This is a genomic window from Nocardia sp. MH4 (assembly GCF_019266065.1).
GTDB lineage: Bacteria > Actinomycetota > Actinomycetes > Mycobacteriales > Mycobacteriaceae > Nocardia > Nocardia canadensis.
Genome location: NZ_LPNR01000124.1, coordinates 14580 through 72250 on the forward strand (window position 1 = coordinate 14580; position 57671 = coordinate 72250).

General features: G+C 68.8%; 44 protein-coding genes (1 of these 44 only partly in view). 20 read left to right on the forward strand and 24 right to left on the reverse strand.

What is annotated here, in order from left to right; genetic code table 11:
• Window positions 1-148 precede the first annotated feature (148 nt).
• From ATM97_RS28185 to ATM97_RS28230, 10 genes are all read left to right on the forward strand, one after another.
• Window positions 149-1219, forward strand: coding sequence for an alpha/beta hydrolase family protein (locus tag ATM97_RS28185; RefSeq protein WP_218721226.1), 1071 nt, complete (start codon window positions 149-151; stop codon window positions 1217-1219).
• A gap of 443 nt (window positions 1220-1662) precedes the next feature.
• Window positions 1663-2724 carry an alpha/beta hydrolase family protein gene (locus ATM97_RS28190; protein ID WP_255588562.1) on the forward strand — a complete coding sequence of 354 codons (1062 nt, stop codon included), beginning with the start codon at window positions 1663-1665 and terminating at the stop codon, window positions 2722-2724.
• A gap of 310 nt (window positions 2725-3034) precedes the next feature.
• Window positions 3035-4069, forward strand: coding sequence for an alpha/beta hydrolase family protein (locus tag ATM97_RS28195; protein WP_255588563.1), 1035 nt, complete (start codon window positions 3035-3037; stop codon window positions 4067-4069).
• A 186-nt stretch (window positions 4070-4255) separates the two neighbouring features.
• Window positions 4256-6055, forward strand: coding sequence for an alpha/beta hydrolase-fold protein (locus ATM97_RS28200; RefSeq protein WP_255588573.1), 1800 nt, complete (start codon window positions 4256-4258; stop codon window positions 6053-6055).
• Window positions 6056-6168: 113 nt separating this feature from the next.
• The gene (locus tag ATM97_RS28205; RefSeq protein WP_218721227.1) at window positions 6169-6684 is read left to right on the forward strand and encodes a DUF732 domain-containing protein; all 516 of its coding nucleotides are present in this window, start codon (window positions 6169-6171) and stop codon (window positions 6682-6684) included.
• Window positions 6678-7673, forward strand: a complete 996-nt coding sequence (locus ATM97_RS28210) for a cutinase family protein (protein ID WP_255588574.1) — start codon at window positions 6678-6680, stop codon at window positions 7671-7673. Before ATM97_RS28205 ends, ATM97_RS28210 begins: the two co-directional genes overlap by 7 nt.
• A 217-nt stretch (window positions 7674-7890) precedes the next feature.
• Window positions 7891-8910: an LLM class F420-dependent oxidoreductase gene (locus ATM97_RS28215; protein ID WP_218721229.1), complete on the forward strand. Its 1020-nt coding sequence runs from the start codon at window positions 7891-7893 to the stop codon at window positions 8908-8910.
• Window positions 8911-9121: 211 nt separating this feature from the next.
• The gene (gene fadD32, locus ATM97_RS28220; protein WP_218721230.1) at window positions 9122-11038 is read left to right on the forward strand and encodes a long-chain-fatty-acid--AMP ligase FadD32; all 1917 of its coding nucleotides are present in this window, start codon (window positions 9122-9124) and stop codon (window positions 11036-11038) included.
• Window positions 11039-11133: 95 nt separating this feature from the next.
• On the forward strand, window positions 11134-16368 hold the full coding sequence (gene pks13, locus ATM97_RS28225) for a polyketide synthase Pks13 (protein WP_218721231.1): 5235 nt from the start codon (window positions 11134-11136) through the stop codon (window positions 16366-16368).
• Window positions 16365-17909, forward strand: coding sequence for an acyl-CoA carboxylase subunit beta (locus ATM97_RS28230; protein WP_218721232.1), 1545 nt, complete (start codon window positions 16365-16367; stop codon window positions 17907-17909). Before pks13 ends, ATM97_RS28230 begins: the two co-directional genes overlap by 4 nt.
• Before the next feature lie 50 nt (window positions 17910-17959).
• Here the strand turns inward: ATM97_RS28230 and ATM97_RS28235 are convergent, their stop codons facing one another.
• From ATM97_RS28235 to ATM97_RS28245, 3 genes are all read right to left on the reverse strand, one after another.
• Window positions 17960-18526, reverse strand: a complete 567-nt coding sequence (locus tag ATM97_RS28235) for a Uma2 family endonuclease (protein ID WP_218721233.1) — start codon at window positions 18524-18526, stop codon at window positions 17960-17962.
• A gap of 175 nt (window positions 18527-18701) precedes the next feature.
• Entirely contained in the window at window positions 18702-19199 is a 498-nt protein-coding gene (locus ATM97_RS28240; RefSeq protein WP_218721234.1) for a peptidylprolyl isomerase, read from the reverse strand.
• A 237-nt stretch (window positions 19200-19436) separates the two neighbouring features.
• The gene (locus ATM97_RS28245; protein ID WP_218721235.1) at window positions 19437-20084 is read right to left on the reverse strand and encodes a hypothetical protein; all 648 of its coding nucleotides are present in this window, start codon (window positions 20082-20084) and stop codon (window positions 19437-19439) included.
• Window positions 20085-20548: 464 nt separating this feature from the next.
• On the opposite strand from ATM97_RS28245, the gene ATM97_RS28250 reads away from it, so the two are divergent.
• Window positions 20549-23881: an arabinosyltransferase domain-containing protein gene (locus ATM97_RS28250; protein ID WP_218721236.1), complete on the forward strand. Its 3333-nt coding sequence runs from the start codon at window positions 20549-20551 to the stop codon at window positions 23879-23881.
• A 75-nt stretch (window positions 23882-23956) separates the two neighbouring features.
• Here ATM97_RS28250 and ATM97_RS28255 read toward each other — a convergent pair whose 3' ends face one another.
• From ATM97_RS28255 to ATM97_RS28275, 5 genes are all read right to left on the reverse strand, one after another.
• Entirely contained in the window at window positions 23957-24118 is a 162-nt protein-coding gene (locus tag ATM97_RS28255; RefSeq protein WP_218721237.1) for a hypothetical protein, read from the reverse strand.
• 173 nt (window positions 24119-24291) lie between these two features.
• On the reverse strand, window positions 24292-27579 hold the full coding sequence (locus ATM97_RS28260) for an arabinosyltransferase domain-containing protein (RefSeq protein ID WP_218721339.1): 3288 nt from the start codon (window positions 27577-27579) through the stop codon (window positions 24292-24294).
• Between the two features lie 94 nt (window positions 27580-27673).
• The gene (locus ATM97_RS28265; protein WP_218721238.1) at window positions 27674-28186 is read right to left on the reverse strand and encodes a hypothetical protein; all 513 of its coding nucleotides are present in this window, start codon (window positions 28184-28186) and stop codon (window positions 27674-27676) included.
• Window positions 28187-28400: 214 nt separating this feature from the next.
• Window positions 28401-28943: a hypothetical protein gene (locus tag ATM97_RS28270; protein WP_218721239.1), complete on the reverse strand. Its 543-nt coding sequence runs from the start codon at window positions 28941-28943 to the stop codon at window positions 28401-28403.
• A 176-nt stretch (window positions 28944-29119) separates the two neighbouring features.
• On the reverse strand, window positions 29120-30073 hold the full coding sequence (locus ATM97_RS28275; RefSeq protein ID WP_218721240.1) for a YafY family protein: 954 nt from the start codon (window positions 30071-30073) through the stop codon (window positions 29120-29122).
• 93 nt (window positions 30074-30166) lie between these two features.
• Between ATM97_RS28275 and ATM97_RS28280 the strand changes: the two genes are divergently transcribed.
• Entirely contained in the window at window positions 30167-30796 is a 630-nt protein-coding gene (locus ATM97_RS28280) for a TIGR03086 family metal-binding protein (protein ID WP_218721241.1), read from the forward strand.
• A gap of 90 nt (window positions 30797-30886) precedes the next feature.
• Here ATM97_RS28280 and ATM97_RS28285 read toward each other — a convergent pair whose 3' ends face one another.
• The 3 genes from ATM97_RS28285 to ATM97_RS28295 all read right to left on the reverse strand — a co-directional run bounded on the left by ATM97_RS28285 (window position 30887) and on the right by ATM97_RS28295 (window position 35232).
• Window positions 30887-32857, reverse strand: a complete 1971-nt coding sequence (locus tag ATM97_RS28285) for an arabinofuranosyltransferase (RefSeq protein ID WP_218721242.1) — start codon at window positions 32855-32857, stop codon at window positions 30887-30889.
• Window positions 32858-33028: 171 nt separating this feature from the next.
• Window positions 33029-33808 carry a decaprenylphospho-beta-D-erythro-pentofuranosid-2-ulose 2-reductase gene (locus ATM97_RS28290; protein ID WP_218721243.1) on the reverse strand — a complete coding sequence of 260 codons (780 nt, stop codon included), beginning with the start codon at window positions 33806-33808 and terminating at the stop codon, window positions 33029-33031.
• The gene (locus ATM97_RS28295) at window positions 33805-35232 is read right to left on the reverse strand and encodes an FAD-binding oxidoreductase (RefSeq protein ID WP_218721244.1); all 1428 of its coding nucleotides are present in this window, start codon (window positions 35230-35232) and stop codon (window positions 33805-33807) included. Before ATM97_RS28295 ends, ATM97_RS28290 begins: the two co-directional genes overlap by 4 nt.
• Window positions 35233-35247: 15 nt before the next feature.
• Here ATM97_RS28295 and ATM97_RS28300 point away from each other — a divergent pair, with 15 nt between their 5' ends.
• Entirely contained in the window at window positions 35248-35745 is a 498-nt protein-coding gene (locus ATM97_RS28300; protein WP_255588564.1) for a GtrA family protein, read from the forward strand.
• Between the two features lies 1 nt (window position 35746).
• On the opposite strand, the gene ATM97_RS28305 is transcribed toward ATM97_RS28300, so the two are convergent.
• From ATM97_RS28305 to ATM97_RS28315, 3 genes are all read right to left on the reverse strand, one after another.
• On the reverse strand, window positions 35747-36370 hold the full coding sequence (locus tag ATM97_RS28305; RefSeq protein WP_218721245.1) for a pyridoxamine 5'-phosphate oxidase family protein: 624 nt from the start codon (window positions 36368-36370) through the stop codon (window positions 35747-35749).
• Between the two features lie 170 nt (window positions 36371-36540).
• Entirely contained in the window at window positions 36541-38712 is a 2172-nt protein-coding gene (locus tag ATM97_RS28310) for a molybdopterin-dependent oxidoreductase (protein ID WP_218721246.1), read from the reverse strand.
• Between the two features lie 107 nt (window positions 38713-38819).
• On the reverse strand, window positions 38820-39323 hold the full coding sequence (locus ATM97_RS28315; RefSeq protein ID WP_218721247.1) for a hypothetical protein: 504 nt from the start codon (window positions 39321-39323) through the stop codon (window positions 38820-38822).
• 181 nt (window positions 39324-39504) lie between these two features.
• Here ATM97_RS28315 and ATM97_RS28320 point away from each other — a divergent pair, with 181 nt between their 5' ends.
• A complete protein-coding gene (locus tag ATM97_RS28320) occupies window positions 39505-40110 on the forward strand; it encodes a DUF4282 domain-containing protein (protein WP_218721248.1) in 606 nt (201 codons plus the stop codon).
• Between the two features lie 155 nt (window positions 40111-40265).
• Window positions 40266-41111: a helix-turn-helix transcriptional regulator gene (locus ATM97_RS28325; RefSeq protein WP_218721249.1), complete on the forward strand. Its 846-nt coding sequence runs from the start codon at window positions 40266-40268 to the stop codon at window positions 41109-41111.
• Window positions 41112-41120: 9 nt separating this feature from the next.
• Here the strand turns inward: ATM97_RS28325 and ATM97_RS28330 are convergent, their stop codons facing one another.
• On the reverse strand, window positions 41121-41522 hold the full coding sequence (locus tag ATM97_RS28330) for a MarR family winged helix-turn-helix transcriptional regulator (protein ID WP_218721250.1): 402 nt from the start codon (window positions 41520-41522) through the stop codon (window positions 41121-41123).
• A gap of 85 nt (window positions 41523-41607) precedes the next feature.
• On the opposite strand from ATM97_RS28330, the gene ATM97_RS28335 reads away from it, so the two are divergent.
• The gene (locus ATM97_RS28335) at window positions 41608-43083 is read left to right on the forward strand and encodes an MFS transporter (protein ID WP_218721251.1); all 1476 of its coding nucleotides are present in this window, start codon (window positions 41608-41610) and stop codon (window positions 43081-43083) included.
• A gap of 91 nt (window positions 43084-43174) precedes the next feature.
• Here the strand turns inward: ATM97_RS28335 and ATM97_RS28340 are convergent, their stop codons facing one another.
• Complete coding sequence (locus ATM97_RS28340; protein ID WP_218721252.1) at window positions 43175-43723, reverse strand: dTDP-4-dehydrorhamnose 3,5-epimerase family protein; 549 nt, start codon at window positions 43721-43723, stop codon at window positions 43175-43177.
• Between the two features lie 8 nt (window positions 43724-43731).
• Window positions 43732-44604: a glucose-1-phosphate thymidylyltransferase RfbA gene (gene rfbA, locus ATM97_RS28345; RefSeq protein ID WP_218721253.1), complete on the reverse strand. Its 873-nt coding sequence runs from the start codon at window positions 44602-44604 to the stop codon at window positions 43732-43734.
• 236 nt (window positions 44605-44840) lie between these two features.
• On the opposite strand from rfbA, the gene ATM97_RS28350 reads away from it, so the two are divergent.
• Window positions 44841-45896, forward strand: a complete 1056-nt coding sequence (locus tag ATM97_RS28350) for an alpha/beta hydrolase (RefSeq protein WP_218721254.1) — start codon at window positions 44841-44843, stop codon at window positions 45894-45896.
• Window positions 45897-46011: 115 nt separating this feature from the next.
• On the opposite strand, the gene ATM97_RS28355 is transcribed toward ATM97_RS28350, so the two are convergent.
• The gene (locus tag ATM97_RS28355; RefSeq protein WP_218721255.1) at window positions 46012-46716 is read right to left on the reverse strand and encodes a hypothetical protein; all 705 of its coding nucleotides are present in this window, start codon (window positions 46714-46716) and stop codon (window positions 46012-46014) included.
• 325 nt (window positions 46717-47041) lie between these two features.
• On the opposite strand from ATM97_RS28355, the gene rfbB reads away from it, so the two are divergent.
• Window positions 47042-48043, forward strand: a complete 1002-nt coding sequence (rfbB, locus tag ATM97_RS28360; RefSeq protein ID WP_218721256.1) for a dTDP-glucose 4,6-dehydratase — start codon at window positions 47042-47044, stop codon at window positions 48041-48043.
• 23 nt (window positions 48044-48066) lie between these two features.
• Here rfbB and ATM97_RS28365 read toward each other — a convergent pair whose 3' ends face one another.
• Window positions 48067-49602: a DUF2142 domain-containing protein gene (locus tag ATM97_RS28365; RefSeq protein ID WP_218721257.1), complete on the reverse strand. Its 1536-nt coding sequence runs from the start codon at window positions 49600-49602 to the stop codon at window positions 48067-48069.
• Window positions 49599-50567: a glycosyltransferase gene (locus ATM97_RS28370; RefSeq protein ID WP_218721258.1), complete on the reverse strand. Its 969-nt coding sequence runs from the start codon at window positions 50565-50567 to the stop codon at window positions 49599-49601. The genes ATM97_RS28365 and ATM97_RS28370 overlap by 4 nt, the downstream gene beginning before the upstream one ends.
• A 126-nt stretch (window positions 50568-50693) precedes the next feature.
• Here ATM97_RS28370 and ATM97_RS28375 point away from each other — a divergent pair, with 126 nt between their 5' ends.
• A complete protein-coding gene (locus ATM97_RS28375; protein ID WP_218721259.1) occupies window positions 50694-51224 on the forward strand; it encodes a GtrA family protein in 531 nt (176 codons plus the stop codon).
• Between the two features lie 111 nt (window positions 51225-51335).
• Window positions 51336-53234, forward strand: coding sequence for a glycosyltransferase (locus tag ATM97_RS28380; RefSeq protein ID WP_218721260.1), 1899 nt, complete (start codon window positions 51336-51338; stop codon window positions 53232-53234).
• Between the two features lie 161 nt (window positions 53235-53395).
• Here the strand turns inward: ATM97_RS28380 and ATM97_RS28385 are convergent, their stop codons facing one another.
• The 4 genes from ATM97_RS28385 to ATM97_RS28400 form a co-directional block, all read right to left on the reverse strand.
• Complete coding sequence (locus tag ATM97_RS28385) at window positions 53396-53728, reverse strand: hypothetical protein (protein ID WP_218721341.1); 333 nt, start codon at window positions 53726-53728, stop codon at window positions 53396-53398.
• A gap of 1460 nt (window positions 53729-55188) precedes the next feature.
• The gene (gene rsgA / locus ATM97_RS28390) at window positions 55189-56220 is read right to left on the reverse strand and encodes a ribosome small subunit-dependent GTPase A (protein WP_218721261.1); all 1032 of its coding nucleotides are present in this window, start codon (window positions 56218-56220) and stop codon (window positions 55189-55191) included.
• A gap of 194 nt (window positions 56221-56414) precedes the next feature.
• Window positions 56415-57482: a glycosyltransferase gene (locus tag ATM97_RS28395; protein ID WP_255588580.1), complete on the reverse strand. Its 1068-nt coding sequence runs from the start codon at window positions 57480-57482 to the stop codon at window positions 56415-56417.
• A 53-nt stretch (window positions 57483-57535) separates the two neighbouring features.
• Window positions 57536-57671: the final stretch of an ABC transporter ATP-binding protein gene (locus ATM97_RS28400; RefSeq protein WP_218721262.1), read on the reverse strand. 707 nt of this gene lie beyond the right edge of the window; 136 of the gene's 843 nt are visible here — the last part of the coding sequence; its start codon lies beyond the right edge, outside the window; its stop codon occupies window positions 57536-57538.

The following is a 57671-nucleotide window of genomic DNA, read 5'->3' on the forward strand; positions in this document are numbered from 1 at the left end:
AATCACTTTTCGGTAACGCCAGGCTATCGATGTCACGATATGGTCTTCGAGGAACGGCCCGTCGGCGCACTGGTGTGCCGGTAGTAAGTCGGCGGTCATTTGCAACCGCGGTTCCGCGCGAACCGCACGAGGAAAGGCCCAAAACAGAATGCGTGGCGGACGTCTCAGAGCCCGGGGAGCCGGCTGGCTCAAGCGGTCGATGCTTCTCTCCCTGGCTGTTGTCCTACCGCTCGGTGCGGCGGTGGCCGGCCCGACCGGCACCGCTTCGGCGGCGTTCGATCCCAGTGGCTTCGACTTCTGGGTCGACTCCGAGATGGGCCCGATCAAGAACCGGATCTTCCGCGCGGCCGACGGCAACACCGGTCGCGTCGTGTACGCCCTCGACGGCATGCGGGCCCGCGACGACCTCAGCGGCTGGGAGATCGACACCAACGTCGCCCGGGCGCTGACCGCGGCCAACATCAACGTCGTCATGCCGGTGGGTGGCCAGTCCAGCTTCTACGCCGACTGGAACGCCCCGAGCAACTTCTTCGGCCTCGACACCGGTTCGGGCGGCAGCTCGACCGGTTCGGCGGCCACCGGTTCGGCGATGACGGGTTCGTCGATCGCGCCCGCCCAGGTCGCGGGCAAGAAGAACACCTACAAGTGGGAAAGCTACCTGACCGGCAACCTGCGCAACGCGCTGTCGGCTCGGCTGGGCTTCAACCCCAACAACAACGGTGTGTTCGGTCTGTCGATGGGTGGCTCGGCCGCGCTGACGCTGGCCGCCTACCACCCCGACCAGTTCAGCTTCGCCGGCTCGTTCTCCGGCTACCTGAACATCTCGGCGCCGGGTATGCGTGAGGCGATGCGAGTCGCGATGGTCTCGGCCGGTGGCTTCAACATCGACGCCATGGCCCCGCCGTGGGGTCCGCAGTGGCTGCGGATGGACCCGTTCGTCTTCGCGCCGCGGCTGGTGGCCAACGGCACCCGCGTGTGGGTGTCGGCGGCCAGCGGTATCCCGGGCGCGGGTGACGTCTCCAACCCGATGGAGATCGTCCAGGGCGTGCCGCTGGAGCTGCTCGCGATGGTGAACAGCCGTGCCTTCCAGGTGCGGATGGCCACCCTCGGCGGCGGCAACGCGAACTTCGACTTCCCGCTCACCGGCGTGCACAACTGGCGCAACTGGGAGACCGAGGTCAATCGCATGATCCCGGATCTGTCGGCCAATATCGGCTGATTCTTCGGCGGCTGGCGCCGCGGGTTGCTGATTCTTCGGCGGCTGGCGCCGCGGGTTTCGGCCTCGTGACCCCGGCCCCGCGGAGCGATACTGCGCCTTCGGCGTTCCGTCTCGCTCCGCGGGGCCGGGGCGGCCGAAACCGTGGTGGTCGTGAATGGCAATGGCCGTTCGGTGCTCAGGCACCGGGCGGCCATTTGTTCGTTTTCGTCACGATCCGAGTGATAGCCGGTGACGAATCACGTGCGGCAGGTCACCGCGAGTTGTGTTACGGGTCACTTTCCAGCAACATGTAGGCATTCGTCATTGATTCATACACAGTGAGCATGCGTCGAGGTTGATTCGTCCGTTTTGCCCTGGATTGATCGCTTTCGACGCCCGATGAGGGATCCGACCGTGTAGCTCGGGGTTTGTGCCGTCGGTTCAGCTGAGAAAGGTCTAGTCGAATGCGAACACTGCGCTGGAAGCGTCGGCCCGTGAAGACCGCAGCCCCCGGATCGTGGGCGCGGCGCTGGGCCGCCGGCGTATCCATGGCACTGCTGGTGCCGATCGGAACGGTCATCGCGGGTGGCGCCGCCCCCGCCTCCGCCGGATTCAACCCCGCCGCCTTCGACTTCTGGGTCGACTCCGGGATGGGCCCGATCAAGACGCGCATTCTCCCCGCGCGAAACGGCAATACCAATCGCGTCGCCTACGTGCTCGACGGCATGCGCGCGCCGGAGAACCTCAACGGCTGGGAGATCGAAACGGATATCCCGAATGCGCTCGCCGCGGCGGATATCAACGTGGTGATGCCCGTCGGCGGTATGTCGAGCTTCTACGCCGACTGGAACTCGCCCAGCGAATTCTTCGGTATTCCGGGTAACGGCGCGCCGAACTCCGGCTCCGGCGCGGCCAACGCGCTCTCCGGCGGGCCCGGCAAGAGCTACCGGTACCAGTGGGAATCCTTCCTCACCAACGACCTGCCCAACGCGCTCGCCGGCCGGCTGGGCTTCAGCCGCAACCGCAACGGGGTCTTCGGTCTGTCGATGGGTGGCTCGGCGGCGCTGACGCTGGCCGCCTACCACCCGGACCAGTTCTCCTTCGCCGGCGCGTTCTCCGGTTATTTGAACATCTCGGCGCCCGGCATGCGCGAGGCCATCCGCATCGCCATGCTGGACGCGGGCGGCTACAACGTCGACTCGATGGCCCCGCCGTGGGGTCCGCAGTGGCTGCGGATGGACCCGTTCGTCTTCGCCCCGAATCTGGTCGGCAACAACACCCGGCTGTGGATCGCCGCGGCGTCGGGTCTGCCGACGGGTACCGACGGACCGAACATGAACACCGTCAACGGCATGGCCCTGGAAGCGTTGGCGCTGGCCAACACCCGTGCCTTCGAGGTCAGGATGGCGACCCTCGGGGCGCGCAACGTCACCTACTCCTACCCGGCGTTCGGCATCCACGCCTGGAACAACTGGAACGACGAGGCGCTGCGGATGATCCCGGATATGTCGAACAACATCGGCTGACGCCAGTCGCTCGCGACAACCCGAACGCCCGGTGCATTCGTGCACCGGGCGTTTGTTTTCCGGCCGGAATCGTGCCCGAACCGGATGTTCACGGGTTCTGACCTGCTCGGCTCGACGGACCGGCTCTCCGGTTTAATACGGCCGAGTTCCGTTGCCCTTGCAAGTAATTCGTGGGTCGAATATCCTCCAGCGAGCGAAAGTGTGACCAGATCGTTGTTTCACCTGTCTGATCGGCCGGACTGTCGGGATCCGGGGCGATGTCGGAGACGGGTCTGGCATGCCACAACAGCAGAAAGAGAGCGGAATTCACATGCGTTTCGGCAAGGCCGCCGCGCCGAAGGGTGACCAGCCGGGCACGTCCCGGGGAGTTGCATCTCGCGGTTGGCGTAATCGAATTCTAGCTGTCGGCGCCGCAGCCCTCGTGCTGCCGATCGCCGCAGGGGCGGCCCCGATGGCGTTCGCCGCCCCCGCGTCCGTGCCGGCGCTGCGCGCGCCCGCCGGTGGCTACGAAGAGCTGATGGTGCCGTCGAAGATGGGCCCGGTGAAGGTCCAGGTGCAGTGGGCGCGCAACGGTGGCAACGCCGCGCTCTACCTGCTCGACGGCCTGCGCGCCCGCGACGACAAGAACGCTTGGTCGTTCGAGACCAACGCGATGCAGCAGTTCTCCAACGACAACGTCACCTTGGTGATGCCGGTCGGTGGCCAGTCCAGCTGGTACGCCGACTGGGTTTCGGCCAGCAACACCAACGGCCAGAAGACCACCTACAAGTGGGAGACCTTCCTGACCGAGGAGCTGCCCGCCTTCCTCGAGGGCTACGGCGTCTCCCGTACCAACAACGCGGTGCTCGGCCTGTCGATGAGCGGCCCGGCCGCCCTGCGGCTGGCCGCGCTGCACCGGGACCAGTTCAAGCACGCGTCCTCGCTCTCGGGCCCGCTGAACTGGGGTGCTCCCGGCATGCGTGAGGCCATCCGCGTGATGATGCTCGACGCGGGCCGCTTCAACGTCGACTCCATGGCCGCTCCGTGGAGCCCGGCGTGGCTGCGGATGGACCCGATGGTCTTCGCGCCCGAGCTGCGTGGCCTGCCGATGTTCATCTCCTCGGCCAACGGCCTGCCCGGCCAGCACGATCGTCCGGCCGGCCTGGGCGGGGTCTACAACACCGCCAACGCCATGGGCATCGAGGCCATCTCGTTCGTCAGCACGCTGGCGTTCCAGAGCCGCCTGAAGTCGCTCGGCATCGCCGCCACCTTCGACTTCCCGGCCAACGGCACCCACTCCTGGAAGTACTGGGAGGACCAGCTGTGGAAGGCGCGTCCGCAGATCCTCGGCGCGCTGGGCGCCTGACAGTTTCCGTTCAGCAACGCTGACAAGACCGGCTCACCCGCAGGGTGAGCCGGTCTTTTTGCTGTGTGGGGCGCTCGCGTGTCCTCCCGGGTTATCGGCCGGTACTGCGGTACAACCAACGATGAGGCAGTCCCAGGGTGGGGATGAGGAGGGTCGCGCGTGTTGAAACATCGTGTCCGAGCGCCGATGCGGCGGATCCTCGGCATCGCGGCGATGACCGCGGCGCTGCTCGCGCCGACGGTCGCCATACCCGGCCAGGCGCAGGCGCAGACCGGCGTCGCGGGCGTGCAACGGGTGGAATGGCTCTCCGATCGCCGGGTGGCGATGTGGGTGTACTCGCCCGCGATGAACACCCCGATCCAGGTGCAGATGCTGCTGGCGCGCGACTGGAACATCCGCCCCGACGCGAAGTTCCCGATGCTGCTGATGCTCGACGGTCTGCGCGCCCAGGACGACGAGAACGGCTGGACCAAGGACGCCGACGCCGAGGGCTTCTACGCCGACAAGAACGTCAACGTGGTGCTGCCGGTCGGCGGGCAGTCCAGCTGGTACTCCGATTGGCTCGCGCCCGACAACGGTCGCACCTACAAGTGGGAGACATTCCTGACCAAGGAACTCCCGCCGCTGCTCGAACGGGATTGGCGCACGACGGATGTGCGTGGCGTACAGGGCCTGTCGATGGGCGGCACGGCCGCGATGAACCTGGCGGGCCGAAATCCCGGCCTGATGAAGTACGTGGCCTCGTACTCGGGCCTGCTGACCACCACGACTCTCGGTATGCCGCAGGCGATCACCTTCGCCAACAAGGACGCCGGCGGCTTCGACGCGATGTCGATGTGGGGCCCGCCCGGTGGGCCGGAGTGGGCGGCGCACGATCCTTATCTGCTCGCCGACAAGCTCAAAGGCGTGAGCATGTACGTCTCCAGCGGCAGCGGCCTCGCGGGCAGTCACGACCAGCTGGGCGAGGTGCCGCTGCTGAGCGAGAACTGGGCAGGCACCGGGCTGGAGATCCTGTCGCGGCTGTCGACCCAGAACTTCGTCGCCAAGCTGGAGAAGCTCGCGATCCCGGTGCAGGCGAACTACCGCCCCGCCGGCACGCATACCTGGCCGTACTGGGATTTCGAGATGCGGCAGTCGTGGTCGCAGGCGGCCGCGGCGCTCGGCACCGATCCCGGCGGCACCGCGTGCGGTACCGGCGGCGCGATCGGCCCGGTCGCCCAGGCCGCGGCGTGGCTGGGGAACTGCCTGACGGCGGAGTACCCGGTGGCGGCGGGCATGGTGCAGGACTTCCAGAACGGTCGGGTGTTCCATTCCGCCGCGACCGGCGCGCACGCGGTGGCGGGCCGTATCGGTGGCACGTACGCCGGTGTCGGCGGGCCGTCGTCGCCGCTGGGCATGCCGACCGGTGACGAGGTGGGCCTGCCGGACGGGCGCGGCCGCATGCAGACCTTCGAGGGCGGCTCGATCTACTGGACGCCGCAGACCGGCGCGCAGGTGATGCGCGGCGCGTTCCTGGAGGAGTGGGGCAAACAGGGCTTCGAGCGCGGGCCCGCCGGGTATCCCGTTGCCGCCGAAGCGCGTACGCCCAGCCGCGACGGCTCGGTGCAGGCCTTCGAGCACGGCCCGATGTTCTACAGCCCGGCCACCGGCGCGCACCGGGTACAGGGTTTCATCCTGGACAAGTACGCCGCGCTCGGCTTCGAGAACAGCCCGCTGGGCTTCCCGCTCGCCGAGGAGGCGCCGCTGAAGGATCTCGGCCGGTACAGCCGGTTCGAGGGCGGCAACATCTACTGGAGCCCGCTGTCGGGCGCGTGGTCGGTGCGCAACGGCGCGGTCGCCGACGCCTGGGGCGCACAGGGGTTCGAGAACGGCAGGCTGGGGTATCCGGTCAGCGACGAGTTCACCGTCCCCGGTGGGATCCAGCAGAATTTTCAGACCGGGTTCATCGTGGTGCGGGACGGCAAACCCGAAGTTCATGGGGTGTGAGCCCGGGCTGAGAACTCTCTGAGCTTCGCCGCGCGGTACCCGGCGGCCGGTGATGTCCGGCTAGCCTGGTCTGCGACCGCTTCCCTGACGAACGATCGAGGAAAGACATCTTCATGCATCGGATTCCTGGCAAGGCCGCCGGTTCGGTCGCGGCCCTGGCTGCCGTCGCCCTGCTGTCCGCCTGTGGTGGCAACGACTCGACCGCGTCGCAGACGCCCACTCTCTCCTCGAGCGCGAGCGCCGCCGCGTCGGCGACCTCCCAGGCGCCCGCGCCGGGCGGTCACGGTGACCACCCGACGACCTCGAGCGCCGCGCCGGAGTCCTCGGCCGCGCCCGAGCAGCCGCAGGCAGCGCCGGAGACCACGCCCGCGTCCGCGCCCGCCTCCGACAAGGACAAGGCGTTCCTGGCCGAGCTGAGCAAGAACGGGATCAACCCGGCCAGCCCGGACATCGCGCTGACCGCGGCGGGCTACATCTGCTCCAGCCGCGCCACCGGTGCCTCCGATGCCGATATCGCCCCGTACGTGGCGGCGATCGCGGGCACCGACACCGCGTTCGACCAGTCCAAGATGGACGTCAACAAGGCAGCTCAGATCTACATCGCCGCCGCGACCGCCACCTACTGCTAGTGAACCCCCGACCGACGCGACGTACCCGCAGGCTCTGGCCCGCGGGGTGCCTGACCGTGCTGGCCCTGGTCGTCCTGGCGATCATCGTCATCGTGCTGCTCTGGTATCTGCTCGCCGGCCGGTTGCGGGAGCCCGGGCCGACGCCGCCCGGGCCGCCGCCACCGACGTCGCAGTCGGCGGACTGCCCCGATGTGATGCTGCTCTCGATCCCGGGCACCTGGGAGTCGGCCAGCAACGACGATCCGTACAACCCGCAGGCCAACCCGATCTCGCTGATGCTCAGTGTGTCGGGGCCGCTGCGCGCGCAGTTCCCGGACGACCGGCTCGAGGTGTACACGGTGCCCTACGTGGCCCAGTTCTCGAACCCGATCGCCTTCCCGCCGGACGGTCAGGCCTCCTACAACAACAGCCGCACCGAGGGCACCGCGCGGGCCACCGACATCCTGGCCCAGCGGCACCAGCAGTGCCCGCTGACCACCTACGTCATCGCCGGGTTCTCGCAGGGCGCCGTCATCGCCGGTGACGTCGCCGCGCAGATCGGCATGGGCAACGGGCCGGTCCCGGCCGACAAGGTGCTCGGCGTGACGGTGATCGCCGACGGCCGTCGCACCGCCGACACCGGCCCCGGCCAGCCCACCGAGATCGGCGATCCGCCGCCGGCGGGCCAGGGCGCCGAGGTGGCGCTCAAGGGGGTCAACGTGCCCGGCATCAGCATGACCGGCCCGCGCCCCGGTGGGTTCGGCTCGCTGGCGTCGAAGGTGTACTCGATCTGCGCGCCCGGCGATATGATCTGCGACGCGCCGCGCGAGGCCCTCAACCCGGCCAATGCCCTGGGCAGCCTGGGCGCGCTGATCCGCTCGGCGGGCAACCCGGTGCACGCGCTCTACGCCAGCAACACCGTGGACGGACAGGGCACCACCGCGACCCAGTGGACGGTGAACTGGGCGGCCGGACTCATCGAGAACGCGCCGCATCCGCCGCATTCCTGAGTCTTCCCGCCGAACCGGATTGGCGGAGTTGTCACAGTCACAGCGGGTGTGTGATTGCCATGGATCATGCCTCGCTGTGACATCCGCACTCCCATTCGCCCACACGCTGTAAAGTGCGCTGATGATCGCGCCGTCTTCTCTGCTACCGCGGAGTAGCCGGTGGCCCGAATACACCGCCTAGCACGCGCAGCGTGCAACAGCCAGGAGCGATGAGTTCATGACCGAAGCTGCCGCACCCGTCGGTGAGTTGACCGCGCTGGGTACGCCGCTGCGTCCGTTCCGCTTCGCGGCGGCGGGCGAGGGCAACAAGCAGGAGGGCGGCGCACGCAAGTTCGTCCAGACTGCGCAGCAGGCCGAGGAGATGGGGTACGACACCTTCGTCGTCCCCGATCACCTGGGCGACCAGATCGGTCCGATCGCGGCGCTGGGCGCACTCACCCAGGCGACCGACAAGATCCGCCTCGGCACCTCGGTGCTGGCGAACGGCTTCCGGCACCCCGTCGTGCTGGCCAAGGACCTGGCCACCATCGACGTGCTGTCCAAGGGCAGGCTCGAGGTCGGCGTCGGCGCGGGCTGGATCAAGGAAGAGTTCGAGAACGCGGGCATCCCGTACGAGCGCCCCGGCATCCGGCTGGAGAAGCTCGACGAGTCGCTGACCATCCTGGACACGCTGCTGCGTGGCCAGGAGTGCAACTTCGAGGGCAAGCACTACCAGGTGCGTGGCATCAAGGGCACTCCCCGACCGCGGCAGGGCCCTCGTCCCCCGCTGTGTACCGGTGGCGGTGGCCCGAAGATGCTGGCGCTGGCGGCCAAGCACGCCGACATCGTCTCGATCGTCCCGCAGACCACGAAGAACGGTAAGGGTCTGCTGTCCGGCATCACGCTGGAGAAGACGATCGAGAAGGTCAACATCGTCAAGGAGGCTGCCGGCGACCGGTTCGCCGACATCGAACTGAACTGGGCGATCACCGCGATCGTCATCACCGACGACCGGGAGAAGACCGCGGAGATGGCGCTGCGCGCGATCGAACGCGGCCTGCACCCCGATCTCGAGGTCGACGTGGAGCTCACCGCCGAGCAGATCCTGAGTTCGCCCTACATCGCGATCGGCACCTTCGAGGAGATCGCCGAACAGGTCAAGCGTGTGCGCGAACTCACGTCGATGTCCTATGTGGGCATCTTCCCCACCCAGATGGACGCTTTCGCGCCTGTCATTCCGCTGCTGCGGGAGGACTGAGCGGGGGTTCTCTGTAACATGACTCTGGTTTGAGAACATCTAGCCGATAGCGGTCACCGCGCAGACCGCTCGAAAATCCGCAGGTTGTCAGGACGCACGCACGGCGTGTTCCGGGGGCCGGTGGCGATAGCGAGTCGGGGCCTCACGGGTGTCAACGCCGTAATGCGTTGGGAGAATTCACCGGTGTCTGGGCCTCGGAGGAGAAGAAGGAATGGAAGAGACTTTCGACGACTACCTGGACGAGACCGGGAACATTGTGATTCCCGAGGGTCGGACCCTGGTCGATCACGTCGAGAAGCACACCCGTAACGATGCGAACACGCTCGCGTACCGCTACATCGACTACTCGCGGGAACGCGATGGCGAGGTGCACGAGCTGACCTGGCAGGAGTTCGGAGTTCGGCTGCGCGCGGTGGCCGCTCGCCTGCAGCAGGTGACCAACCCGGGCGACCGGGTCGCGATCCTCGCGCCGCAGGGCCTGGACTACGTGATCTCCTTCTTCGCGGCGATCTACGCGGGCACCATCGCCGTGCCGCTGTTCGATCCCGACGAGCCGGGTCACACCGACCGCCTGCACGCCGTGCTCGGCGACTGTGAGCCGTCGGCGATCCTCACCGCGACCTCCTCGGCCGCCGGTGTCCGCCAGTTCTTCCGTTCGCTGCCCGCCGCGCAGCGTCCGCGCATCATCGCCGTCGACGCGATCCCGGACACCCTCGGGGAGTCCTGGGTCCGCCCCGACACCGCGATCGACGACATCGCCTACCTGCAGTACACCTCGGGTTCCACCCGGGTGCCCGCGGGCGTGGAGATCACCCACCGCGCGGTCGGCACCAACCTGCTGCAGATGGTCAAGGCGATCAACCTGGACTGGAACTCGCGCGGCGTCACCTGGCTGCCGCTGTTCCACGACATGGGCCTGCTGACGGTCATCCTGCCCGCGGTCGGCGGCCGCTACATCACCATCATGTCGCCGAGCGCCTTCGTGCGCCGCCCGTCGCGCTGGATCAACGAGCTGGCCGCCGTCTCCGACGGTGCGGGCACCTTCGCGGCCGCGCCGAACTTCGCGTTCGAGCACGCCGCGGCGCGTGGTCTGCCGAAGGCGGGCGAGTCGCTGGACCTGTCGAACGTGATCGGCCTGATCAACGGCTCCGAGCCGGTGACCGTGTCGTCGATGAAGAAGTTCAACGAGGCGTTCGCGCCCTACGGCCTGCCCAAGACCGCGATCAAGCCCTGCTACGGCATGGCGGAGGCGACGCTGTTCGTCTCGGCGACCAAGGCCGAGGACGAGGCCAAGGTCGTCTACGTCGACCGGCACGAGCTGAACGCCGGTCGCATGGTGCGGGTCGAGCAGACCCATGAGAACGCCATCGCGCAGGTCGCCTGCGGTTATGTCGCGCTGTCGCAGTGGGCCACCATCATCGATCCCGAGACGGTGGAGCGCCCCGAGGGCGGCCGCGAGCTGCCCGACGGTCACGTCGGTGAGATCTGGCTGCACGGCAACAACATGGGCATCGGCTACTGGGGTCGCCCCGACGAGTCGACCAAGGCCTTCCGCAACAAGGTCACCGAGCGGGCCGCCGAGGGCAGCCACGCCGAGGGCACCGAGCTCGACGCCGACTGGCTGCGCACCGGCGACTACGGCGTGTACTTCGACGGCGAGCTCTACATCACCGGTCGCGTCAAGGACCTGGTGATCGTCGACGGCCGCAACCACTACCCGCAGGATCTGGAGTTCTCCGCGCAGGAGGCGTCCAAGGCGCTGCGTCCCGGTTTCGTCGCCGCCTTCGCGGTGCCCGCCAACCAGCTGCCCGCCGAGGTCTTCGCCGCCGACAGCCACTCCGGCCTGAAGTTCGACGCCGACGACGCGTCCGAGCAGCTGGTCATCGTGGCCGAGCGTGGTCCCGGCGCGGGCAAGGCCGACCCGGCCCCGATCGCCGACGCGGTGCGCGCGGCGGTCTCGCTGCGGCACGGTGTGACCGCCCGTGACATCCTGCTCGTACCCGCGGGTTCCATCCCGCGTACCTCCAGCGGAAAGATCGCCCGGCGGGCCTGCAAGGCCGCCTACCTCGAGGGAACGCTGCGCGGTGGTTACACCCAGCAGGCTTTCCCCGATGCACCGGAAGAGTAATCGGCCGACCGGATCGGATCGACGCCCGGCGTGAGCGCACGTCGGGCGTCATTCCACGGCGCGCCCTGTACGCAGACAGGTAGCTTGAGGAATTGATGGCTGACAACGAGGGCACGCCCACCCAGAACCCCGAAGTTCCCGCGCAGACCACCCCGGCGGGTGATCTCTCGGTGGCCGAGCTGCGCGAATGGCTGCGCAAATGGGTCGCCGACGCGACCGGGCAGTCGGTCGACGCGATCACCGTCGACCGGCCGATGGAGGAGTTCGGGCTGGCCTCGCGCGATGCCCTCGCCCTCGGTGGTGACATCGAGGAACTGACCGGCGTCATCCTCACCCCGACGGTGGTCTATCAGCATCCGACGATCGCCTCGCTGGCCGAGGTCATCGTCAACGGCGAGCCGGAGCTGCCCGCCGAGGAGACCGAGGACTACGCGGCCGCCTACCAGCCCGGCGAGACGCACGACATCGCCGTGGTCGGCCTGTCGACCCGGCTGCCCGGCGCGGGCAGCACCCCGGAGTCGACCTGGGAGTTCATCATCGGTCGCGGTGACGCGATCCGTGAGCTGCCGGAGGGCCGCTGGTCGGAGTTCCTCGGCGATCCCGGGGTGGCGCAGACCGTCCGCGAGTCCAACACCCTCGGCGGCTACCTGGACCAGGACGTGGTCAAGGGCTTCGACGCCGAGTTCTTCGCCATGTCGCCGGTCGAGGTCGAGCGCGTCGACCCGCAGCAGCGGCTGATGATGGAGCTCACCTGGGAGGCGCTCGAGCACGCGCGCATCCCGGCCAGCGAGCTCAAGGGCGAGAAGGTCGGCGTGTTCGTCGGCTCGTCCAGCAGCGATTTCCAGCTGATCGCCTCGCTCGGCCTCGGCGATCGGGACCCGAGCCTGCCGATCTCGGCGGAGGCCTACGCCCTGCTCGGCGCGTCGACCGGCATCATCGCCAACCGCGTCTCCTACTTCTTCGACTTCCGTGGCCCGTCGGTCACCGTCGACACCGCCTGCTCCTCGACCATCGTCGCGGTCCACCAGGCCGTGCGCGCGCTGCGCGACGGCGAGGCCGACGTGGCGCTGGCCGGTGGCGTGAACATGATCCTGGCCCCCGTCATCACCCTCGGTTTCGAGAAGAACGGCGCGGTCGCCAAGGACGGTCACATCAAGGCGTTCTCCAACGACGCCGACGGCATGGTCCGCTCCGAGGGCGCGGGTCTGGTCGTGCTCAAGCGCCTGGTCGACGCCGAGCGCGACGGCGACAACATCCTGGGCGTGATCAAGGGTTCCGCGGTGAACTCCGACGGCCGCTCCAACGGCCTGTTCGCCCCGAACCCGGAGGCTCAGGCCGACGTCCTGCGCGCCGCCTACCGCGACGCGGGCATCGCCCCCTCCACCGTCGACTACATCGAGGCGCACGGCACCGGCACCCCGATCGGTGACCCGATCGAGGCCGAGGCGCTGGCCCGCATCGTCGGCCGCGGCCGCGACGCCGACAAGCCCGCGCTGCTCGGCTCCGCCAAGACCAACTTCGGCCACCTGGAATCCGGCGCGGGCGCGGCGAGCCTGGCCAAGGTGCTGATGTCGTTCCAGCACAACGTGATTCCGCCGAACATCAACTACGCGGGCCCGAGCCCGTACATCCCGTTCGAGCAGGCCAACCTCAAGGTCGTCGACGAGCCCACCGAGTACCCGCGCTACAGCGGCGTCGCGACCGTCGGCATCTCCGGCTTCGGCTTCGGCGGCACCAACGCCCACGTCGTGCTCCAGGAGTACGTGCCGTCGCTGCCCGTCGTCGAGGACGTGACGGTCGAGCAGGTCGCGGCCGAGGCGATCGAGGGCGAGGAGACCACCGACGTGGTCGCCGAGGCCACCGCGATCACCGCGGCCGCCGCCGAGCCGGAGCAGCCGGTCGTCGTCGAGTGGGACGGCGAGCGCGCCGAGCCACTCCCGGTGATCATCGCCGTGTCGGCCTACCTGCCCTCGCGCCGCAAGCGCGCCGCCGCCGAACTGGCCGACTGGCTGGAGGGCCCGGGCAAGGACGTGCCGCTGGTCGATGTCGCCCGCGCGCTGGCCAAGCGCAGCCACCAGCGTTCGCGCGGTGTGGTGCTGGCCAAGACGCACGCCGAGGCCGTCACCGGCCTGCGCGCCATCGCCGAGGGCAAGCCCGGCACCGGCGTGTTCACCGCCGATTCGCCGGCGACCAACGCCCCCGTCTGGGTGATGTGCGGCTTCGGCGCGCAGCACCGCAAGATGTCCAAGCAGCTGTACAACGAGAACTCGATCTTCCGCAAGACCGTCGACGAGGTCGACGAGCTGGTGCAGGACGAGGCGGGTTACTCGATCCGCGAGATGTTCCTCGACGACGAGCAGGACTACGACGTCGGTACCTGCCAGGTCGGCATCTTCACCACCCAGCTGGGTCTGGCCGCGGTGCTGCGCGCCCACGGTGCCGAACCCGCCGCGGTGGTGGGCCATTCGATGGGTGAGGTCGCCGGCGCCTACATCGCGGGCGGTCTGAGCCTGGAAGACGCGGTGCGCGTGATCTGCGCCCGCTCGCGCCTGATGGGCGAGGGCGAGCAGATGATCACCGAGGACGACGTGCGCAATATGGCGCTGGTCGAGCTCAGCGCCCACGATGTGGCCGAGCTGCTGCCGCGCTTCCCCGACGTCGAGTGCGCGGTGTACGCCGCGCCGACCAACACCGTCATCGGCGGCCCGCGCGAGCAGGTCGAGCAGATCGTCGCCGAGGTGGAGGGCATGGGCAAGTTCGCCCGCATCCTGCCCACCCGCGGCGCGGGCCACACCTCGCAGATGGACCCGCTGCTCGGCGAGCTGGCCGCCGAACTGGCAGGCATCGAGCCGACCTCGCTGACAACGGGCCTGTACTCGACCGTGCACGAGGGCTTGTACTTCAATCCCGGCTCCGAGCCGATCCACGACGAGCCCTACTGGGTGAAGAACATGCGCCACGCGGTGTACTTCACCAACGCGATCAAGGCCGCCGTCGACTCCGGGCACACCACGTTCCTGGAGCTGGCGCCCAATTCCGTCGCGCTGATGCAGGTGCTGGGCACCACCTTCGCCGCGGGCGTGCACGACGCGCAGCTCATCCCCACGCTCAAGCGCAAGGAGGACGAGTCCGCCGGTGTCATCGGCGCGCTCGCCCAGCTCTACGTGCACGGCCACGCCGTGAACCTGAGTTCGCTGCTGCCCGAGGGCGATTACGCCGACGTGCCGCGTACCGCGTTCGTGCGCAAGGAGTACTGGCCCAAGGTCGCCATGTCCTCGGGTCGCGGCAACACCAAGGTGCCCGGCGCGCACGTCGCCATGCCCGACGGCCGCCACGCCTGGGAGGTGCAGGCCGCCTCGGTCACCGATCTGGCCGCGCTGGTGAAAGCCGCTGCCGCGCAGGTGCTCTCCGATGTCGCCGTATCGGTCTCGCACCCGCATGCCGCGCTGCCGAGCACCGGCACCCTGACCACCACCCTCACCCCGCATCTCGGTGGTGCGTCGGTGCAGGTGCACGCCAAGGACGCCACCGGTTTCACGCTGCTGTTCGACGCGGTCGTCACCTCCGGTGCCGCGCTGCCCGAACCCGTTGTCGCCGAGACCGTCCCGGCCGCCGTCGCCGAGCCGACCGCGGCCGAGGTGGCCGTGGCGACCAGCGACCGCTGGGACCCCAACGGCAGCGAGACCGTCGAACAGCGGCTGTGCGTGATCGTCGCCGAGTCCATGGGCTACGCCGTCGAGGACCTCCCGATGGAGATCCCGCTGATGGAGCTCGGCCTGGACTCGCTGATGGCGATGCGCATCAAGAACCGCGTCGAGTACGAGTTCGACATCCCGCAGCTGCAGGTCTCGGCCGTGCGCGACGCCAGCCTCAACGAGGTCTCCAAGGTCCTGCGCTACGCGATCGAGCACCGCGACGAGGTCGCGGCGATGGCGGAGAAGCAGGCCGCGGCCAAGGCGGCCGGTGAAGACGTCGAGATCGGCGTGGACGCCGGCTTCGTCGAGGCCGCGCGCGCGGCGATCGCGGCCGGTGGGGACCCGCTGGCCGCCGCCAAGGCCGCGGGCGCGGACCTGCCGTCGGAGGCCGCCGGTACCCCGGCTGCGGCCGAATCTGCTTCCGCTGCCTCGGACTCCGTCGCCGTGGCAGCCGATACCGCTGCCGCCGAGCCGGTTTCGACGGACACCGCGCCTGCCGAGGTCGCGGCGGTCGTGCCGGATGTCGACTACTCGGCCCCGGCCGGGGACGAGGACAACGTTCCGCCACGTGACGCTGCCGAGCGTTTGACGTATGCCACCTGGGCCCTGGTCACCGGTGCTTCCCCGGGCGGCATCTTCAACACCCTGCCGATCCTGGAAGAAGACGTCGCCGAGAAGATGGCGGCTCGTCTCACCGAGCGCGTGGGTGCCGAGGTCACTGTCGATGATGTGCTCGACTGCGAGACCATCGAGCAGCTGTCCGACATCGTCCGCAACCTGCAGGACAGCGGTGCCGACGTGGACGGTTTCATCCGCCCGCTGCGCGCTCGTCCCGAAGGCGCCGACACCGTCCCGGTCTTTGTCTTCCACCCGGCCGGTGGCAACACGCTGGTCTACGAACCGCTGATGAAGCGCCTTCCGGCCGACACCCCGGTCTACGGCTTCGAGAGGGTCGACGGTTCCATCGAAGAGCGGGCAAGGCAGTACCTGCCCGAGCTGCGCAAGATCCAGGGCGAGGGCCCTTACGTGCTCTACGGCTGGTCGCTGGGCGCTGTGCTGGCCCTGCAGGTGGCTCAGTTGCTGCGTGCCGAAGGTGCCGACGTGCGCCACGTGGGCCTGATCGACCTTGCTATCACGGTCGAACCCGAGGACAACAGCCCGGCAGAGCGCCTGGCTCGCCTCGAGCGCTACCAGGCCTTCGCCAAAAAGACCTACAACGTCCCGGCCGAACTTGACCAGGAGCAGCTCGAAGAGCTGGCTGCGGCCAGTGACGACGACCAGATTAAAATGATCATGGATCTGGTCAAGCTCAGCGGTGCCAAGATTCCAGGCGGCGTCCTCGAGCACCAGCGGACCTCGTGGATCGAGCAGCGTGCGCTGCAGCAGGCGCAGCCGAGCCAGTACGAAGGTGACGTCGTGCTCTACCTGGCCGACCGCTACCACGACGGTGCCATCGAGCTCGAGCCGCGTTACGCGGACCGACGCCCGAACGGTGGCTGGGACGAGTACATCCCGAATCTGGAGATCATCAACATCCCTGGTGACCACCTCCAGATCGTGGACGAGCCGCGAATCGGCCAGATCGGTGCGGACCTGTCCGCCAAGCTGGCGAAGATCGCCAAGGGAGAGAAGTGAGCACTACCGCCGAAAAGCTTGTCGATCTACAGCAGCGCCTCGAGCTCGCCAAAGAGCCCGCGGGTGCGAAGGGGATCGAGAAGCGCGCGCGGAAGGGCATTCCCAGCGCCAGGGCTCGCATCGACATGTTGATGGACCCGGGCACGTTCGTCGAGATCGGCGCGCTGGTCCGCAAGCCGGGTGACCCGACCGCGCTCTACGGCGACGGTGTCGTCGTCGGGCACGGTCTGGTCGAGGGCCGTCCCGTGGCGGTGTTCTCGCACGACCAGACCGTGTACGGCGGTTCGGTCGGTGAGGCGTTCGGCCGCAAGCTGTGCGGGATCATGCAATACGCGTCCAAGGTCGGCATCCCGCTGGTCGGTATCAACGATTCCGGTGGCGCGCGCGTGCAGGAGGCGATCAGCTCGCTGGCCTGGTACGCGTGGATGGCGACCAACCTGGAGCCGCTGTCGGGCATGGTGCCGCTGGTCTCGCTGATCCTCGGCAACTGCGCCGGTGGCGCGGTGTACGAGCCGATCTGCACCGATGTGGTGGTGGCGACCGAGTCGGCGCACATGTTCGTGACCGGCCCGAAGATCATCAAAGAGGTCACCGGCGAGGACGTCAGCCTCGAGGAGCTCGGTGGGGCGCGCACGCAGGCCGAGTACGGCAACATCCACCACGTCGCCAAGGACGAGGAGGCGGCGTTCACCTGGGTGCGCGAGTACCTGGGCTACATGCCGAGCAGCTGCCAGGAACTGCCGCCGGTGGTGAATCCCGGCCTGGAGCCGGAGATCACCGACTCCGACCGCGAGCTGAACACGCTCATGCCGGACTCGGACAACGCCGGCTACGACATGCACGACATCCTGCTGCGCATCTTCGACGACGGTGAGTTCAAGGAGATCAGCGCCGAGACCGGCCAGAACATCATCACCGGTTTCTCCCGCGTCGACGGCAACACCGTCGGTGTCGTCGCCAACCAGCCGCTGGCCTCGGCCGGCGCCCTGGACGCGCGCGCGTCCGACAAGGCCTCGCATTTCGTGCGCCTGTGCGACGCGTTCGAGATCCCGCTGATCTTCGTCGTCGACACCCCCGGCTTCCTGCCGGGCGTCGAGCAGGAGAAGGTCGGCGTGATCAAGCGCGGCGGCCGCTTCCTGTTCTCCTACGTGGAGGCCTCGGTCCCCAAGATCACCCTGGTGGTCCGCAAGTCCTACGGCGGCGGCTACGCGGTGATGGGCTCCAAGCAGCTCGGCGCCGACATCAACCTGGCCTGGCCGACGGCCCGCCTCGCGGTCATGGGCGCCGAGGGCGCCGTCAGCCTGCTCGGGGCCGCCCAGATCGCGGCCGCCCCCGAGGACCAGCGCGCCGCCATCCGCCAGAACCTGATCGATTTCTACAACGCCAATATCGCCACCCCCTGGGTAGCCGCCGAACGCGGTTTCATCGACGCGGTCATCGAACCGGCCACCACCCGCCTCGAGATCCGCCGAGCCCTGAAGCTCCTCCAGGACAAGAAGATCCAGCGCAACCCCCGCAAGCACCACGTCCTGCCCCTGTAGTACCTGCCAGCCCGCCGAGCCAGTGGAAGTCGTCGGCCGGACCCGTGCGATCAGATCGCGCCGAGGTCGATCTCCACGGGGAACGGAGCCGAGACCTTGACGACGCCCGTGAACATGTCACCGGTCCGATAGGCCATGGTCGCCGGGTCGAGGACGTAGGTGTAGACCAGCGGGACACCGGTCGCTGCTTGTTCGATCCGCCAGTAGAAGGCGATGCCGGCCCTGGCGTACTGGTCGACCTTCACAATCCGGTCGGTGGTCTCCGAACCGGGCGAGACGACTTCCGCGACGAGCAGCACATGTTCGGGGCGGGTAGGGGTGAGGTCGATGGTGTCCGCGCGATAGACCACGACGTCCGGGCGGCGATTGGTGAGCGGAACATCTTGGAGCCGGACGTCGAAGTCGATGTCGGCGTTCCAGTCCGGTCCGGATGCGGCATCCAGCGCATTCGCCAGCATCCGGGCCAACCGGTTGTGGCGCTTCGACGCGCTCGGGCTCACAACGACCATCCCGTCGACGATCTCGATGCCCGCACTCTGCTCCTCGGACCAGGAGTCGTACTCCGCTGCCGTGATCTGCTGATGCATCCACGCGGGCAGCGCTGTCTCGGCAGTCATCACGCGCTCCTCCCGGACACTATCGGTGCGGGCTCGACCCGCTGGACACAGTTTACTCGAGCGCGCTGTTCCTCGATGTAGGTCCGAGTGCTCACTGGCTGCGCCGTCACGGTTGTCATACGGGTCGGGGCCGCCCTCGTCGTTGACGATGGCGGCCCGACTCGACGTCGAAAGATCAGGCGACGGTGGCGGATTCGATGATGACGTCGTCGACCGGGACGTCCTGGTGGGGGCCCGCGTTGCCGGTGGAGACGGCGGCGATCTTGTCGACGACCTCGGTGCCCTCGGCGACCTTGCCGAAGACGGCGTAGCCCCAGCCCTGGCCCTGCGGGGCGGTGTGGTTGAGGAAGGCGTTGTCGGAGACGTTGATGAAGAACTGGGCGGTGGCCGAGTGCGGGTCGTTGGTGCGGGCCATCGCGACGGTGTACTTGTCGTTCTTGAGGCCGTTGGTGGCCTCGTTCTGGATCGGCGCCTGCGTGGGCTTCTGCTTCAGGCCGGGCTCGAACCCGCCGCCCTGCACCATGAAACCGGGGATGACGCGGTGGAACACGGTGCCGTTGTAGTGGCCGGCGTTCACATAGTTCACGAAGTTGGCGACCGTGTTCGGCGCGGCCTGGTCGTCCAACTCGAGCACGATCTGTCCGTAGTTGGTTTCGAGATTCACCTTGGTCATGCCGTCGAGTCTAGGGAGGGGAGGGGTCGGGAAGAGACCGGGGTCCGAACCACCGCGGGCCGGTGGCGAAATCGCGGCCGGGTGCCCGGTGGGCGGCACCCGGCGCGAATATTGCCTAGGATGTGTGGGGAACCCGCGTGCGAGTGCGAGACGCACGCGGGTTCCTTTTATACACATCCGGGTAATTCACCGAATTCGAGCCGACCGGCCGGTCGATTCGAATTCACCCCGGAATTATCAGGGGCCGACCGTGATCGGCACCGACGGGGTGGTGGTGTTGGTGACCTTGTAGACACCGGTCACCGACCCCGTTGTCGCGCTGGTCGGGCAGCCGAAGCCACCGGTCACCTTGATGGGGGCCGGGGAATTCGTGGCCTGCACCGTCGACGGGTTGCCGTTGGTCCAGGTGCCCGCGAGCGCGGCGGGCGCGGTGGGCGCGACGACCACCTTGCACGACGCCAGACCGCTGGTCTGGATGACCATGCCACCGGTCGGGACGTTGATCGAGCCCGCGATCGGCGACCCGTTCTGGCCCGTGATCGACCAGCTGCCGCTCGTCGTCACGGTCGCGCTGACGCCCCACATGCTGGTCGAGCAGCCGGTGAAGCTGGGCGCGCTGATCGGCACGGTGACCGGGCCGCTCGGGTTGGTGTTGCCCGGCGCGGCCGGCACGGTGCCGGTCGCGGTCGAGGTCGTACAGGTGATCGTGACGCCACCCGCCACGGCCTTGACCACACCCTGGTTGGTGGCCTGGACCGCGGCGCCGGCCGGGCTGACCGTCGTCGAGGCCTGGGCCGCGGCGGGGCCGATGCCCAGCGACGCGGCCGCGATCGCGCACCCGGCGGTCGCCACTGCGGTGCGTGCGAAGAAGTTGCTGTGGAACATGCGTACTCCTTGGTGAATTCGACATCTCCGGGATGTGAAGATGTCGTGTTCAAGAGTACGAAGGCCGTAATTCTGTAGCGCGCAATTCGGGACTACCATTTCATTCGGGAACCTTCGCGTTTCGGCCTCCGGGAAATCGTCCCGCATTTAAAATGTGGGACCTGTTACCGTCTGTAACAGTTACCCCTTTTCGTAGCTATATGCACCGTGCACACTGGTACCATCGAAAAACTCCTGTGCCGCACCCGCTCGACGATTGGCCGCCTCGCCCGGACCTGGATCGATAGCGGATTCGCATAGCGGCGAAACCTCCGGCCGGGTGACGCGAGCCTGTCGGCGCCGGCAGTCGGCGCACGTCGCATGCTTAATGAAACGCTTGAGCTTCACACCATAGCGCGGTCCATGTCCGACGGCATGGCGTGCGACCCCTCACAACCACCCTGGTGCGGATACCATGGCGAACCGTGCCAGACGCCGCAACAGCTGTTCTCACCAAGCCACCTGCCGAACCGGTGGCGTCCCCGAAGGACTTCCGGATCGCGCGATGGATCGCGCTCGTCGCCGGAATCCTCGGCGCCCTCTTCGCGGTGGCGACGCCGTTCCTGCCGGTCACCCAGACGACCGCGCAGCTGAACTGGCCGCAGAACGGCAAGCTCGGCAATATCCAGGCACCGCTGATGTCGCAGGTGCCGATCGACCTGAACGCCACCATCCCGTGCGCGGCGGTCGCGACGCTGCCCGCGCAGGGCGGCATGCTGCTGGCCACCGCGCCGCCGCAGGGCGACCGGGCCGCGCTCGAGGCGCTGTTCGTCCGCGTCTCCGACACCTCCGTCGACGTGGTCGACCGCAACGCGGTGGTCGCCTCGGCGGACCGCGCGGCGATGGACGGCTGCTCGGCGATCGTCATCAGCTCCGATCAGAACCGCACCACGGCCGAGTTCACGGGCCTGACCAAGGAGATCGAGCGGCCGATCCCCGGTCAGCCCGGCGCGGTCGAGACCGTGCAGGTGCCGGTGCAGGGTCAGCTCGCCGGTGATCTGCGGCCGCAGATCGTCGGGGTGTTCTCCGATCTCAAGGGCGAGGCCCCGCCGGGACTGTCGCTGACCTCGACGATCGACTCGCGCTTCTCCTCCAGCCCGTCGGTGATCAAGCTGGTCGCGATCATCGCCGCCGTGCTGTGCACCCTGCTGGCGCTGGGCGCGCTGGCCGCGCTCGACGGCAGCGACGGGCGCGGGCACCGCCGGTTCCTGCCGAAGAACTGGCTGAAGCCGACCTGGGCCGACGGCGCGGTCATCGGCACGCTGCTGGTCTGGCATTTCGTCGGCGCCAACACCTCCGACGACGGCTACATCCTGTCGATGGTGCGAGTGGCCCCCGACGCGGGCTACACGGCCAACTACTTCCGCTGGTACGGCGTCCCCGAGGCGCCGTTCGGCTGGTACTACTACGTCATCCAGGTCTTCGCCGAGATCTCCACGGCGAGCCCGTGGGTGCGCCTGCCCGCGCTGCTGTGCGGAATCCTGTGCTGGATGGTCATCAGCCGCGAGGTGGTGCCCCGCCTCGGCAACGCGGTGAAGCGCTCGCAGGTGGCGCTGTGGACCGGCGGCCTGGTGTTCCTGGCGTTCTGGCTGCCGTTCGACAACGGCCTGCGCTCGGAGCCGATCGTCGCCCTCGGCGCGCTGCTCACCTGGGTCTCCATCGAGCGCGCCATCGCCACCGGCAGGCTGCTGCCCGCCGGGATCGCGGTGCTGATCGCGGCCTTCACCCTGGCCGCCGCCCCGACCGGCCTGATGTGTGTGGCCGCGCTGCTGGCCGGCATCCGGCCGCTGGTGCGGATCATCGTGCGCAGGCACCGGCAGTTCGGCACGCTGCCGCTGCTGGCCCCGATCGCGTCGGCGGGACTGCTGGTGCTGGTCGTGGTCTACGGCGACCAGACCTTCGCCGGTATCCAGGAGGCCAACCGGGTGCGCCAGGCCACCGGCCCGAACCTGGCCTGGTACGAGGACTACCTGCGCTACTACTACATGTTCGTCGAGACCGTCGACGGCTCGCTGGCCCGGCGCTTCGCCTTCCTGGTGATGCTGCTCTGCCTGTTCACCACGCTGCTGGTGCTGCTGCGCCGCCGTCAGGTGCCCGGTATCGCGTCCGGTCCGACGTGGCGGCTGATGGGGATCGTCTTCGGCACGATCTTCTTCATGATGTTCAACCCGACGAAGTGGACCCACCACTTCGGCGCCTACGCGGGCATCGCGGGTTCGCTGGCGGCGGTGACGGCGGTGGCCGTCTCGCAGAGCGCGCTGCGCTCACGCAAGAACCGGGCGATCTTCCTGGCCGGGTTGCTGTTCGTGCTCGCGCTGTCGTTCTCGGGCATCAACGGCTACTGGTATGTCTCCAGCTACGGCGTGCCGTGGTTCGACAAGACCATCTCGCTGCGCGGGATCAACTCCAACACGGTGATGCTGATCCTGTTCGGCGTGGCCTTGGCGCTGGTCGGCTGGTACGCCCTGCGCGAGGACTACGTGAAACCGCAGCCGTCGGCGAAGACCGTGCGGGGCAGGCGGATCCGCAAGTTCGCCGCCATCCCGCTGACCGTCGTGGTCGGGCTGATGGTGCTGTTCGAGGTGCTGTCGCTGGTCAAGGGCGCCACCCAGCAGTACCCGGCGTACTCGCTGGCCCGCTCCAACATCGACGCGCTGGGCGGCAACGCCTGCGGCCTGGCCAACGATGTGCTCGTCGAGTCCGACCCGAACAGCGGCAGACTCGATCCGATCGTCGATCCGGCCACGCCGCTCACCGACCCGAACGATCCGCTGGCCGGAACCGGCTCGGTCGGCTTCACGCCCAACGGCGTGCCGAGCGATCTGTCCGCGGACGCGGTCGAGGTGAAGCCGGGCACCGGCAACACCAGCAACCAGTCGGTCGGCGCGGCCTTCGCCGAAGGCGAGAGCGCGGGCACCGGCGGCGGTGAGGGCGCGCGGGGCGTCAACGGGTCGACCGTGGCCCTGCCGTTCGGGCTCGACCCGGCGCGGACCCCGATCCTCGGCTCCTACCAGGAGGGCGTGCAGCAGCCCGCGCACCTGGAGTCGTCCTGGTACGGGCTGCCGGCCCGGTCCGACGACTCGCCGCTGGTCGTGATCTCCGCGGCGGGCCGCATCGCCTCCAAGGACGACACCGGCGCCGACAAGTACGGTCAGTCGCTGCTCGTGGAGTACGGCACCCGCAACCCGGACGGCAGCGTCGCCACGCTGGGCACCTACCTGCCCCGCGATATCGGCCCGTTCCCGTCCTGGCGCAACTTGCGCGTCCCGCTGGCCGACCTGCCCGCCGAGGCGAACGCGGTCCGCATCATGGCCAACGACCCGATCCTGATCGGTGACCAGTGGCTGGCGTTCACCCCGCCGCGGGTGCCCAAGCTGCAGACCCTGGACACCTTCATCGGCCGCACCCAACCGGTGCTGCTGGACTGGGCCGTCGGCCTGCAGTTCCCGTGCCAGCGGCCGTTCGCGCACAAGAACGGCGTCGCCGAGGTGCCGAACTACCGCATCCTGCCGGATCGCCCGCTGGCGATCTCCTCCACCGATACCTGGCAGGCCGAGGAGTTCGGTGGCCCGCTCGGCTTCTCGCAGATGCTGGCGAGCCGGGTGACCATCCCGACCTACCTGAAGGACGACTGGGCGCGGGACTGGGGTTCGCTGGAGCGTTACGACCAGTACCTCAAGGCCGAGCCCGCGCAGCTGAAGACGGGCACCGAGACCCGCGACGGCCTGTGGACGCCGGGACCGCTGCGCGTGTTCTGATCGACGCCGGACAGTAGGAAGGCGCGGACCCACTCGGTGGGGCCGCGCCTTCTGTCGTTGGCGGGGTAGCAGGAGTCAGACGTTGAGCATGCGACGGTTGAGGTCGCGACGTAATACCTCTTGCGAAGGCAATCTATCCAGCACCCGCATCACAGCCGGTCGTAGTTCCTTTTTCTCGTCATCGCTGAGCAGCTCGACGAGATCTCGCAGATCCATGTCATCGAAGGCTCCTGTCATACCCAACAGGGTACGTGCTCAAACCAGGGGACGGAGGGCATTCGGCAGGCATTTACAGGCGTTTCACGTACACGAAACGCTAACGGCCGCTACGATTTTCGCGCCGTACATGCGTATACGCCCGGTCACTGCCCTTCCGCTGGCACAGTCACACTCGCCCGTCCGCGTGGCCCCTACTGCGCGCGGATCGCCGGCTCCTTCGCCCGCCCCGACTGGTTCACGACCGTCACCGAGATCTCGGCGGGCGGCGCGGGCTGGTAGGGGGTGAAGCGCTCCAGTGCGCCCCAGTCCCGGCCGAGGTCGTGGTCGAGATAGGTGGGGACAGTCTCGGCCTTCAGCAGCAATCCTGTCCACCCGAGCGGGCCGCCGCCGATGTCGTCCTGCCAGGCGTTGGAGGCGTCGGAGCCGACCCGGTCGGGCAGGATCCGCCACTGCGGTGCCTCGGCGACGCCGTCGTGGTGGTCGAAGGGCCGCTGGCAGGGGAAGGCCAGGCCGACGTGCCAGTCCAGCAGCACCGGGTCGGTCTCGCCGACCACCGATTGCAGCGTCGCCAGCTTCGGTAGCCGGGGCGGCGTCACGGCCAGCCACTGCTTCTGGGTGATGTCGTTGTCGGCGGCGACCAAGCGCACCGCGTTCACGCCGGCCGGCAGCTGATCCAGCGGCACGCGCAGGTTGCGCCAGGACGGCGCGGGGCCGATGTCCATCGGCGCGACCGAGCCGGTCATCGTGACACTGCCGTCGGCGGCGCGCGTGCCGTACTCCAGGCGCAGGTCCTGGCCGTAGTGCACGACGCCGTCGGTGTCGACGTAGCGGATGCGCCCGGCCGCGGTGACGACGAGCGCCTGGTAGGCCGGGTCGTCGCGGACGGTGTCGAGGTCGAGGCGGTACCACTGCGAGGTCAGCTTGGCCTGCTGCTGCACGCCGTCCTGATAGGAGCCGAGGACGGGCGTGCGCGCGGGGTCGAGGCCGAACGGCAGCGCGACGGTGCTGCCGTTGATGCCCGATTCGGTGCTCGTCCCGCCGCCGGTGCCCGCGCCGGTGGTGTTGGTGGTCTTGTTCGCGGAGTCCTTGTCGACCGAGTTCGCCCCGCCGACCACGGTCTCGTCGGCGTCGGCGGTGAGGTCGGCGGCGACGCCGTTGGGGGTGAAGCCGGTGGATTCGGCGCTCAGGCCGTCGGCGGGGGCGCCGGTGTAGGGGGTGAGCAGCGAATCGGCGGTGTTCGTCTCCACCAGGACGTCGTTGGCGAGTCCGCAGGTGTCCCCGGCCAGCGACTCGATGTTCGACTTGGCGATCGAATAGGCCGGGTACTGGGTGAGCGCGCCCTTGGCCATCGAGGCCACCTCGAACAGCACCAGCAGCGCGGCCGCGATGGTCAGCGGCATGGTGGCCAACCGGTCGAAGCGGTTCGGCGCCGACGGCGTGCGGTAGGGATCGCGCAGATGGAAGTAGAGCGCGACCAGCAGCGCCAGCACGGCGAGTCCGAGGAACAGCGTCGAGATGCCCTTGCCCGCCACCAGCGGCGCCTTGTCCCAGAACGGCACGCCGTAGCTGGAGACGTACCACCAGCCGTTGGACCCGGTGAAGGTCATCGCGAGCAGGAAAAGCACCGCCGCGGTGAACAGCGCGCGATTGCGTGGCGCGCGGATGCCGTTGGCGCCCACCGCGACCGCGGCCAGCGCGGCCAGCGACCCGGCCAGCCCGGCGTACACGCCGAAGTGGTGGGTCCACTTGGTCGGCGTCCACATCATCAGCAGCAGCGCGCCGAAGACGATGCCGAGGATGCGCACCGACGGCCCGCGCGAGGTGCCGGGGATGCGGCCCTTGCGCAGCACCTGCAGGACGCACACGAGCAGGCACAGCAGCAGCACCAGCACGCCGAAACGGCGCGCCAGCGAGCCGTCGGGGGAGAGCATGAACAGCGAGTCCCAGCGGGTGCGCTCGTCGAACCAGGCCACGTTGGGGCCGACGAGCGTGCGGACCCGGGTGGCCTCCATGACGGTGGCCAGGGTCTGGTCGGCGAAGACCACGATCAGGACCAGCGTGCCCGCCGCCAGTCCCGGCGCGAGCAGGGCGGCGTAGCGGAAGAACGTGGTCGCCGGCGACAGTCGAGGACGCTCGCTGTTCGTGGTGCTCGCGTCGATGGGATCGGCGTCCGCCGCGTGCGCGTCGGCGGCGATCCGGCGCGGGCGCACGCCCTGGGCGCGCTTGATGATGATCTGCATGACCGGCCTGGTCCCCGCGATGAGCGCGGCGATGCAGATCAACCCGGTCGGCCCGGCGGCCAGCGAGAACGCGGCGACCAGGATCGCCAGCGCCGCGGGCAGCAGCCGGGCGGTGGCGATGGCGCGTTCGATCAGGCACCAGGTGAGCAGCGCGCCCGCCGCGATCAGCGGCTCGGGGCGCAGGCCGTTGTCGTAGGGCAGCCAGAACGCCAGGAACACCAGCCCGGCCGTCCACAGCGCCACCTTGTCGCGGCGCACCCGGGCGCCCAGGCGCGGCAGCACTTCCCGGCTGATCACCGCCCAGCACACCAGGCCGGCGGCGAGGGCGGGCAGGCGCATCCAGGGGCTGGCGTCGGAGACCTTGGTCATCCAGGCCAGCAACTCGTAGGACCAGCCGAACGGGGCCTCGGGGACGCCGAACCAGCGGTAGTAGTTGGCCATGTAGCCCGACGGGCCCGACGCGCGGGCCATGTTCAGGATGTAGCCGTCGTCGGAGGTGTTGGCGCCGATGACATGCCAGCCCAGCAGCGTCACGACCACGACGACGTCGGTCGGCGTGATCCGCCACCAGTGCCGCGGCAGGAACCGGCGCGCGCGCCTGCCGTCGGTGGTGTCGAGCAGATGCAGCGCGATCAGCGCGAGGACGGTGAGGACCGCGGCGGCGATCATCGTCACCAGCTTGAGCGTGGTTGGCGTGGAGGTGAAGCGGGAATCGATGTCGGCGTGCACGCGGGCGCCGCTGAGCGCGGCGGCGTCGAGATCGGTGAAGACGCCGACGATCTGGGGCCGCTTGTCGACGGTGACGGTGTTGCGGAACGGGCTGCCGTCCTGGCGCGTCACCCCGGTGAACTCGACCGTGGTGGCCGCGATGGTGGAGGTGATGGTGATCCGGTCGCAGTTCGCGATCTCGGCGACCGGCGCCGAGAGCATCGGCACGTCGCGCGCCTGCACCCCGAGCACCCCGTCCCGCACGGCGACGGTGAGGCCACGCGAGGTCTGGCCGGAGGCCGCCGGGATGGTGCCGACCAGCGTCGTGGTCCCGGTCTCGGGCAGGTCGCGCAGCACCGTGCACGGCAGCTGCGCGTCGAGCTGCTGCGGCACATACGACACCAGCGGGGCCTCGACACTGGTCGCGCCGGGTTGCGGCCAGTCCAGGCTCGCGCGGTCCTGGCGCACCGGCAGCAGCGGCGTCAGCAGGGCAAGCACGAAACCGAGGAGCCCGCAGACGAGGGCGACCATGCGGTATCGGGTGAACGCTCGTTCAGATCGCAGCACGGGGGTTGATGCTAGCCATCGAACCTGTGCGCGACTCGGCGCCGCGGCACAACGGGGCTCAGCCCGTCCGGCGGTCGCTCCAATCGAGCTGCGTGCGGGCCCAATCGGGGATCTCGGCGGCGGGGCGCGGGAAAGCGTCGAACTCGTGCCGCAGGTCCTCCTCGGAGACCTCCGGCATCCAGTCCGCGACGGTGCCGGTGGCGAAGGTGGCCTTGTAGCGGGTGGGCCCGGCGATGAAGATCTCGGCGCTGAGCCAGGTGCCGACGCTCGGGTCGTAGGACATGCGCTTGTGATCGATCAGGTACTCGAGCACCTCGGCCGGCGGCACCATGTTGGTGACCGATCCGTCGCGCTCCTTGACCTGCACGCCCGCCACGGCCTGCTCGCCGACCTGCAACGACCACAGCAGCGCGAACTTCTGGCCCGGCGCGAGCATCGCGATCGCGGCGTCGACGACCGTCTGTTCGATCTCGCCGAGCGTGGCCAGCTGTTCGCGGGGCGCCGGCTCGGGTTCTTGACGGTGCGGACGTGTCAGCAAGAGATCGATCCGCTCGGGTCTGCTGAGCGTCATAGCTATACCTCTGCATCCGTACCGATCAGCACTACCAAAACTGATTTCGGTCGGCCGAACTTCCAACATTTCGCAGCGTACCCGCCCCGCGACACGAACCGTGCGGTTTGTTGACACTGACCGGACATATTGTGGTCTATCGCGTTCCCGCATACCAGTAGCTACCGGGTGTCGATCAACACAACAGCCGGTTGTGTGCTTCTGACCAGCGCGTTCAGGCCGCGGCCGCGCGTAGCGCGAACCAACCGTCCAGTGGGTCCGCGAATCCGTGATAGACGAGCGGGATGCGTTGGTCGATCCCGAAGTACCGATAGACCGCCGCCATCGCCTGGCGCACCGAATGCGCCTGGAAATCATCGATGCGGCGCGGGCCGATGCGGTGCTCGGGCAGCAGATCCAGCCGGACCAGCTCCGCCGGATCGTCCACGTCCAGGCCCCACGGTTGCGGTTCCTCGATGAGATGGTCGTGCAGGACGGTGCGCGCGGTCGGCGGATCGTGGCGCGGGCCCGCGAAGGCGACGCGCTCGAGGTGGGCGAGGCCGCGGGTGCTCAGCGGCGTGCGGACGGCTTCGATCAGCTCGATCAGTTCGGTGTCGGGTTTCGGCTCCGGTATTCGTCCCGCGACCGGGGCCTGTTCGAGCAGGTGCAGCATCTGCCCGCCGCGGACCAGGGGCTCGGGCACCACGAAGAAGCTGATGCTCGGGCAGGAGCAGTTCAGGCCGGTGAGGCACACCCTCGTGTGCAACGGATCGGACATACGTCCTCCTCCGGTAGCGGGTCGCCGAGACCCGTGACGTGCAGGATCGAAGATTCCAACGCCATCCGCCGTGGTGCTCGCCCGCCGGCGGCGACCGTGCCGCACCAGTCAGTGTAGTGCTGTCGAGCGGCCTCGACACCGGGTTGCGGCAGAACGGAAACGATCCGGTGGGCCGGTCACGGCGGCGTGGACTCGGTATAGCGGCGGGCCAGGGTGCGCAGGTGCGCGACCAGTTCGGGTGGACCGTCGACGCGGAAATCCATCATCAGCATGCTCAGGTAGATCGCGATCGTCTCCATCGCGTCGGCGCCGGTGTGCAGCAGGCAGGTGCGCGCGTCGATCGGTTCCACCACCCCGACCGCGGGATTGATCCGGGCGATGACGGTCTCGGCGGGCGCGAGGACCGTCACGCGCGCGTGCACCCGCCAGCCGGTGGTCGCGATGTGGCGCATGACGAAGGCGACCAGGTCGTCATCGGGCAGCCTGCGGGGGGCGAACACCCGGCTACCCGGGCTCGCACGGGTGATCCGGGCGGCCGGAATCGCCTCCCAGGCATGGGTTCTCATGCTGTAGGCGACCAGGTACCAGCGGCGTTGCCAGTTGATCAGGCGATACGGCTCCAGTTCGACGCCGTCGTCGACGGTGACCGCGGTGGTGCGGCGCACCGCGTCGGCCAGGGTGGTGAGGATGCCTGCCGCAACCGGGGCGTCGGGCTCGCGGGAGCCGGTGGTGGCCGGGCCGATCTCGGTGGCCTCGTGCAGTGCGGAGACCTTGCGCTGCAAGCGTTTCGGCAGGATCTGCTCTATCTTGCGCAGGGCCCTCGCGAGCTGGTCGCCCAGATCGGAGACGGCGAGCGCGCCGTCGGCGGCCACGGCGATCGACAGGGCGACGGCGACCGCTTCCTCGTCGTCGAGCAGCAGCGGCGGCATGGTGGCGCCGCGGCCCAGCCGGTAGCCGCCGATCGCGCCGCGTTCGGCGTGCACGGGGTAGCCGAGCTCGCGCAGTCGGGCGATGTCGTTGCGGACGGTGCGTTCGGTGATGTCGAGGCGTTCGGCGAGTTCGCGCCCGGTGTAGGCGCGGTCCTGGAGCAGGGCGAGCAGACGCAGGACGCGGGGTGTCGTCGCGGCCATTCCCACCTCGTCGGAAGTCGTGGAGAAATTAGGAAAGAAACGAGCCTAATAGGTTTCTAGGCTGGAGTCATCACCGAGAAGGAAGGCTTCATCATGAACAGCACCGCAGCCCTCGAGACCGTCTGGCGCGACGTGGTCGCCACCTCCTACCAGGCCCTGAGCGACGTCGTCGCCGGCGTGGGCGCCGACCAGTGGGACCTGCCGACCCCGTGCTCGGAATGGACCGTCGCCCAGGTCGTCCAGCACGCGGCGGGCGACCAGCTCGCCTACGCCGCCGCCCTCGGCGTCGGTCCCGGCCCGAGCTACAACCCCTTCGACCCGTCCGGCACCATCGACGGTTCCGCCATCGAGCTGGTCCGCGCGGCCGTCGACGAGACCGCCGCCGCCTGGGCCACCGTCGCCGACGACACCGCGACCGTCCCCACCCCGCTCCCGCACGGCGAGCTGCCCACCCCGGTCGCCGCCACCCTGGCCGCCCTCGACGCCGCCGTGCACGCCTGGGACATCGCCGTGGCCACCGGCCGGCCGTCCCCGCTCACCGCCGACCTGGCCACCCACCTGCTGACCGCGGCCCGCACCGTCCACGCGGCTCCCGGCAGCGGCGACGACGCCGAGATCATCGAACCCCTGCGCCAGTGGGGCGCCTACGCCCCCATCGTCGAGACCACTTCCACAGGCCCGATCGACGACCTGCTGCACTACCTCGGCCGCCCCACCGCCTGAGCGACGAGCGGTGTGCGTGCTGCAGAGTGTGTACCGCGTGCCCCGCCCGCAGGTAGCCGCGCTGACCCGTGCGGCGGATCGAGCCAGGGATCAGCGGCGGACGGTGATCAGGGTGAAGGGGCCGATGTCGGTGGTGGTGAAGGCGGGGTCGGTGAAGAGGGTCTTCGGGAAGGCGACCGTGTAGCGCTTGACGTTCGGGTCGTTGGGGTAGACGTCCTCGGCGAGGCGCAGGGTGTAGGTGTCGCCGTCGCGGCGGAAGAGGAAGGCGTCGGGGGCGCGCCAGGGTGCGGTGGCCATGGCGTCGAGGAGGGCGGGGGACGAGTCGAGTTTGCTCCAGGCGGCGATGGTGGCGGCGCGGGCCTTGAAGTCCGACAGCGGGTTCGCGTAGTGCGAGGTGAGGGCCTGGAAGCCGAAGTAGGGGTAGAAGGCGAGGAAGCTGGTGTCGGCGGTGAGGACGACGGATTCGTCACGGGGACGGCCGGTCCGAGCCAACAGGGCTTCGTCCACGGCGTGGTAGTAGGCCACGGCCGAGGGCTTGCGCTTGTCGGCCCGCTCGCCGAAAGTGCCGTCGGCGGTGGGGGTATCGGTGGGCACGGTATCGGTGTAGGCGGTGTCGATCTCGTGGGTGAGCACGGTCGGGATGTGCTGGGCGAAGGCCAGCGCGCCCAGCACCGCGAGCACACCGGCCGCGATCCGCGCCGGCGCCGGCTCGTGCAGCGCCCGGTAGATCACCCCGGCGAGCTCGACGAACCCGAAGACGCCCGCCGCGGCGAGGACCGCGAGCAGCACCGGCTCCAGCCGGAACGAGAGCAGCGTCGTCCCCGCCGCGGTCGCCGCCATCGACAGCAGGGTCCACAGATAGATCGCCAGCACGCCGAGCCCCAGCGCCTGCGCCCGCCGCGACGAACCGGCCCGCAGCACCAGCCACAGCGTCCCGAGCAGGCACAGCGCACCTCGCAGCGAGAACTCCAGCATGGGGAACGCCAGCTCGGCGCCCGACTGCGGCAGATAGTGGAAGGCGTTGCCGGACGGCAGCTTCGCGCCCGACAGCATTTTCAGCAGGTAGGGCGCCCACACCACCAGCGCGAGCACCACGGCGATCGCGCCCATGGCGACCAGCTTGGTCAGCGGCCCGATCGCCGCCCGCCACGGCGCCGGGCCGCCGACCGCGCGCGGACCGCCGACCCTGGGACGCAGGTCTTCGCGCCGCGTGTACACCGCGACACCCGCCGCCACCACGGCCATCAGCACCACGGTGAACGCCGCGATCGCCAGGTACAGCGTGTAGAAACAGGCGGCGACGCCGAGGAACAGCCCCGTGCCGAGCACCGCGCCCCAGCCACCCGAGGATCGGTGCAGCGCACCCCAGGCCAGCACCAGCACGGGCGGAAGGAACACCACCAGTACCGCCCCGTACGCCTCGGGCGAGGCGTACGCAAGCGTCATCGCGGTCACGGCCGCCGCGGCGCCCACCGCGAGATCGGCGCGCACCAACTGGGTCCACAGCACCAGCGCCACCGCCGCGGCGATCGCGAGCAGCCCGATCGCGTACGGCTTGAACACTTCCCAGCCGTCCATCCCGAGCACGTTGCCCACCCGGCCACCGATCCAGAACCACCCGGCCGGATAGAAGGGCGGGATGTCCACATAGGTCATATCCCGCAGCGCGGCGCTGTCGGTGAGCCGGGTCAGGTACTCGGTGCGGAACTCCTGATCCACCGAGACACCGAACAGGTAGAGCTTGGTCGCCGCCAGCGGCATCCCGAGCGTCACCGTCACGAAGCTCGAGATACCCACCCAGGAAGCCAGTTTCGCGACCACCGGCCACTTGCGCAGCCGGATCAGCAGCACCGAGACGACGAGCAGCGCGACCGCGACGACCTGCCCGACGGTCGTCAGCGCCCGAGTCACGTTGGAGGAGTTGAACGCAGGCCACTGCACCGCCGAGAAGGCGTACAGGCCGACCGCCGCGACGACGAGCGCCACCAGCGCCGCCGTCGCGCCCTCGGCGAGCCCTGACCCGATCCTGCGCCCCGTCCGCACCTCATCATTGGTCGTCATCGGCGCGCAATCCTCCGGCTCCACTGGGCTCCACGGTCCGGGCCAGCCTAGTGGAGTCGGCCCGGTCGGTCGGCTCGGCCGACGACGGATCCGAGCCGGGCACGGCGTAGTCGGTGAACGAGAACTGCCGCACCCTCGGAGAGGATGCGGCAGTTCAGGACGAGCGGTGGATCAGATCGGCAGCTTGCGGAAGATCGGGCGCGGCACGTGGCGCAGCGCCGACATCAGGAAGCGGGCCTCGCCGGGCGCCCAGACGATCTCGGTGCCCTTCTCGGAGGCGGCGACGGCGAGCCGGGCCACGTCCTCGGGATCGACCGTGAGCGGGGCTTCCTTGGAGCCGGTGGCCTCCCAGTGCGCCTTCGTCGCCGAGGTGCGCACCTGCATCGGCCGCACCACGGTGACGCGCGGACCGTGCGGGCGCAGCGCCTCGCCGAGGCCGAGGTAGAAGCCGTCCAGGCCGGCCTTGGTCGAGCCGTAGACGAAGTTGGAGCGACGGACGCGCTCACCGGCCACCGAGGACATCACGATGAACCGGCCGTGGCCCTGCGCCTTGAACTTGTCGCCGACCAGCACGCCCACCGAGACACCGGCGGTGTAGTTGATGCCGACGGTCATGACCGCCTTGCGCTGGTTCTGCCACAGCTCCTCGGCGTCGCCGAGCACCCCGAACGCCACGATGGCGACGTCGACGTCACCCGCGGCGAACGCCTGGTCGACGACCTTCGGGTGCGACTCGGTGTCGAGCGCGTCGAAGTCGATGACGTCGACCTGGGTCGCGCCCGCCGCCTTCAGCGTGGCGACCGCGCCCTCGAGCAGCGGATCGCCGGGCAGGTTGGCCAGCACGACCCGGGCCGGGCCCTTGCGCAGGTACTCGGCGCAGATCGCGAGACCGATCTCGGAGGTGCCGCCGAACAGCAGGATGGTCTGCGGGTTGCCAACTGCGTTGATCACTGGAGCTCCAGCCTCCTGGCCATATCGGACATGAACACGCCGGTCGGGTCGACGCTGCGGCGGACCTTGATCCACTCGTCGATCCGCGGGTACATCTTGTGGAACGACTCGGCGCTGGTCCGCGAGTCCTTGGCGGTGTAGAGCCGGCCGCCGAACTCGAGCACCCGCCGGTCCAGATCGCTGACGAACTCGTTGAGCCCGCGCGAGATCGGGAAGTCGACGCAGATGTTCCAGCCCTCCATGGGGAAGCTCAACGGCGCCTGGTTGCCCGGGCCGAACAGCTTGAACACATTGAGGAAGGAATAGAAGCCGGAGCCCTGGATGTCGATGATGATCCGCTTGAACTCCTCGACCGACTCCGGCGGCACCACGAACTGGTACTGCAGGAAGCCGTTGGAGCCGTAGCCACGGTTCCACTCACCCAGCATGTCGAGCGGGTGGTAGAACTGCGTCAGATTCTGGACCTTGCCCCGGTAGGTGCCCGACTTGCGGTACCAGACCTCGCCGATCGGGCCGAAGGTGTACTTGTTGGCCAGCCCGTTCGGGAACACGTCGGGCAGGGTGAAGAAGGTCTTGCCGTTGAACCGCAGCGGGTCCTTCTGCAGCTTCGCGGGCAGTTGGTCGAGCTTGGCCAGGTTGCCGCGCGAGATGGCGGCGCGGCCCAGCTTCGGCAGCGGGCTGATCGCGTCGAACCAGGCCGAGCTGTACTCGTAGTTGCCCTCGGAGCCGTCGCTGTGGAAGGCGATGGTCTCGTCGAGGGTGGCGGTGACGTCGCCGTCGGCGATGAAGTACGCCGTCTCGGTCGGCGTCATCTCGATGGTCGCGCGCAGGATGATGCCGGTCAGGCCGCAGCCGCCGATGGTCGCCCAGAACAGCTCGGGGTCGGACTCGGCGGTGATCGTGCGGACTACGCCGTCGGCGGTCAGCAGGTCCATCGAGCGGACGTGGTTGCCGAAGCTGCCCGCGCTGTGATGGTTCTTGCCGTGGATATCGGAGCCGATCGCGCCGCCGATGGTGACCTGCCTGGTCCCGGGTAGGACGGGCACCCAGAGGCCGAACGGCAGCGCCGCCTTCATCAGCTGATCCAGATCGACACCGCCGTCGACGTCGACCAGGCGGGTCGCGGCGTCGATGCGGTGGATCTTGTTCAGCGCGGGCATGTCGATCACGAGGCCGCCCGCGTTCTGCGAGTTGTCCCCGTAGGAGCGGCCGAGGCCACGCGCGATCACGCCGCGTCGCAGGTGCGCCGGCTTGGAGTCGTTGTCCTCGGCGACCATGCTCACGGCCTTGACGATCAACTCGGGATCGCTGGTCGAGAGCACTTCGGCGGAGGTGGGTGCGGTGCGACCCCATCCGGTGAGCTTGCGCGTACGCGTATTCAGCGCAAACGCCTCGCCGGTGGCGGTCGGAATGTTCTCGGACATCGGCTAAGAGGCTACATGCATGGCGGGACACGCGGCCGGTCTCGTAGTCTTCCTCACGTGCAAGCCCAACCGCATCTGCCGCTTCCCGCCGAGATTCCGCTGGTCGACGAGCCCGGTGGAACCGACGTAGACCTGAAGACGCAGATCGTGCGGTTCACGCTGACCGGCGGTCTCTCGGCGATCGTCGACTACGGCATCTACAGCCTGCTGCTGAACCTGCTCGGCCTGCCGGTGAGCCTCGCCAAGGCGATCAGCTTCGTCTGCGGGACGACGACCGCGTACCTGATCAACCGGCGCTGGACGTTCAAGGCCGAGCCGAGCAGGGCGCGGTTCATCGCCGTCGTCGTGCTCTACGCGGTCACCTTCGCCGTGCAGGTCGGCATCAACGCGGCGCTGTACTTCGCGCTGCCCGGCGAGTGGTGGCGGCAGCCGCTGGCGTTCGTGATCGCGCAGGGCACCGCCACCGTCATCAACTTCGTCGTGCAGCGTGCGGTGATCTTCAAGATCAAGTAGGTCAGCTGGCCTTGGCGGGTGCGGGCTGCTTGCCCGCCTTGACGCCGAAGTAGTCGCCGCCCTTGGCCCTGACGTTGTCGGTGCCCCACTCGCGCCGATCCCGCGCGACGGGCACCATCTGCGGAATGTGCTTGCGGCAGTGGATGTAAGCCTCTTCCACGTCGACGACGACCCATACCTGCGAGGTCTTGCCGCGTTCGGCGGCGGGCAGATCGCCGACGGTCTCCCGTAGCTCACTGTCGGCAACCATGCGAGCCTTGCCGTTGATGTGCAGACCGATCAGATCGCGCACGAAGTCGATCATCAGGATTCCGACATGGGGGTTCTCGAGGATGTTGCCGAGGCTGGCCATCACCCCGTTACCTCGATATTCGGGGTACGCAATCGTGCGTTCGTCGATCACGTGCAGGAATCCCGGTGTGCCCGCCCGGAAACTGGCGTCGCATTCGCCGTGCGCGTCGGCGGTGGAGATGAAGGCCATGTCCATCCGCCCGACGAACTCGACCATCGACGGGTTCAGGTAGTCGATCACCTGGTCGTCGTAGAAGCGTCCAGCCCTTTCGGTCGTGCCCAACGTGTCCTGAAGCTCGTGCTCTCCGTCGCTGCCGACGTGTTTCTCGGGCATCGGGGCCCCCTCTGCTAGCCGAACCGGGTGATGCGGGTTTCGCGCTGAAACCCCCGCTTGTGACCGCAATCTCACCCAGTGTAGGGGACTGTCACGAGCCGTGGGGCGAGTCCATTGTTGCGAATGGTACGAAAGTCCGGTTTGCGCAAGGGTTTCCCGAGGTAGACCGATCAGACCGGTTCTACCTTCACCGGCACTCCGTTGAAGACCGCGGTGCCGGAGATCGCGTCGACCACCGAATCGTCGGTCAGCACATTGGCGTTCACGCCGGCGTGCGCGCTGGCTACCGATTGCGTGGTGCTCGCGCCGTGTCCCCAGCCGTGCGGCAAACTCACCACGCCGGGCATGATCGTCGGCGTCTGCTCGACCTGGACGGTCAGCGAGCCCGCCGCCGAGCTGATCGCGGCCTGCTCGCCGAGGCCGAGTCTGGTCGCGTCGTCGGGGTGGATCTGGAGGGTGCAGCGGTTCGATCCGCCGACCAGACCGGCGATGTTGTGCATCCAGCTGTTGTTGGAGCGCAGTTGCCTGCGCCCGATCAGCACCATCTCCGGCGCGCTCGCCGCCAGCCTGCCGCGCAGCCTGCCGACATCGTCGAGCAGCAGGCGCGGGGCCAGGTCGACCCGGCCGGTTGCGGTGCGCAGGACGCCGGGCAGGCGCGGCCGCAACGGGCCAAGGTCGAGGCCGTGCGGATTGTCGAGCAGGGTGCGCAGGCTCAGTTCGCCGCCGTTCCACGCGCCGTAGGGGCCGAGCTTGAGCATCAGGTCGATGCGCTGTTCGGTGGTGTCGACGCCGTCCAGCTCGTCGCGCCGGTCGCTCATCCCCGCCTTGTGCAGCATGCCGGCGATGACCAGCTCGTCGACCACGGCGATCGGGCTCGCGGCGCCGGTGCCGTCGTGCGGCTGCCCGCTGACGGCGGCGGCGAGCCGCGCGATGACCGCCGACTCGGACGGCCGCCCGTCGAGCGGGACCAGCGGCGGCGAGTAGCGCGCGTAGTTGCGCACCGCGAACTGCAACAGCGCGAAGTCGTAGTGCGGTGACTGCACCGAGCGCGGCGGCGGCAGGATCACCTTCGCGTGCCGGGTCGTCTCGTTGACGTACCGATCCACGCTGACCATGAAGTCCAGCTCGGCCAGCCCCCGGTCCAGCCGGGCGCCGCTGGGCGCGGACAGCACCGGATTACCCGCGACCGTGACCAGCGCCCGGATCTGGCCCTGACCGGGGGTCTCGATCTCGTCGGCGAGGGTCGCCACCGGCAGTTCGCCCATCGCCTCGGGCAGCCCGCGCACCCGGCTGGTCCAGCGGCCCGGCCGGAACGGCTTGCTGCGCGCGATGCCGCCGGCCGCGGCGGTGGCGAACATGGCGCCGCCGGGGGCGTCGAGATTGCCGGTCAGCGCGTTGATCGCGTCGACCAGCCACTGGGTGACGGTGCCGAACTCGGCGGTGCAGGTGCCGATCCTGGCGTAGACGGCCGCCGTCGGCGCGGCGGCGAGGTCGCGGGCCAGGGCGCGGATGGTGTCGGCGGGAATGCCGGTGCGCTCGACCACCGCGTCCGGGGCGAACTCCTGGGACGCGGCGCGCAGCTCGTCGAGGCCGTCGACCTCGATCCGCAGGTCGACCAAGTTCTCGGCGAAGAGCGTGTGGATCACCGCGAACAGCAGGTACGCGTCGGCGCCCGGCCGGATGAACAGATGCTCGTCGGCGAGGTCGGCGGTCCTGGTCGCCCTCGGGTCGACGACGACGAGCTTGCCGCCGCGCGCCCGCAGCGCCTTGAGCCTGCCGGGAAAGTCCGGCGCGGTGCACAGCGAGCCGTTGGATTCGAGCGGGTTCGCGCCGAGCATCAGCAGGAAGTCGGTGCGGTCCAGGTCGGGGACCGGCACCGTCAGCGGGTCGCCGAACATGAGCCCGGCGGCGACCTGCTTGGGCATCTGGTCGGCGGTGCTGGCGGTGTAGATGTGCCGGGTGCTCAGCGCGCGGATCAGCGCGGGCAGATACAGCGCCCCCGCGACGGTGTGCGCGTTGGGATTGCCGAGGTAGATCGCGGTCGCGCCGCTGCCGTGCGCCGCGTTGACCGCGGCGAACCCGGCCGCGATCAGGTCGAAGGCCTCGTCCCAGCTCGCGGGGCGGAACGTGTCGCCCTCGCGGATGAGCGGGGTGGTGACCAGGTCGGGGTCGTCGTCGAGCTTGCCGAAGCTCGCGCCCTTCGGGCAGAGGAAGCCCTTGCTGAACGGGTCGTCGCGATCGCCGCGGACCGAGAGCACTCGGTCGGCCTCGTCGAGGGTGATGGTCAGGCCGCAGACGGCCTCACACAGCGGACAGGTGCGTAGCAGCGTTCGCGGAGCCATGTCCCCATCCTTACGCCGCGCGCGGTGCCCGGGTTCGAAAACGCCGAAAACCCTCGACCGCGACGTCGGGGAGGCGTCGCGGTCGAGGGTTCGGGCTGTTGGTTACCTCAGCTGGCCAGGGTCAGCGTGGGGGTCAGGGTGGCGCGCTTGCGGCTCGCGGCGGCGCGGACGGCGGCACCGAGGGCGACGACCGGCGGGACCCAGCGGGCCTCGGACGGGGCGACGCTCCAGGCGGCGGAGCCGGCGGCGAGCTGGGTCGGGGGCAGCGGGATGCTGGCACCGTCGGTGTGCACGACGACACCGGCCTCGCGCATGGCCTCGATCGCCATGGCGGCCTTGCGGACGCCGGTGACCAGGTGGATCTCGCGACGCTCCTGGCCCGGGATCTCGATCACGGGGCCGGACAGGTTGTTGGCGCGCAGGAATCGGCGGACCTCGCCCGCCATCTCACCGGTGACCTCGATAGCCGAGATGTCATCGTCGGTGATCAGGCACAGGCCGTTGGCCGTTTCGGCAACCGTCCAGCCCCGCGCGGCGTACTCCTGCGCGGCGGCACCCTTCTCGGTGCCCGTGGTGGTGGTCGGAAACGTCGTGCGCACTGTGTTCTCCATTCCCCGAAGAGCTCTGTTCCTGCGTTCATGGGTCGTATCGGCTGGGGGTGGCCGTCTTGTTACGCCGTTACCGAAAAATATTCGAGAGTGTCTGCTTCGTCTCAGTTCGCTCACCTTCGCTATCGGAGGATCGAGCCGATCCGGCTTGGCGTGCGGGCCGAAAACGGGCAGGATTCGGACCATGACCGATGCGCCGGGTACGTCCTCGTCTCCCGACGGAGATGCCGAGGAGTTCGAAGCCGAATCACGCTGGCTCTCTTGGAAAGAGACCGATGTGAAGCGCGCGGGCGCGCGGTCGGGGCAGGCCGCCGAAGGCGAGGAATTCCCGGACGATTCGGACATACCGCGCGACGCGGGCTTCGATGACCCGTTCCGCAGTACCGGATCCGCCAAGCAGTGGGCCGCCGAAGTGCTGCGTTCACTGCTCGATGTCCAGTTCCGCAGGCCCGCGACCAGGACCTTGCTGCCGCTGGCCTACATCCTCGGCGTCGTCTCCTTCGGTATCGGCGTCCCGGTGGCGCTCACAGTGCTGATGTGGAAGGCCTCGGTCCTGCTGGGCATCCTCGCCGCACTGGTCGCCGTTCCGCTCGGCCTGACCATCGCGGCCTCGGTGCGCCTGATGCTGGAGTTCGCCGACAACGCCGCCCGGCTCGCGGGCCGGGTCGAGCACATCAGTGAGCTGGCCGATGGACTCTTCCAGGCGCTCTCCGATGTCGCCGAACCGGTGAACCAGCTCTCCGAGGACGTGCGGGCCGTGCAGTTCTGGCGGTTCCGGAAGAAGAAGTAGCGATCGCGCCTGGAGCAGGCCCCAAAACTATGTGGTGCGCGTTGTCCGATTCATTGTGAAACAATCCGTACGCAGATCCGACGCCTATTGTCGGCTGCGTAGGGCGGTCTCCGAAAGAGAATGGGGGAGACCGGATTTGGATACAGGGGGGCAGTATGGCTTCACCACAGGGCGTCACCGGTTCGACGATGCCGCGCAGGCAGCTGGGCAGGCACTTACGTGACCTGCGCAATCAGGCGCGGATGACGACCAGGACCGCGGCGGCGCAACTCGAGTGGTCGGAAGCGAAGATCTGGCGGATCGAGACGGGGCAGACGTCGTTGCGCAGCCTCGACGTCGAGGCCATGTGCAAGGTGTACGGCGCGCCGGCGGAACTCGTCGAGCCGCTGGCCGCGCTGGCGCGCGAAACCAAGGCCAGGGGATGGTGGACGAGCTACGGCGATGTGATCCCGGAGGGCTTCGAGGTCTACATCGGCCTCGAGGAGGCCGCGACCTGCCTGTCGATCTACGAGGACGGCCTGGTCCCGGCGCTGCTGCAGACCGAGGACTACACCAGGGCGTTGCTCGAGCAAACCGTCCCCGGCCTGACCGAGGAGGATCTCGAGCGCAGGCTGCGGGTGCGCGCGGCCAGGCAGGCGCTGATCACCCGTGCGCAGTCGCCGCTGCGATTGCGGGTGGTGCTCGCCGAAGCGGTGCTGACCAGGCGCATCGGTGACGATCGGGTGCTCGCCGGCCAGCGCGCGCGACTGCGCGAGCTGGCCGAGCTGGACACGGTGCGAATCCAGGTGGTCCCCGGTGATACCGGGTATCACGCGGGGCTGGAGTCGGGCCGGTTCGTGATCCTCGACTTCGGCATCGACGGTTCGCTGGACCGGCCGGAGCCGCCGGTGGTCTTCGTGGAGACCTTCGCCGGCTCGGCCTACCTGGACAAGCCGAACGACTACGACCGCTATCGCGGCGCGTTCACCGACATCAGCGCGGCGGCTTCCGCCGAGCTGTGACCCCGGCTCCTACCAGGAGTCGGCGAGCACCGAACGGTGTGTGGGCAGGGCCCGGTCGTAGACCGCCCTGCCCTTTTCCGTGACCCGGACGAAGATGGCGCGGCGGTCCTCGGCGCACATGGTGCGCTCGACCAGGCCGTCGCGTTCCAGTCTGGCCACCGCGCGCGAGAGCGCGCTCTGACTCAGGTAGATGTCACCCGCCAGCTCGGTCATCCGGTACTTCTGACAGTCCGCGTCGACCAGTCGATCGAGGGTCTCGAACTCGCTGAGACCGATGCGGTGTTCGTGCTGAAGCGCCTTCTCCAGTGCGCAACTCACGGCGGCGTGCCGTCCGAGCAGTTCGCGCCACTGGCCGACCAGCTCGGTGGGCGCTCCATTGCGCCGAGCTGATGCTGTGGCCGGGTTCGACATGGCCCCATCTTAGTGGTCCGGGCATCTCCATGCAACGGCATTTTATGTGTTGGCATTTAATGCGCACGCATGTAATGTTCGCCGCATGACTTCGCCAGCAACGCTCTCGGCCGCAGATCAGGCGACCGATCCGACCACATGGTCCGCCCGGCTCTGGGGCATGCTGATCACCCTGTGCATCGTCCTGTTCCTCGACGGGCTCGACGTCTCGATGATCGGCGTCGCGCTGCCGTCCATCGGCGCCGAGCTCGATCTGTCCACCTCCACCCTGCAGTGGCTCGTCAGCGGTTACGTCCTCGGTTACGGCGGCCTGCTGCTGCTCGGCGGCCGCACGGCCGACCTGCTCGGGCGCCGCAAGGTCTTCCTCATCGCCCTGGCCGTGTTCGCGATCGCCTCGCTGGTCGGCGGCCTGGTCAGCGATCCGGCCCTGCTGATCGTGACCCGCTTCATCAAGGGCCTGGCCGCCGCGTTCACCGCCCCCACCGGCCTGTCGATCATCACCACGACCTTCGCCGAAGGGAAAGCGCGCAACAAGGCGCTGTCCATCTACACCGTGTTCGGTGCGGGCGGCTACTCGATGGGCCTGCTGTTCGGCGGCCTGATGACCGGCGTCGGCTGGCGCTGGACCTTCCTGCTCCCGGTCCCGATCGCCCTGGCCGCGCTGGCCGCCGCCTTCGTGCTGGTGCCCAAGGACGGTAAGGCCGAGGAAGGCGGACATGACCTGCTCGGCGCCCTGCTGTCCACCGCGGGCATGCTGCTGCTGGTCTACACCGTGGTCACCGCGCCGGAGGTCGGCTGGACCTCGGTCCGCACGGTCGCTTCGTTCCTCGCCGTGATCGCCCTGTTCGCCGCGTTCGTGATCACCGAGCAGCGGGTGCGGCACCCACTGGTGCGGCTGGGCATCCTGCGCAAGGTGTCGCTGGTGCGGGCCAGCCTGGCCATCATCGCGGTCGCCGGTTCGTACTTCAGCTGGCAGTTCATCGTCACCCTGTACCTGCAGGACACGCTGGAGTGGTCGGCGCTGAAGCTGGCGATGGCCCTGCTGCCGGTCGGCATCCTGGTCGTCGGGTCGGCGTTCTTCTCCGAGAAGCTGATCGATCGTTTCGGCACCGGACCGGTCATCGCCGTCACCATGTCCGTGATGGCCGTGGGCTACCTGCTGTTCCTGCGGGTCGACACCGCGCCGGACTACCTGACCGTGCTGCTGCCCGCCATCCTGCTGATCGGCATCGGTTGGGTCGGCTTCCCGGCGATCAACGTGCAGGCCACCAGCGGTATCGACGACGACGAACAGGGTCTGGCGGCCGGCGTGCTGCAGACCTCCATGCAGGTCGGCGCGGCCATCGTGCTCGCGGTGACCACCGCGATCGTCACCTCCGGCACCCACGGTGCCGGCGCGACGCCGCAGCAGATGCTCGACACCTACCGGCCGGGCCTCGAGTTCGCCGCGGGCGTCACCATCGTCGGCGCGCTGGTCGCCCTGACGGTCTTCCTGCCGCGCCGCAGGCAGCGGGTCGTCGCGGCGCCCGCCGCGGAGGAAAAGCTGCTGGAGACTGTGTAGACGGCGGCTGGCGCCGCGGCCGAAACCGTGGTGCGGGTTGTTCGCTGACAGCGTCCCCGAGTTGAAGCTCGGGGGCGCTGTTTCACGTGGATCAGGAAAAAGGCGGAGCCGCTTCGTCTTTGGCGGAGCGGATATAGGTGAGCCGACTACCGTCGCGGGCCTCGGTCGGCCAGTCGATGCCGAGGCGGGCGTCGAAGGCGTCCATATCCCGGTCGAACTCGGGGGTGTACTCGAGCGAGCACAGGTAGGTGACCGTCGAGCCGTCCTCGAGCGAGAGGATGGCGTGGCCGAGGCCCTCGGACAGGAACACCGAGCGCCGGTGCACGTCGTCGAGCAGCACGCTGTCCCAGCGGCCGTAGGTCGGCGAGCCGGGGCGCAGGTCCACCACCACGTCCAGGAACGCGCCGCGCACGCAGGTGACGTACTTGGCCTGACCCGGCGGGTCCTCGGTGTAGTGGATGCCGCGCAGCACGCCGGCGGCCGAGACCGAAGTGTTCACCTGGTGCAGCTCGAACGGGCGCCCGGTGGCCTTCTCGAACTCCGAGGCCTTGAACGACTCACAGAACATCCCGCGGTCGTCGCCGAGCAGGCGGGGAGTCACCTCCCACGCGCCGGGGATGGCCAGTTCACGGATCTGCATGCCTGTAGTTACCAGTCTTTCCCGCGGTCGATCAGATCGAGCAGATAGCGGCCGTAGCCGGAGCGCACCATCGGTTCGGCCAGTTCACAGAGCTGGTCGTCGGTGATCAGCCCGCGCCGCCAGGCCACCTCCTCGGGCACGCCGATCTTGAGGCCCTGCCGTTCCTCGATGGTGCGCACGTAGTTGGCGGCGTCGAGCAGCGAGTCGAAGGTACCGGTGTCGAGCCAGGCGGTGCCGCGGGCCAGCACGTCGACGCTGAGCTTGCCCTGTTCCAGGTAGGCGCGGTTGATGTCGGTGATCTCGTACTCTCCGCGCGCCGACGGCCGCAGCTCGCGGGCGATCTGCACCACGTCGTTGTCGTAGAAGTAGAGGCCGGGGATGGCGTAGTTGGAGCGCGGGCGCTTCGGCTTCTCCTCGATGGAGACCGCGCGGCCCTGCTCGAACTCCACCACGCCGTAGGCGGTCGGGTCCTTGACCCAGTAGGCGAAGACCGCGCCGCCGTCGATGTCGTGGAAGCGTTCCAGGCTGGCGCCGAGGCCGGGGCCGTGGAAGATGTTGTCGCCGAGCACCAGGGCCGCGGGCTCGCCGCCGATGTGGTCGGCGCCCAGCACGAACGCGCGCGCGAGTCCGTCGGGTTCGGGCTGGACCACGTAGCTGATGGCGACGCCGAACTGACTGCCGTCGCCGAGCAGCCGGGCGAACGCGTCGGCATCCTCCGGCGTGGTGATCACCAGAATGTCGTCGATCCCTGCCAACATGAGGGTGGACAACGGGTAGTAGACCATGGGCTTGTCGTAGACCGGGACGAGCTGCTTGCTCACCCCGCGCGTGATGGGGTGCAGCCGCGAACCGGTGCCGCCCGCCAGGATGATTCCGCGCATGGGGGAAGTCTGCCAGCTCCTCCTGCCGCGGAGTCGGGGAGGTTCCGACACGTCGACGAATTGGTCACGAACGTTTGTCTCCGGGTGTGTCGGGCGATAACTGGGACACGCAAGGCGCTCATCTGATTATGTGAGCGTCGATGTGTGAAACATCACTATGTTAGATGTCAGCGTGGACATCCATACCGGGCCCGCCTGGTGGGGGGTCGACGCGCCAGCTGTGAGGTAGGTGCGCGATGGGATCGTCGAAGATCGCCGGGCCGGGTGTGGTGGGCGGAATCGCCGCCGCTGTCGTGGGTAAGAAGGCAGCGCGCGTGCCCGAGCAGGGCATCATCGTCAACTCCGGGCGAACGAGTACCTCGTCACGAGTGCTGATGGGCGCGTGCGTCGGCGTCATCGGGCCGCTGCTGCGGACCGTGCCGATCAACCGGGCGACCATCCCGCTCGGCGCCGTCGCCGTCGACCTGCTGTCTCGGCTGCGACCGGAACCGCACGGCATCGAGCGCGAGCAGATCCAGCTGGACGGCTTCAGGATGGAGATGGTCCGGCCCGCCGGCGGGTCGCGCGCGCTGCGGCACGGCGCGGTGCTGTACATGCACGGTGGCGGCTTCGCCGTCGGCGGCCTGCAATCGCATCGGGCGATCGTCGCCGGGATCGCGCGGCGCACCGGACTGGCCGTGCTCAATGTCGAGTACCGGCAGCTGCCCGGCCGCGTGATCACCGAGTCGATCGACGACTGTGTGCTCGCCTACCGCTGGCTGCTGCGCCACGGCGCCGACCCGGCCAAGATCGTCTTCGCGGGCGACTCCGCCGGTGGCTACCTCGCCTTCGCCACCGCGCTGCGCTCCCGGGAGATCGGCCTGCCGCTGCCCGCGGCGCTGGTCGGGCTGAGCCCGCTGCTCGATCTCGACTACCGGGCCAAGCAGGGCTACGTCAACGTCACCCGCGATGCCTACATTCCGCTGTCGGGCCTGGAGGCCGTCATCCGGCTGGGCGCCGAAGCGACCGGTCCGCTCGACCCGGCCATGTCGCCGGTCAACGCCGAGCTCACCGGATTCCCCCCGGTGCTGCTCATCGCCGCCGAGGACGAACTGCTGCGCTACGACTGCGAACTCATGGCCCACCGGCTGACCGCCGCGGGCGTGCCGGTCACCCTCGAGCTGTGGCGCGGTCAGGTACACGCGTTCATGAGCATCCTGCCGAGCATGCCGGAGAGCCGGTCGGCGCTCGGCCGGGTCGCCAAGTTCGTGCGGGTGGCGCTGGAACCCGCACAGCGGGCCAGGACGGCCTGAGTACGGCTCGGGCGGTCGTCCACCACGGTCGGTAGGCCGGCCGAATCTCACTCCGGGACATCGAAAGGCCCCAGCCGGACCGGCTGGGGCCTTTCGACTTCGGTCCTACGGCGTGTTACTTGGCCGGCGGGGTGAACGGCTGGTTGATCGTGGTGAAGTACTGGATCGCGGCGGCGATCGCGACCGGGGCGGTCACGAAGATCTGGCCGCCGATGACGCCAAGGGCACCAAGCGCGGTGGCGCCGACGAGGCAGCCGCCGATGCCGCCGGGAACCGTGCCGACGAGGAAGCCGAGGATGCCACCGGCAACCGCGCCACTGGCAGCACCGGCGAGGCAACCGATGGTCGCGCCGCCGAGGCCGCCGACCAGGGTGCCGATGGTGGCGCCCATGGAGATGGTCGAGGTCAGACGGCTCCAGGCGGCCTGCTCACGCTCGTACTCGGTCTTCCAGGGAGCCTTGTCCTCGTAAGGAAGGGCGACAGGCTTGTAGACAGCCTTGGCCACGTCCAGACCCGGGGTCAGGGTCGCGGTGTTGCCCGAGATCTCGGCGGCGATCGGGAACTCGAACTCGTCGATCCGGAACGTCAGCGGGACGCCGGCGACTGTGGTGCCGTTGGCGGCCTTGATCTTGAAGACGCCGTCTTCAGTCACCAGCGAACCGGCATCGGTGGTGATGACAGCCTTGGAGTCTTCGACGACCTCGGCGGTGTAGTTGATCGGAGCGGCCTCTTCGACCGGCGCGGCGTTGACGGTGCCGGCGGTGACGCCCATGGCAGCGATCAGCAGCGCCGAGGTGGCGGCGAATTTCCTCATCAGCATTTTCGTTGAACCTCGATGTTGGAGCGTTCGGAGGGGACCCGATGATCAAAAGCCCTCGCAGCTAACGAGCGGTGAACCTCGCGTGACCGTCTATTCAAATTCTGTTCACCGTTGATACCCCGGTACTGGTGCGGTGCTCGAAACCTGAGCGGTGACCGGGCTTTTTCTCAGGAAACCAGACCCGAAGTCGTAACCTGATGGGGTCTATAGTGATGGACGTCACAGCAAATATATCTGGGACGTCACAGATCGGACGCTGTACAGCATCGCATTTTCGGCCGCCTCGAGTCCGGAACGGCATCGGCGAGCACGTATCGTTGGCCGGGTGCGAGTTCTCGTAACCGGCGGGGCCGGGTTCATCGGTGCGAATTTCGTCCAGCAGACCGTGGCCACGCGCCCGGATGTGCACGTGACCGTCCTCGACGCGCTCACCTACGCGGGCAACCGGGCGTCGCTGGATTCGGTCGCCGACCGCATCGAATTCGTGCACGGCGACATCGCCGATCTGGACCTGGTCGACAATCTGGTCAGCGGCGTCGACGCGGTGGTGCATTTCGCGGCCGAATCGCACAACGACAACTCGCTGGCCGAGCCGTGGCCGTTCGTGCAGACCAATATCGTCGGCACCTACTCGCTGCTGCAGGCCGTGCGCCGCCACGACGTGCGCTACCACCACGTCTCCACCGACGAGGTGTACGGCGATCTCACCCCCGAGGACCCGGCCTTCACCGAATCCACGGCCTACAACCCGTCCAGTCCGTATTCGGCGACGAAAGCGGGCAGCGATCTGTTGGTGCGCGCCTGGACCCGATCGTTCGGCGTCCGCGCGACCCTGTCGAACTGCTCCAACAATTACGGCCCGTATCAGCATGTCGAGAAATTCATCCCCCGCCAGATCACCAATCTCATCGACGGTGTGCGGCCGCGCCTGTACGGCGCCGGTCATCAGGTGCGCGACTGGATCCACGTCGACGACCACAATCGCGCGGTCTGGGACATTCTCGACCGCGGCCGGATCGGCCAGACCTATCTCATCGGCGCCGAGGGCGAACTCGACAATCTCAGCGTCGTCCAGCTCATCCTGCGGGCCTTCGACCGCGATCCCGCCGACTTCGACCATGTGACGGACCGGCCGGGTCACGACCAGCGCTACGCCATCGACGCGAGCCTGCTGCGCGAGGAACTGGGCTGGTCACCGCGGTACGCGGACTTCCGGGCCGGTCTCGCCGACACCATCACCTGGTACCGCGAGAACGAGGACTGGTGGCGGCCCAAGAAGGCCGCCACCGAAAGCGCCTACGCGGCCGCGGGCGAAAAGACACTCTGAGTCCCGCACCGTCGTCCGGGGAGTTATCCCCAGACGACGGTGTAATACGTCGCGGCCGCGCCGATCAGCGCGAAAACCGAGGCGCAGGTGACGGTGATCGCCGTCGCGCGGGTGGGAATCACGCCGTCGGAATCGGTGAGCCGCAAGGGAACCCAGCGGGCCACCACGGCCAGCCCCATGATCGCCAGCGGCACGAAATACCGGCCTTGGACACCGTCGATGATGTAGAAATCGACCGGCGTGAACGACATGTACAACGTCACGTAGATCATCGCGACGCTCGCCAGCACGGTCAGCGCCACGATCAGCGTGCGCCGGAAAGTGGCTGTCGTGGTGTTCATCCGGTCGGCGATACCGAAACTCACCGCGAAGGCGATCAGGCACGCCAGCATCGATACTGCGGGCACATCGACGTAAGCGAAGCCGAGTTCACCGAAGAACTGGTTGAACCAGCGGTGATCGCGCAGGGCGATGCTCTCGCCGAAAGTGTGCACGAATTGCACGGGGTCGCTGAGGATTCCCTTCAGCTGGTCGGCGGGGCGCACCTGACCCCACTGGTGCGGCGGGCGCATCAGGCTCATTCCGTCGCCGGTCGGCGCCGCGATTTTGGTCCACGCGAGAAAAAGCGCGCCACCGGTCGCGGCGAAAGCCCACGGAATCAGCTTCAGTTTTCCGGTGAAGCCGAGGCGGTCGGCGGGCACGACGACAACCAGCATCGCCAGCAGCACATAGGTCGGCTTGCTCAACGGCAACGCGATCGTCGCGGCGAGCAGCGCACCGGTTTCCACCGGCCGCAACCGGTCGCCGACGAACAGGGCCTTCAGCAACAGCGCCGACACCATGATCGCGAGCGCATTGGTGAGCGTATCCGCGGTGACGGTGCCCGCCTGGAACAGCGCGATCGGCAGCACCGCGACGGTGAACACCAGCCACTGACTGCGCCGCTCCCGCAGCGCGTACAGCGCGAAACCGACCACGGCCAGGTAGGCCGCCAGCCCGGCCAGCCTGGTCAGCAGGTACATCCCACCGACATTCAGGCCGAGCGCCTCACCGAGCCGGATACCGACGGCGGCGGGCACGTACGGGACCGGCGAGTAGGCGGCGGTGTTCGTGAACCACATCGTCTTGGTGGCCGAGCTGATCTCGGCGTCGCCGAGCCGGTCGTAGACGGCGGGGTCGGCCACCATCGCGTCGGGCTCGTCCGGGTTGTCGTTGTAGTCGCGGAAGGCGTAGCCCATCAGCGCGTCGACGCTGACCGGGATCTGGCCGCCGTAGGCGACGCCGCGATCGTCGGCGATGCGCTGCGGGAACACCCCGCCGTGCGCCACCTGATAGGCCCGGCCGAACTGGGTCAGCTCGTCATGGCCCCAGAACGGCGGGGTGAGCACCGCGAACAGGGCGCCGAACACGGTGGCGATCACCGCGAAGGCGACGGTGGCCGCGCCCAGCTTGGTGGTCAGGGTGCGAATCGGCGTGAGGACGCGGTCCTTGGCGCCCGGTGCGGGCGGTGCGGTCTTGCTGAGCTCGACGGTGGTGTCCGGCTCGGTGGAAGTCGTCACCGACGGTCTCCGGCAGTGACCTCGTCGTGCGCCCCCGCGGCCGAATAGCGCAGGTAGACCAGACGCGCCGCCTCGTGCCGGGACCGGCGGATGCCGTCGAGGATCATGCCCGCGGTCCACGCGAGACTGCCCAGCAGCATCAGGGTGAACGCGAAGAACAGCGTCGGGAACCGCGCCACCTCGTGGGTGTCGTAGAACTCGATCACGATCGGGACGGTCAGGATGAGCGAGACCAGCCAGGCCAGCGTGCCGAACAGGCCGTAGAACGCCACCGGGCGCTCGTGCCTGGCCAGGCCGAGGATCAGCGCGAGGATCTTGGTGCCGTCGCGGTAGGTGCGCAGCTTGGATTCGCTGCCCGCCGGGCGGTCACGGAAACCGACCTGCACCGCGGTCTGCGGCACCCGCAGGTGCAGCGAGTGCACGGTCAGTTCGGTCTCGATCTCGAACTCGCGCGATACGGCCGGGAAGCTCTTGACGAAGCGACGCGAGAACACCCGGAAGCCGCTCAGCATGTCCTCGACGTTCTCGCCGAAGACCTTGCCGACGACGCCGTTGAGCACCTTGTTGCCGGTCTCGTGGCCGGAGCGGTAGGCGCTGCCGTCGCTGTCGTCCTGCTTGCGCACGCCGAGCACGTGATCGTAGGGGCCGTCGAGCAGCGTCTTGATCATCAGCGGCGCCGCGGACGCCTCGTAGGTGTCGTCGCCGTCGATCATCAGATAGACGTCGGCCTCGATGTCGGCGAAGGCACGGCGCACCACGTTGCCCTTGCCCTTGGTGTTCTCGTAGCGCACGATCGCGCCGGCCTCGCGGGCGCATTCGGCGGTGCGGTCGGTGCTCAGGTTGTCGTAGACGTAGACGACGATCCCCGGCACGGCGGCCTTCAGGTCGGCGACGACCTTGGCGACCGCGGCCTCTTCGTTGTGGCAGGGGACCACGGCGGCAATGCGAAGCTCGGTGGAGTCCACCCGGGTCAATCCTCGATGTAGGCAGCAGTGGGACACCGGGAGGGTACACAGCGCACGTCCGATCCGCTCACCCGGTTCAGCGAGCTTAACGCGGGACCGAACGGGCCATCGGTGTACGGTCGGCCCGTGTCCCACCCCGAGTTGTCCGAGCCGGTCCCCGCGTCGTTGATGTCGAAGGTGGTGACGGCGCTGCGGCAGGGCGCCGCGTTCCTCGTCGTCGGCGCGATCGGCTTCCTGGTCGACGCGGGCACCTACAACCTGCTGGTCTTCTGGGGTGGCGGATTCACCTTCACCGAAGGTGTGCTGTATCACTCGCCGCTGGTCGCCAAGATCATCGCGATCGCGGTGGCGACGGTGGTCACCTACTTCGGCAACAAGTGGTGGACCTTCTCCCACAAGAAGACCGACAACCCGGGCCGCGAATACCTTTTGTACGCGGTCTTCAATGTCGTCGCGATCGCGCTGCAACTCGGCTGCCTCGGCTTTTCCCGCTATGTGCTCGACCTGTCCTCGCCGCTGTCGGACAACATTTCCGGCACGCTGATCGGCCAGATCGTCGCGGTCGTATTCCGCTATTGGGCCTACGACAAATTCGTCTTCACCGGCTCTTCGGCAACCGAAGAGCAACACGCGCGGGGTGCGGCGACCCCTCACTGACAGCGCGACGAGGCCGGGCGATTGATATCCTCACCCCCGCCTGCCGCGCCGCCCCTTCTTTACGTGACTGCTTGCGTCGGCGCAGTCGATACCGAGAATTTCGAGGACTTCATGGAACAGTCGGCTACGGGAGCCGTGACCGAATCGAACGATCGGCGCGAGGCCGCGCCGGAATCGCTGCGCGGTGAACACGCGGCACCGGAGCGGCTGGTGCTGGCCAGGGGCATATTCACCGGCCCGTCGGCCCGGGTGAGCGACGAGCTCTACGCCGTCGTCAAGGGTGGTGCCGCGGTCCGTGAGCGCCTGGCGCTGCACCTGCCCAAGGGCGCCACCGCGCACACCAACACCTACTTCGGCCGCTTCGCCGCCAGCTACTGGCAGCGCTGGACCACCGTCACCGAGGTGACGGCCAGCGCGACCCTCGAGGTCGGGGACAAGGCGAACGTGCGCCTGGTCGCCTCCGACATCGCCGGCCACCGCCGCATCATCGCCTCGCTCGTGGCGACCAGCGGCGGCCGGGTCAGCCTGACCGCCCCGCTCGACCAGTACGTCGACGGCGGCGCGCTGTGGCTCGAGTTCGACGCCATCGGCGGCAGCCTCGACATCACCGACCTCGCCTGGACCGCGCAGGCGCCGGAGAAAGTCCGCCCGGTCGCGATCGCGATCTGTACCTTCAACCGGGCGGAGGACTGCGCGCACACGGTGGCCGCGCTGGCCTCCGACGCGACCGTGCTGGCCGCGATCGACGCCGTCTACGTCGTCGACCAGGGCACCGACCTGGTCGAGAACCGCCCGCTGTTCCAGCAGGTGCGCCCCGACTTCGGCGACAAGCTGCGCTACATCCGCCAGCCCAACCTCGGCGGCGCGGGTGGCTTCACCCGCGGCCTCTACGAGGTGTCGGCCGCCAACGAGCATGCCGACGTCATCCTGATGGACGACGACATCCTCTGCGAGCCCGAGACCGTGCTGCGGTTGCAGGCCTTCGCCAACCTGACCGTCGAGCCGACCCTGGTCGGCGCGCAGATGCTGTTCCTGCTCAATCCCGACTACCTCAACGTCGGCGCGGAGGAGGTGCACCTGCACGAGCTCAAGCACGGGCAGAAGGTGCCCAAGGCACTGCGCAACACCTCCATGCTCAAGAAGAACCAGGAGCGCCGCGTCGACGCCGGCTACAACGCCTGGTGGACCTGCCTGATCCCGGCCGAGGTGGTCGCCAAGATCGGCCTGCCGGTGCCGATCTTCTTCCAGTGGGACGACGTCGAGTACGGCATCCGCGCGCGTGAGCACGGTTTCGTCACCGTCACCCTGCCCAACGCCGCCGTCTGGCACGCCGACTTCTACTGGAAGGACTACGACGACTGGGCGCGCTACTTCTCCACCCGTAACTCGCTCATCGTCGGCGCCCTGCACACCGATCTCGACGCCAAGGCGATCACCAGGGACTTCTTCCGCTATATCGCCGAGCATCTGGTCGGCATGCAGTACGGCCTGGTGCACACCACGCTGCAGGGCATCGAGGACTTCATGAAGGGCCCGAAGGTGCTGCGCGACGGCGGTATCGACGCCCTCGCCGCCGCCCGGGGCACCCGCGGCGACTACCCGGAGACCATCAAGCACCCCGCCGCGACCCCGCCGGTGAACTCCGCCGACATCCAGGTCCGCCGGGCCGGTGGCGAGCCGAGCCGGGTCACGTTGGTGCTGATCAAGCGCGCGATCACCCAGTGGACCGGACGCACCCAGCACGGCCTGATCGGCGTCACCCGCGAGGACGCGCACTGGTGGCACGTCGGCTTGTTCGACCACGTGGTCGTCACCGACGCCTCCCAGTCCGGCGTGCGCGTGCGCCGCCGCGACAAGGCCCGCGCCCGCGCCCTGCTCATCCGCACCTACCGCACCCTGCGCAAGCTCCGCAAGGAACTGCCCGCGCTGCAGGCTGCCTACCGCGACGCGGTGCCCGAGCTGACCAGCCGCGAGAACTGGGCCCGGCTCTACGGGATCGACCCCAGCTGAGTTCGCGCTGATCGTTCGAACGCCGCGCCGGAATTCGTTCCGGCGCGGCGTTTCTCGTCGCCGGGCTCGAGGTCGCCGCGCCGCGACGGCGGGGTCGCGTTTCCGCCGAGACGGGAACAGCCCCGGCGCGATGCCGGGGCTGTTCGCGTGCCTGGAGTCGGTCAGCCGAGCAGGATCAGCAACAACGTCAGCAGGAAGAACACCCCGAGCACCGCGAACGGCAACCACAGGAAGATCACCCCCGGCGTCTTCTGCGGCTCCGACCCGATCGCCCCCTTGAAGAAGACCGCGGCGGGCGACCGGTAGTACACCTTGCTTCCCGGCCCCGGTGTGACGGGAACCTGGATCTCCGCGGGCCCCATATCGAACAGCCACGGCGTCACCACCCGCACGTGGTACTGCCCAGGCCCCACCGGCACATGCGTCTGTCCCCACCGCGCATCCGGTACCGGCTGCCCGTTGACGAAGATCTTCGGCTTCACCAGCGCCAACATGAACGAAGCCCACACATATGACGAATCCACCGTCAAACCAGGCGGATTCGGCCCCGAAGCTCCACCGGCCACCGACTGTCCGGCCCCGCCGCGCGGTGCGTGCCCACCCGACCCGAACTGGCCAGGCGCATGCGGCGGCGGTCCACCGAGTTGCCCTGGTGCCCCTGCGAGCGAGTGGTCGCCGGTGCCGAATCGGCCGGGTTCGCCGTGTGGCGGCTGGCCGAACTGGCCAGGCGCACCGTGTGGTTGGCCGCCCGGACTGAACTGGCCGGGGCCGACCTGGCCGAGCGCATGCGGCGGTGGTCCACCGAGATGCCCTGGTGTGCCTGCGAGCGGCTGGTCACCGGTGCCGAATCGGCTGGGTTCGCCGTGTGGTGGTTGGCCGAAGTGGCCGGGCGCACCAGGGGGTTGGCCGCCGGGACCTGGTTGGCCCGGTGCGGCGTGCGGTGGTTGGGCACCCGGACCGAACTGACCGGGCCCGAACTGGCCCGGGCCGCTGTGCGGGTGCGTACCGCCTGGACCGAACTGGCCCGGTGCCCCCTGGGGTTGGGCGCCGGGGCCGAACGGGGCAGGTCCGCCCAGGGGCGGCCGGGTACCGAGTTGACCCGGTGCACCCGGTGGTTGATTGCTGCCCGGGCGGCGGGGCGGGGCGACCAGTGGCCTGCTCTCCTGGCCGGCCGGTGGCTGATCGTCGGACGGGCTGGAGAAGCCGTCGAAAGAGACTGTGGCCGAAGGGCGGTGTGGCGGTGGAAATTCGGACTCCGCGGCGTCTCCGGGGGTTCGGCTCGGCAGTGCGTCGAGCCGACCGAAGCCGGGTGGCGTGTGCGGTTGCCCGAAGTCGGCATCCTGCGGACGCCCGTGACCTGGTTGTTCACCGAATCCGGGCGGCGGTGGTACCAGCGGATGGCTGGGTGCCGAAACGCCGGGACCTGCGGGCGGTTGGCCGAATCCGGGGCCGCCGGGGCCTGTGGAGGGCTGGCCGGAGCCGGGGATGCCGGGAGGGGGACCGAAGCCAGGGCCGCCGGTGCCGGCGGCAGGCCGACCGAAACCAGGTGCCCCACCCGGCTGCCCGAATCCCGGTGGCGGAGCACCCGGTCCACCGAATCCCGGTGGGGGAGGGCTCGGCCGCGCGTGACCCGGTTGGGGAGTCTCCGGCCCGTTCGCCGACCCCTGGTCGCCGGTCGACGGGCGACCCGGGTCGGGCCGGGGTGTGCCGCTTCCCGATTCGCTGGAATCCGCGGGTCCCGGCTCGTCGGGGCGGTGTGGTGGTGGAAAATCGCCGGGGCTACTCATTCATCCCTCCCGGATAGCGAACCGTGCGCCTGAACCCTACCGCGCTCCTGGACCGCCGTCCGGGCGAGCAGCGACCGGCCGGAACGGACAAGATCACCACGCTCCGGTGCAGTTCGGCACTGGGCCGGCTCGCACACCGGAGCGTGGTGATCATTTGTCCAGGTAGGTCAGCGGCGGCCGCGTTCGCGGTACCGGCGGCGCTGCTCCTTGACGATGGTGCGCCATGCCTGGGCACGTTCTGCGGCCAGGCGTTTGTCGGTGCGGGCCGCCATCCACTCGTTCTCCTTGGCGAGTTTGCGGTAACTCGCCAAGCGGCGTTCGGGCAGCGAACCGTCGGCGAGCGCGGCCAGTACCGCGCACCCCGGCTCGGTCTCGTGCACGCAATCGGCGAAACGGCATTCGGCGGCCAGGGATTCGATATCGCTGAACGTCTTGCCGATGCCCTCGGCCGCGTCGTACAAGCCGATCCCACGCAGACCGGGCGTGTCGATGAGAGTGCCGCCGCCGGGCAACGGCCGCAACTCCCGGTGCACCGTGGTGTGGCGCCCCTTGCCGTCGACCGCGCGAACGGCGTTGGTGGCGAACACCTCCGCGCCGAGCAGGGCGTTGGCGAGGGTCGACTTGCCCGCGCCGGACGGTCCGATCAGCGCCACCGTGCCCGCGAGCAGCGCGGTGAGCACATCGAGCCCCACCTCGGCGGTGGAGCTCACCGCGAGCACCGTCGCACCAGGGGCGACCGCGCGCACCTCGTCGAGCGGGATATCGACCGCCGCATCGGCTTTGGTGAGCACGACGATCGGCTGGGCATTGCTCTCCCAGGCCAGCGCGAGCATGCGCTCGATCCGACCCAGGTCGACGTCACCATCGGCGGCCGTGCAGATCAGCACGGTATCGACATTGGCCGCCAGCACCTGGGCGACCGAACGCCCCGACACCGACGATCGCGTGATCGCCGAACGCCGCGGCAACAGCTGCCGCACCGTTGACTCGGCGTCGAGTCCGACCCAGTCGCCGGTGCACAGACCGGTGATGTCGCGCGGGCAGGCGGCACGCGCGGGCCCGGACGGCGTCACCACATCGCATTCGCTGCGGTCCATCCGGACGATGCGCGCGGGTACGAGTTCGCCGAGCAGCGGCAGGTATTCGGAGGCTACGGCTTCGGTCCAGCCGTAAGGGACGAGACGGTCGTAATCGACCATGGGGGAAAGTCCTTCGTCGGGGCCGAGCCCGACGGCGGGCTCAGCGAGAAGAGTTCGGGGTGGAGTCCACGTCGGCGGTGTGCGCACGCACAGCTCGCCGGGGCACGGCAATCCTCACCACGGACATCCACCTCCTCGTCTCTTCTCGCTGGTCCCCAGACAATGACACATCGCCGCGAACCGCGGCAACCGATTTATTTCGGGTCGGGTTTCCCGAACTGCTCGTTGCGTCCGAGCGAGCGCAGCCGGAACCATTCGCGCAGGCCGGCCGGGTCGCGCCGGGTCACCAGGAAGAACCAGGAGAACCGGATCCACTCCTGCGGCAGCAGCTTGCGCATGCCCGGCTGCGACATCAGATAGCCGCGGTTGCGGTAGGTGAAGTAGCGCTTGACCGGGTCGTCCGGGTACTGGGTGTGCATCCGGCCGCCGAGGATCGGCTTGAACTCCTCGGCGCCGTTGGGGTGCAGGTACGCCGTCTGCAGACAGGTGCCGAACGGCAGCCCGGAGCGGACCAGGCGGCGATGCACCTCCACCTCGTCACCGCGCACGAACAGGCGCAGATCCGGCACCCCGATCAGGTCGACGGCCTTGGCCGAGATCAGCGCGCCGTTGAACAGCGAGGCGATGCCGGGCAGGAAGTCCTCGTCACCGAGCTCCGAGCGCAGCCGCCGCCACACCACACCGCGGCGCAGCGGGAAGGCCAGCCGGTCGGGTTCGTCGATATCGCACACCACCGGCGACACCTCGACGAGGTTGTGCTTGCGCGCGCAATCGAGCAGGGTCGCCAGCACTTCGGGACCGTCCGGGCGGCCGTCGTCGTCGGCCAGCCACACCCAGTCCGCGCCCATGGTGAGCGCGTGCAGCATGCCGAGCGCGAAACCGCCCGCGCCGCCGAGGTTGTGCCGCGACCCCAGGTAGGTGGCCTCGATCGGCTGCTGGGCGACCAGCTCGGCCACCTCGTCCTCGTTGGCGTTGTCGACGACGATCAGGTGATCGATCGGGCGCGACTGCGAGGCCAGCACCTTCAGCGATTCGGCGAGCAGCTCCCGGCGCTTGTGCGTGACGACCACGCCGATGATCCGCGCCCGCGGCCCGGTCTCGGTGTGCAGGTCGGCCGGTTCGGCACCGGCGGGCAGTTCGGCGTCGTCGGGCAGCGCGATCGGTTCGGCGGGCGCCTCGGCCGCTTCGAGACGGTCGGTCACGCTGAACCCACCGGGCACCACCGCCCGATCGCCTTCCTCCTCCGGCCGCTGACCGCTCATGCTCGGGCGGCCTGCGTGGTCACGCTCCGCTTCCTCCTCCGGCCGCTGACCGCTCATGCCTTGTTCTGCTCCAGTTCCTTCTCGCCCGTCGCGCCGGATGCGCCCTCGGTCTCCAGCTCACGCAGCACCTGTGCCACGTGGTTACCCGCGTCGGGACCCTCGTACGCTCGCACGACTTCCTCGATGCCG

Bases quoted from the DNA above. Each gene is read 5' to 3' on its own strand.
- ATM97_RS28325 (WP_218721249.1), top strand. From the start codon at position 40,266: ATGGCTTCACCACAGGGCGTCACCGGTTCGACGATGCCGCGCAGGCAG.
- ATM97_RS28215 (WP_218721229.1), top strand. From the start codon at position 7,891: ATGACCGAAGCTGCCGCACCCGTCGGTGAGTTGACCGCGCTGGGTACG.
- ATM97_RS28280 (WP_218721241.1), top strand. From the start codon at position 30,167: ATGAACAGCACCGCAGCCCTCGAGACCGTCTGGCGCGACGTGGTCGCC.
- ATM97_RS28270 (WP_218721239.1), bottom strand. From the start codon at position 28,943: ATGTCCGATCCGTTGCACACGAGGGTGTGCCTCACCGGCCTGAACTGC.
- ATM97_RS28265 (WP_218721238.1), bottom strand. From the start codon at position 28,186: ATGACGCTCAGCAGACCCGAGCGGATCGATCTCTTGCTGACACGTCCG.
- ATM97_RS28300 (WP_255588564.1), top strand. From the start codon at position 35,248: ATGCATGGCGGGACACGCGGCCGGTCTCGTAGTCTTCCTCACGTGCAA.
- ATM97_RS28330 (WP_218721250.1), bottom strand. From the start codon at position 41,522: ATGTCGAACCCGGCCACAGCATCAGCTCGGCGCAATGGAGCGCCCACC.
- ATM97_RS28195 (WP_255588563.1), top strand. From the start codon at position 3,035: ATGCGTTTCGGCAAGGCCGCCGCGCCGAAGGGTGACCAGCCGGGCACG.
- ATM97_RS28260 (WP_218721339.1), bottom strand. From the start codon at position 27,579: ATGGTCGCCCTCGTCTGCGGGCTCCTCGGTTTCGTGCTTGCCCTGCTG.
- ATM97_RS28235 (WP_218721233.1), bottom strand. From the start codon at position 18,526: ATGACTGCCGAGACAGCGCTGCCCGCGTGGATGCATCAGCAGATCACG.
- ATM97_RS28355 (WP_218721255.1), bottom strand. From the start codon at position 46,716: ATGCTGATGAGGAAATTCGCCGCCACCTCGGCGCTGCTGATCGCTGCC.
- ATM97_RS28385 (WP_218721341.1), bottom strand. From the start codon at position 53,728: ATGTTGGCGCTGGTGAAGCCGAAGATCTTCGTCAACGGGCAGCCGGTA.
- ATM97_RS28380 (WP_218721260.1), top strand. From the start codon at position 51,336: ATGGAACAGTCGGCTACGGGAGCCGTGACCGAATCGAACGATCGGCGC.
- ATM97_RS28255 (WP_218721237.1), bottom strand. From the start codon at position 24,118: ATGACAGGAGCCTTCGATGACATGGATCTGCGAGATCTCGTCGAGCTG.
- ATM97_RS28305 (WP_218721245.1), bottom strand. From the start codon at position 36,370: ATGCCCGAGAAACACGTCGGCAGCGACGGAGAGCACGAGCTTCAGGAC.
- ATM97_RS28205 (WP_218721227.1), top strand. From the start codon at position 6,169: ATGCATCGGATTCCTGGCAAGGCCGCCGGTTCGGTCGCGGCCCTGGCT.
- ATM97_RS28310 (WP_218721246.1), bottom strand. From the start codon at position 38,712: ATGGCTCCGCGAACGCTGCTACGCACCTGTCCGCTGTGTGAGGCCGTC.
- ATM97_RS28245 (WP_218721235.1), bottom strand. From the start codon at position 20,084: ATGTTCCACAGCAACTTCTTCGCACGCACCGCAGTGGCGACCGCCGGG.
- ATM97_RS28295 (WP_218721244.1), bottom strand. From the start codon at position 35,232: ATGTCCGAGAACATTCCGACCGCCACCGGCGAGGCGTTTGCGCTGAAT.
- ATM97_RS28395 (WP_255588580.1), bottom strand. From the start codon at position 57,482: ATGAGCGGTCAGCGGCCGGAGGAGGAAGGCGATCGGGCGGTGGTGCCC.
- pks13 (WP_218721231.1), top strand. From the start codon at position 11,134: ATGGCTGACAACGAGGGCACGCCCACCCAGAACCCCGAAGTTCCCGCG.
- ATM97_RS28190 (WP_255588562.1), top strand. From the start codon at position 1,663: ATGCGAACACTGCGCTGGAAGCGTCGGCCCGTGAAGACCGCAGCCCCC.
- rsgA (WP_218721261.1), bottom strand. From the start codon at position 56,220: ATGGTCGATTACGACCGTCTCGTCCCTTACGGCTGGACCGAAGCCGTA.
- ATM97_RS28350 (WP_218721254.1), top strand. From the start codon at position 44,841: ATGGGATCGTCGAAGATCGCCGGGCCGGGTGTGGTGGGCGGAATCGCC.
- ATM97_RS28315 (WP_218721247.1), bottom strand. From the start codon at position 39,323: ATGGAGAACACAGTGCGCACGACGTTTCCGACCACCACCACGGGCACC.
- ATM97_RS28340 (WP_218721252.1), bottom strand. From the start codon at position 43,723: ATGCAGATCCGTGAACTGGCCATCCCCGGCGCGTGGGAGGTGACTCCC.
- rfbA (WP_218721253.1), bottom strand. From the start codon at position 44,604: ATGCGCGGAATCATCCTGGCGGGCGGCACCGGTTCGCGGCTGCACCCC.
- ATM97_RS28335 (WP_218721251.1), top strand. From the start codon at position 41,608: ATGACTTCGCCAGCAACGCTCTCGGCCGCAGATCAGGCGACCGATCCG.
- ATM97_RS28320 (WP_218721248.1), top strand. From the start codon at position 39,505: ATGACCGATGCGCCGGGTACGTCCTCGTCTCCCGACGGAGATGCCGAG.
- ATM97_RS28275 (WP_218721240.1), bottom strand. From the start codon at position 30,073: ATGGCCGCGACGACACCCCGCGTCCTGCGTCTGCTCGCCCTGCTCCAG.
- ATM97_RS28285 (WP_218721242.1), bottom strand. From the start codon at position 32,857: ATGACGACCAATGATGAGGTGCGGACGGGGCGCAGGATCGGGTCAGGG.
- ATM97_RS28200 (WP_255588573.1), top strand. From the start codon at position 4,256: ATGCGGCGGATCCTCGGCATCGCGGCGATGACCGCGGCGCTGCTCGCG.
- fadD32 (WP_218721230.1), top strand. From the start codon at position 9,122: ATGGAAGAGACTTTCGACGACTACCTGGACGAGACCGGGAACATTGTG.
- ATM97_RS28185 (WP_218721226.1), top strand. From the start codon at position 149: ATGCGTGGCGGACGTCTCAGAGCCCGGGGAGCCGGCTGGCTCAAGCGG.
- ATM97_RS28240 (WP_218721234.1), bottom strand. From the start codon at position 19,199: ATGACCAAGGTGAATCTCGAAACCAACTACGGACAGATCGTGCTCGAG.